At 70.7% G+C, this 49,477-nt stretch carries 47 protein-coding genes and 2 pseudogenes; 17 read left to right on the forward strand and 32 right to left on the reverse strand.

Annotation, left to right across the window (positions count from 1 at the left end; translation table 11 throughout):
* Nucleotides 1-317: 317 nt before the first annotated feature.
* The 15 genes from recQ to ACFW6P_RS18865 all read right to left on the reverse strand — a co-directional run bounded on the left by recQ (nt 318) and on the right by ACFW6P_RS18865 (nt 18,874).
* The gene (gene recQ / locus ACFW6P_RS18795) at nt 318-2,447 is read right to left on the reverse strand and encodes a DNA helicase RecQ (protein ID WP_386424165.1); all 2,130 of its coding nucleotides are present in this window, start codon (nt 2,445-2,447) and stop codon (nt 318-320) included.
* Between the two features lie 238 nt (nt 2,448-2,685).
* Nucleotides 2,686-4,335, reverse strand: a complete 1,650-nt coding sequence (gene nuoN, locus ACFW6P_RS18800; protein WP_386349469.1) for an NADH-quinone oxidoreductase subunit NuoN — start codon at nt 4,333-4,335, stop codon at nt 2,686-2,688.
* Nucleotides 4,332-5,903 carry an NADH-quinone oxidoreductase subunit M gene (locus tag ACFW6P_RS18805; RefSeq protein WP_386349467.1) on the reverse strand — a complete coding sequence of 524 codons (1,572 nt, stop codon included), beginning with the start codon at nt 5,901-5,903 and terminating at the stop codon, nt 4,332-4,334. Before ACFW6P_RS18805 ends, nuoN begins: the two co-directional genes overlap by 4 nt.
* Nucleotides 5,904-5,908: 5 nt before the next feature.
* Entirely contained in the window at nt 5,909-7,900 is a 1,992-nt protein-coding gene (gene nuoL / locus ACFW6P_RS18810; RefSeq protein WP_386424166.1) for an NADH-quinone oxidoreductase subunit L, read from the reverse strand.
* 15 nt (nt 7,901-7,915) lie between these two features.
* Complete coding sequence (gene nuoK, locus ACFW6P_RS18815; RefSeq protein ID WP_003992252.1) at nt 7,916-8,215, reverse strand: NADH-quinone oxidoreductase subunit NuoK; 300 nt, start codon at nt 8,213-8,215, stop codon at nt 7,916-7,918.
* Nucleotides 8,212-9,054, reverse strand: coding sequence for an NADH-quinone oxidoreductase subunit J (locus tag ACFW6P_RS18820; RefSeq protein ID WP_386349461.1), 843 nt, complete (start codon nt 9,052-9,054; stop codon nt 8,212-8,214). The genes nuoK and ACFW6P_RS18820 overlap by 4 nt, the downstream gene beginning before the upstream one ends.
* The gene (gene nuoI, locus ACFW6P_RS18825; protein WP_386349458.1) at nt 9,051-9,716 is read right to left on the reverse strand and encodes an NADH-quinone oxidoreductase subunit NuoI; all 666 of its coding nucleotides are present in this window, start codon (nt 9,714-9,716) and stop codon (nt 9,051-9,053) included. Before nuoI ends, ACFW6P_RS18820 begins: the two co-directional genes overlap by 4 nt.
* A complete protein-coding gene (gene nuoH, locus ACFW6P_RS18830) occupies nt 9,709-11,085 on the reverse strand; it encodes an NADH-quinone oxidoreductase subunit NuoH (RefSeq protein WP_386424167.1) in 1,377 nt (458 codons plus the stop codon). The genes nuoI and nuoH overlap by 8 nt, the downstream gene beginning before the upstream one ends.
* On the reverse strand, nt 11,082-13,586 hold the full coding sequence (locus ACFW6P_RS18835; RefSeq protein ID WP_386424169.1) for an NADH-quinone oxidoreductase subunit G: 2,505 nt from the start codon (nt 13,584-13,586) through the stop codon (nt 11,082-11,084). The genes nuoH and ACFW6P_RS18835 overlap by 4 nt, the downstream gene beginning before the upstream one ends.
* On the reverse strand, nt 13,583-14,929 hold the full coding sequence (gene nuoF, locus ACFW6P_RS18840; protein WP_386349450.1) for an NADH-quinone oxidoreductase subunit NuoF: 1,347 nt from the start codon (nt 14,927-14,929) through the stop codon (nt 13,583-13,585). The genes ACFW6P_RS18835 and nuoF overlap by 4 nt, the downstream gene beginning before the upstream one ends.
* A complete protein-coding gene (gene nuoE, locus ACFW6P_RS18845; protein WP_386349448.1) occupies nt 14,929-15,840 on the reverse strand; it encodes an NADH-quinone oxidoreductase subunit NuoE in 912 nt (303 codons plus the stop codon). The genes nuoF and nuoE overlap by 1 nt, the downstream gene beginning before the upstream one ends.
* Nucleotides 15,837-17,213 (reverse strand): NADH-quinone oxidoreductase subunit D, encoded by a 1,377-nt coding sequence (locus ACFW6P_RS18850; RefSeq protein ID WP_386349446.1) that lies wholly within the window; start codon nt 17,211-17,213, stop codon nt 15,837-15,839. Before ACFW6P_RS18850 ends, nuoE begins: the two co-directional genes overlap by 4 nt.
* Nucleotides 17,210-17,950 (reverse strand): NADH-quinone oxidoreductase subunit C, encoded by a 741-nt coding sequence (locus ACFW6P_RS18855; protein WP_386424171.1) that lies wholly within the window; start codon nt 17,948-17,950, stop codon nt 17,210-17,212. The genes ACFW6P_RS18850 and ACFW6P_RS18855 overlap by 4 nt, the downstream gene beginning before the upstream one ends.
* Nucleotides 17,947-18,501, reverse strand: a complete 555-nt coding sequence (locus ACFW6P_RS18860) for an NADH-quinone oxidoreductase subunit B family protein (protein ID WP_018528252.1) — start codon at nt 18,499-18,501, stop codon at nt 17,947-17,949. The genes ACFW6P_RS18855 and ACFW6P_RS18860 overlap by 4 nt, the downstream gene beginning before the upstream one ends.
* A 13-nt stretch (nt 18,502-18,514) precedes the next feature.
* Nucleotides 18,515-18,874, reverse strand: coding sequence for an NADH-quinone oxidoreductase subunit A (locus tag ACFW6P_RS18865; protein ID WP_003974383.1), 360 nt, complete (start codon nt 18,872-18,874; stop codon nt 18,515-18,517).
* Between the two features lie 724 nt (nt 18,875-19,598).
* On the opposite strand from ACFW6P_RS18865, the gene ACFW6P_RS18870 reads away from it, so the two are divergent.
* Complete coding sequence (locus ACFW6P_RS18870) at nt 19,599-20,432, forward strand: C40 family peptidase (RefSeq protein WP_386349443.1); 834 nt, start codon at nt 19,599-19,601, stop codon at nt 20,430-20,432.
* A 348-nt stretch (nt 20,433-20,780) separates the two neighbouring features.
* On the opposite strand, the gene ACFW6P_RS18875 is transcribed toward ACFW6P_RS18870, so the two are convergent.
* A complete protein-coding gene (locus ACFW6P_RS18875) occupies nt 20,781-22,115 on the reverse strand; it encodes a geranylgeranyl reductase family protein (RefSeq protein WP_386349441.1) in 1,335 nt (444 codons plus the stop codon).
* On the opposite strand from ACFW6P_RS18875, the gene ACFW6P_RS18880 reads away from it, so the two are divergent.
* On the forward strand, nt 22,114-22,698 hold the full coding sequence (locus tag ACFW6P_RS18880) for a GNAT family N-acetyltransferase (RefSeq protein ID WP_386424173.1): 585 nt from the start codon (nt 22,114-22,116) through the stop codon (nt 22,696-22,698). The two genes, ACFW6P_RS18875 and ACFW6P_RS18880, sit on opposite strands and share 2 nt — an antisense overlap.
* Before the next feature lie 88 nt (nt 22,699-22,786).
* Entirely contained in the window at nt 22,787-23,122 is a 336-nt protein-coding gene (locus tag ACFW6P_RS18885) for a PASTA domain-containing protein (RefSeq protein ID WP_386424174.1), read from the forward strand.
* 10 nt (nt 23,123-23,132) lie between these two features.
* On the opposite strand, the gene ACFW6P_RS18890 is transcribed toward ACFW6P_RS18885, so the two are convergent.
* The gene (locus ACFW6P_RS18890; RefSeq protein ID WP_386424176.1) at nt 23,133-23,828 is read right to left on the reverse strand and encodes a demethylmenaquinone methyltransferase; all 696 of its coding nucleotides are present in this window, start codon (nt 23,826-23,828) and stop codon (nt 23,133-23,135) included.
* 358 nt (nt 23,829-24,186) lie between these two features.
* On the opposite strand from ACFW6P_RS18890, the pseudogene ACFW6P_RS18895 reads away from it, so the two are divergent.
* A pseudogene (locus ACFW6P_RS18895) lies at nt 24,187-24,396 on the forward strand (hydrolase); the annotation flags it as partial.
* Nucleotides 24,397-24,422: 26 nt separating this feature from the next.
* Here ACFW6P_RS18895 and ACFW6P_RS18900 read toward each other — a convergent pair.
* The 4 genes from ACFW6P_RS18900 to ACFW6P_RS18915 form a co-directional block, all read right to left on the reverse strand.
* Nucleotides 24,423-25,100 carry a hypothetical protein gene (locus tag ACFW6P_RS18900; RefSeq protein WP_386424177.1) on the reverse strand — a complete coding sequence of 226 codons (678 nt, stop codon included), beginning with the start codon at nt 25,098-25,100 and terminating at the stop codon, nt 24,423-24,425.
* Between the two features lie 7 nt (nt 25,101-25,107).
* Nucleotides 25,108-26,307, reverse strand: coding sequence for a cyclic dehypoxanthinyl futalosine synthase (gene mqnC, locus ACFW6P_RS18905; RefSeq protein ID WP_386424179.1), 1,200 nt, complete (start codon nt 26,305-26,307; stop codon nt 25,108-25,110).
* 70 nt (nt 26,308-26,377) lie between these two features.
* Nucleotides 26,378-27,106, reverse strand: a complete 729-nt coding sequence (locus ACFW6P_RS18910) for a prepilin peptidase (RefSeq protein WP_386424181.1) — start codon at nt 27,104-27,106, stop codon at nt 26,378-26,380.
* Nucleotides 27,103-30,063 (reverse strand): BTAD domain-containing putative transcriptional regulator, encoded by a 2,961-nt coding sequence (locus ACFW6P_RS18915; protein ID WP_386424183.1) that lies wholly within the window; start codon nt 30,061-30,063, stop codon nt 27,103-27,105. The genes ACFW6P_RS18910 and ACFW6P_RS18915 overlap by 4 nt, the downstream gene beginning before the upstream one ends.
* Before the next feature lie 657 nt (nt 30,064-30,720).
* Between ACFW6P_RS18915 and ACFW6P_RS18920 the strand changes: the two genes are divergently transcribed.
* Together ACFW6P_RS18920 and ACFW6P_RS18925 are read left to right on the forward strand one after the other, a co-directional pair.
* A complete protein-coding gene (locus ACFW6P_RS18920) occupies nt 30,721-30,885 on the forward strand; it encodes a hypothetical protein (RefSeq protein ID WP_386349419.1) in 165 nt (54 codons plus the stop codon).
* A 44-nt stretch (nt 30,886-30,929) separates the two neighbouring features.
* Complete coding sequence (locus ACFW6P_RS18925) at nt 30,930-31,283, forward strand: hypothetical protein (RefSeq protein WP_386349416.1); 354 nt, start codon at nt 30,930-30,932, stop codon at nt 31,281-31,283.
* Nucleotides 31,284-31,346: 63 nt separating this feature from the next.
* Here ACFW6P_RS18925 and ACFW6P_RS18930 read toward each other — a convergent pair whose 3' ends face one another.
* From ACFW6P_RS18930 to ACFW6P_RS18975, 10 genes are all read right to left on the reverse strand, one after another.
* On the reverse strand, nt 31,347-31,580 hold the full coding sequence (locus tag ACFW6P_RS18930; RefSeq protein ID WP_386349413.1) for a hypothetical protein: 234 nt from the start codon (nt 31,578-31,580) through the stop codon (nt 31,347-31,349).
* Nucleotides 31,581-31,879: 299 nt separating this feature from the next.
* Entirely contained in the window at nt 31,880-32,353 is a 474-nt protein-coding gene (locus ACFW6P_RS18935; protein WP_386349411.1) for a pilus assembly protein TadG-related protein, read from the reverse strand.
* Entirely contained in the window at nt 32,350-32,769 is a 420-nt protein-coding gene (locus tag ACFW6P_RS18940) for a TadE/TadG family type IV pilus assembly protein (RefSeq protein WP_386424200.1), read from the reverse strand. Before ACFW6P_RS18940 ends, ACFW6P_RS18935 begins: the two co-directional genes overlap by 4 nt.
* A 120-nt stretch (nt 32,770-32,889) precedes the next feature.
* A complete protein-coding gene (locus ACFW6P_RS18945) occupies nt 32,890-33,327 on the reverse strand; it encodes a TadE family protein (protein WP_386349892.1) in 438 nt (145 codons plus the stop codon).
* Nucleotides 33,328-33,420: 93 nt separating this feature from the next.
* Nucleotides 33,421-33,672, reverse strand: a complete 252-nt coding sequence (locus ACFW6P_RS18950; RefSeq protein ID WP_358595240.1) for a hypothetical protein — start codon at nt 33,670-33,672, stop codon at nt 33,421-33,423.
* Between the two features lie 77 nt (nt 33,673-33,749).
* On the reverse strand, nt 33,750-34,673 hold the full coding sequence (locus tag ACFW6P_RS18955) for a type II secretion system F family protein (protein ID WP_386424185.1): 924 nt from the start codon (nt 34,671-34,673) through the stop codon (nt 33,750-33,752).
* Nucleotides 34,673-35,620, reverse strand: coding sequence for a type II secretion system F family protein (locus ACFW6P_RS18960; protein WP_386349890.1), 948 nt, complete (start codon nt 35,618-35,620; stop codon nt 34,673-34,675). Before ACFW6P_RS18960 ends, ACFW6P_RS18955 begins: the two co-directional genes overlap by 1 nt.
* Nucleotides 35,621-35,669: 49 nt before the next feature.
* Nucleotides 35,670-36,977 carry a CpaF family protein gene (locus ACFW6P_RS18965; RefSeq protein ID WP_386349406.1) on the reverse strand — a complete coding sequence of 436 codons (1,308 nt, stop codon included), beginning with the start codon at nt 36,975-36,977 and terminating at the stop codon, nt 35,670-35,672.
* Nucleotides 36,974-37,918 carry a hypothetical protein gene (locus tag ACFW6P_RS18970; RefSeq protein ID WP_386424186.1) on the reverse strand — a complete coding sequence of 315 codons (945 nt, stop codon included), beginning with the start codon at nt 37,916-37,918 and terminating at the stop codon, nt 36,974-36,976. Before ACFW6P_RS18970 ends, ACFW6P_RS18965 begins: the two co-directional genes overlap by 4 nt.
* Before the next feature lie 17 nt (nt 37,919-37,935).
* Entirely contained in the window at nt 37,936-38,658 is a 723-nt protein-coding gene (locus ACFW6P_RS18975; RefSeq protein WP_386349400.1) for a hypothetical protein, read from the reverse strand.
* Nucleotides 38,659-39,144: 486 nt separating this feature from the next.
* Here ACFW6P_RS18975 and ACFW6P_RS18980 point away from each other — a divergent pair, with 486 nt between their 5' ends.
* From ACFW6P_RS18980 to ACFW6P_RS19025, 10 genes are all read left to right on the forward strand, one after another.
* A complete protein-coding gene (locus ACFW6P_RS18980) occupies nt 39,145-39,867 on the forward strand; it encodes a hypothetical protein (protein WP_386349398.1) in 723 nt (240 codons plus the stop codon).
* Between the two features lie 184 nt (nt 39,868-40,051).
* Nucleotides 40,052-42,202 (forward strand): hypothetical protein, encoded by a 2,151-nt coding sequence (locus ACFW6P_RS18985; RefSeq protein ID WP_386424188.1) that lies wholly within the window; start codon nt 40,052-40,054, stop codon nt 42,200-42,202.
* Entirely contained in the window at nt 42,192-43,427 is a 1,236-nt protein-coding gene (locus ACFW6P_RS18990) for a hypothetical protein (RefSeq protein WP_386424190.1), read from the forward strand. Before ACFW6P_RS18985 ends, ACFW6P_RS18990 begins: the two co-directional genes overlap by 11 nt.
* Nucleotides 43,428-43,543: 116 nt before the next feature.
* On the forward strand, nt 43,544-44,215 hold the full coding sequence (locus ACFW6P_RS18995) for a hypothetical protein (protein ID WP_386424202.1): 672 nt from the start codon (nt 43,544-43,546) through the stop codon (nt 44,213-44,215).
* Nucleotides 44,216-44,250: 35 nt separating this feature from the next.
* Nucleotides 44,251-45,297 (forward strand): hypothetical protein, encoded by a 1,047-nt coding sequence (locus tag ACFW6P_RS19000; RefSeq protein WP_386349887.1) that lies wholly within the window; start codon nt 44,251-44,253, stop codon nt 45,295-45,297.
* A 399-nt stretch (nt 45,298-45,696) separates the two neighbouring features.
* Complete coding sequence (locus ACFW6P_RS19005; protein WP_386349388.1) at nt 45,697-46,002, forward strand: hypothetical protein; 306 nt, start codon at nt 45,697-45,699, stop codon at nt 46,000-46,002.
* Entirely contained in the window at nt 45,999-47,351 is a 1,353-nt protein-coding gene (locus ACFW6P_RS19010) for a hypothetical protein (RefSeq protein ID WP_386349385.1), read from the forward strand. Before ACFW6P_RS19005 ends, ACFW6P_RS19010 begins: the two co-directional genes overlap by 4 nt.
* 28 nt (nt 47,352-47,379) lie before the next feature.
* Nucleotides 47,380-47,769, forward strand: a complete 390-nt coding sequence (locus ACFW6P_RS19015; protein ID WP_386349382.1) for a hypothetical protein — start codon at nt 47,380-47,382, stop codon at nt 47,767-47,769.
* Nucleotides 47,762-48,391: a hypothetical protein gene (locus ACFW6P_RS19020; protein WP_386349379.1), complete on the forward strand. Its 630-nt coding sequence runs from the start codon at nt 47,762-47,764 to the stop codon at nt 48,389-48,391. The genes ACFW6P_RS19015 and ACFW6P_RS19020 overlap by 8 nt, the downstream gene beginning before the upstream one ends.
* On the forward strand, nt 48,391-48,972 hold the full coding sequence (locus tag ACFW6P_RS19025; RefSeq protein ID WP_386349377.1) for a hypothetical protein: 582 nt from the start codon (nt 48,391-48,393) through the stop codon (nt 48,970-48,972). The genes ACFW6P_RS19020 and ACFW6P_RS19025 overlap by 1 nt, the downstream gene beginning before the upstream one ends.
* Before the next feature lie 22 nt (nt 48,973-48,994).
* Here the strand turns inward: ACFW6P_RS19025 and ACFW6P_RS19030 are convergent, their stop codons facing one another.
* Complete coding sequence (locus ACFW6P_RS19030) at nt 48,995-49,282, reverse strand: hypothetical protein (RefSeq protein WP_386349374.1); 288 nt, start codon at nt 49,280-49,282, stop codon at nt 48,995-48,997.
* Between the two features lie 61 nt (nt 49,283-49,343).
* Here ACFW6P_RS19030 and ACFW6P_RS19035 point away from each other — a divergent pair.
* Nucleotides 49,344-49,477 (forward strand): annotated as a pseudogene (locus ACFW6P_RS19035) (IS5/IS1182 family transposase); the annotation flags it as partial.

A 49,477-nucleotide genomic window follows, 5' to 3' on the forward strand; every position in this document is an offset into this window, starting at 1 on the left:
TGCAGCCCGTTCTTCCGGGCTTGAGGTCAGCCCGGCCGTGCTTCCAGTCCTCCGGATCGGGCCAGGGACCAGCCCGGCCCTCCATCCACTCCTCCGGGCTTGAGGTCAGCCCGGCCTCACATCCAGCCCTCCGGCTCGGGCTCGGCGTCCATCTCGGGCCAGTCCTCCGGCTCGGGCCAGGCATCAACCCAGCCCTGCATCCCGTCCTTCCGGGCTTGAGGTCAGCCCGGCCGTGCTTCCAGTCCTCCGGATCGGGCCAGGGACCAGCCCGGCCCTCCATCCACTCCTCCCAAATCGGGCCAGGGATCAACCCGGCCTCACATCCAGTCCTCCGGCTCGGGCTCGGCGTCCATCTCGGGCCAGTCGTCCGGATCCGCCGGGCCGCCCGCGTCGGGGCCGGACGCGTGGTCCGGAGCAGGAGGGGAGGGCCGGCCCGGCTCCCGGCCCGAGGACGTGCCAGGGCCACCGCCGAGCGACGCGAGCACCTCCAGCACCCCCTCCCCGTACGTGGCCAGCTTCTTCTCCCCGACCCCGCTGATCCCGCCGAGCTCCGCCACCGACGCCGGCCACGCCAGGGCGATCTCCCTCAGCGTGGCGTCGTGGAAGATGACGTACGCCGGGACGCCCTGCTCGCGGGCCTGTTCGGCCCGCCAGGCGCGCAGTGCCTCGAACGCGGGCAGCAACTCCTCCGGCAGCTCGGCCGCGACCGCCTTGCCCTTGCGCTCCCCCCGCCCGGAGCCCGAGGCCGACGAGGAGCCCGACCGGGACGTCACCGGCTTCTTCGGCTCCTTGCGCAGCGGCACCTCCCGCTCCCGCCGCAGCACCGCCCCGCTGGCCTCGGTCAGCACCAGCGTGCCGTACTCGCCCTCCACCGCGAGCAGGCCCTGGGCAAGCAACTGCCGGATGACACCCCGCCATTCGCCCTCGGTCAGATCGTCGCCGATGCCGAACACCGACAGCTGGTCGTGGTCGAACTGGATCACCTTGCCGGTGCGCTTGCCCAGCAGGATGTCGACGATCTGCACCGCGCCGAACTTCTGCCCGCGCTCCCGCTGCAGCCGCACCACCGTCGACAGCACCTTCTGCGCCGCGACCGTGCCGTCCCAGGTCTCCGGCGGGGTCAGGCAGGTGTCGCAGTTGCCGCAGCCTGCCGGGTCGGGGTCCTGGCCGAAGTAGGCGAGGAGCTGGGCCCGGCGGCACTGCGACGTCTCGCACATCGCCAGCATGGCGTCCAGGTGGGACTGGGCACGGCGCCGGAAGGCATCGTCGCCCTCGCCGGACTGGATCAGCTTGCGCTGCTGTATGACGTCGTTCAGGCCGTAGGCCATCCAGGCCGTCGACGGCAGACCGTCACGGCCGGCCCGGCCCGTCTCCTGGTAGTAGCCCTCGACCGACTTGGGCAGGTCGAGGTGGGCCACGAAGCGGACGTCCGGCTTGTCGATGCCCATGCCGAAGGCGATGGTCGCCACCACGACCAGGCCGTCCTCGCGCAGGAAGCGCGACTGGTGCGCCGCGCGCGTGCCCGCGTCCAGACCCGCGTGGTACGGCACCGCCTCGATGCCGTTGCGGCTGAGGAACTCGGCGGTCTTCTCCACCGAGTTGCGCGACAGGCAGTAGACGATGCCCGCGTCGCCCGGGTGCTCCTCGCGCAGGAAGCTCAGCAGCTGCTTCTTCGGGTCGGCCTTCGGCACGATCCGGTACTGGATGTTGGGCCGGTCGAAGCTCGCCACGAAGTGCCGGGCCGAGGGCATGTTCAGCCGCTCGGTGATCTCCTGGTGCGTCGCCCGCGTGGCCGTCGCCGTGAGCGCGACGCGGGGTACGTCCGGCCAGCGCTCGCCGAGCAGGGACAGGGCCAGGTAGTCGGGGCGGAAGTCGTGGCCCCACTGGGAGACGCAGTGCGCCTCGTCGATCGCGAAGAGGGAGATCTTGCCGCGCGAGAGCAGATCGAGCGTGCTCTCCAGCCGCAGCCGCTCGGGCGCCAGGTAGAGCAGGTCGAGCTCGCCGGCGAGGAACTGCGCCTCCACCACCCGCCGCTCGTCGAAGTCCAGCGTGGAGTTCACGAACCCGGCCCGCACGCCCAGCGCCCGCAGCGCGTCCACCTGGTCCTGCATGAGGGCGATCAGCGGGGAGACGACCACGCCCGTGCCGGGCCGGACCAGGGACGGGATCTGGTAGCAGAGCGACTTGCCGCCGCCGGTCGGCATGAGCACGACCGCGTCGCCGCCCGCGACGACATGGTCGATGACGGCTTCCTGCTCGCCGCGGAAGGCGCCGTAGCCGAAGACGCGGTGCAGCGCGGCCAGCGCCTCACTGGCGTCGGCCCCGAGCGGCCCGGCCGGGTCCCCGGCACCCGCACCGGCCGCAGCCCCGGCCCCGGCCCCGGCCCCGAATTCTGCCTCGATTCCCGCCCCGGCCCCGGTTCCGCTCTCCGCGTCCCGTTCCGTCATCACACCCGTCCCGCCCGTCGCGCCCATCGTTGCGTCCCCCGTTGTCGCCCCTCGACCACTGCGTCCACCATAGGCGCCCGCACCGACAGCCCCGGAGTCGTCCACAGGTCCCGCCGCACACCCGCCCGCGAGGGCACCTCACTCGCACTCACGTTCGCACCGACCGGTGGACGGCCCGCGAAAAGCGGTGGGACCCGGCTCCCGAAGGAGCCCGGGTCCCACCGGACGGACGCGGGCGTCAGCGGACGAACACGCTCGCCTGCCCCGCCAGATCCAGGAAGTACTGCGGCGCCACACCGAGCACCAGCGTGACCGCCACCCCGATCCCGATGGCCGTGATCGTCAGCGGCGACGGCACCGCCACCGTCGGGCCCTCCGGCCGGGGCTCGCTGAAGAACATCAGCACGATGACCCGGATGTAGAAGAACGCCGCGATCGCCGACGAGATCACGCCGATCACCACGAGCGGGGCCGCCCCGCCGTCCGCCGCCGCCTTGAACACGGCGAACTTCCCGGCGAACCCTGAGGTCAGCGGAATGCCGGCGAAGGCCAGCAGGAACACCGCGAACACGGCCGCCACCAGGGGCGAGCGGCGGCCGAGCCCCGCCCACTTGGACAGGTGCGTCGCCTCACCGCCCGCGTCGCGCACCAGCGTGACCACCGCGAAGGCGCCGATCGTCACGAACGAGTACGCGGCCAGGTAGAACAGCACCGACGAGACGCCGTCCGGCGTGGTCGCGATGACACCCGCGAGGATGAACCCGGCGTGCGCGATCGACGAGTACGCCAGCAGCCGCTTGATGTCGGTCTGCGTGATCGCGACGATCGCACCGCCCAGCATCGTGACGATCGCCACCGCCCACATCACCGGCCGCCAGTCCCAGCGCAGCCCCGGCAGGACGACGTACAGCAGGCGCAGCAGCGCGCCGAACGCGGCCACCTTCGTCGCCGCCGCCATGAAGCCGGTCACCGGGGTGGGCGCGCCCTGGTACACGTCCGGCGTCCACATGTGGAACGGCACCGCGCCCACCTTGAACAGCAGGCCCATCAGCAGCAGCGCGGCGCCGACCAGCAGCAGCGCGTCGTTGCCCATGGTGCCGGCGAGCGCCGGGTTGACGTCCTGCACAGTGCCCTCGACGACCTGCGCGATCGTGGCGTACGACATCGAGCCCGCGTAGCCGTAGAGGAGCGCGATGCCGAACAGCGTGAACGCGGAGGCGAACGCGCCGAGCAGGAAGTACTTGACCGCCGCCTCCTGCGACATCAGCCGCTTCCGGCGGGCCAGCGCGCACAGCAGGTACAGCGGGAGGGAGAAGACCTCCAGCGCGACGAACAGCGTCAGCAGGTCGTTGGCCGCCGGGAAGACCAGCATGCCGGCGACGGCGAACAGCAGCAGCGGGAACACCTCGGTGGTGGTGAACCCGGCCTTGACCGCGGCCTTCTCGCTGTCGCTGCCCGGCACGGACGCGGCCTGCGCGGCGAAGGAGTCGACGCGGTTGCCGTGCGCCGCCGGGTCCAGGCGCCGCTCGGCGAAGGTGAACAGGCCGACCAGGCCCGCCAGCAGGATCGTGCCCTGCAGGAACAGGGCCGGTCCGTCCACGGCGAGCGCGCCCATCGCCGCGACGCGCGCCTTGGTCGTGCCGAACCCGTCCGCCGCGAGCGCCACGACCGCGGCGAAAGCGGCGGCGAGCGCCACGACGGACACGAACATCTGGACGTGGTAGCGCGTTCTGCGCGGAACGAGCGCCTCGACGAGGATCCCGACGATCGCCGCGCCGACGACGATCAGGACGGGCGCCAGCTGCCCGTACTCGAACTTCGGCGCGTCGATCTTGGTGATCGGTTCGGCCGCGGTTGTCCACAGGCTGTGGACGGCTGATGCGCTCACTTGGCCGCCTCCACCTCGGGCTGGGGGTCCTTCTTCTGTACGTCGGACATGGTGTGCTCGACCGCCGGGTTGACGATGTCCGTGACGGGCTTCGGGTAGACGCCCAGGAAGATCAGCAGGACGACCAGCGGGGCGACGACCACGAGCTCCCGGACCTTGAGGTCCGCCATCGCACCGACCTCGGGTCTCACCGGGCCCGTCATCGTCCGCTGGTACAGGACGAGCGTGTAGAGCGCGGCGAGGACGATGCCGAACGTGGCGATGATGCCGATGACCGGGTAGCGCGTGAACGTGCCGACCAGGACCAGGAACTCGCTGACGAACGGCGCCAGGCCCGGCAGGGACAGGGTGGCGAGGCTGCCGATCAGGAACGTGCCGGCGAGCACCGGGGCGACCTTCTGCACCCCGCCGTAGTCGGCGATGAGCCGGGAGCCGCGCCGCGAGATCAGGAAGCCGGCGATCAGCATCAGCACGGCCGTCGAGATGCCGTGGTTGACCATGTAGAGCGTCGCCCCGGACTGGCCCTGGCTGGTCATCGCGAAGATGCCCATGATGATGAAGCCGAAGTGGGAGATCGACGCGTAGGCCACCAGCCGCTTGATGTCCCGCTGGCCGACCGCGAGCAACGCCCCGTAGATGATGCTGATCAGCGCCAGGACGAGGATCACGGGCGTCGCCCACTTGCTGGCCTCCGGGAAGAGCTGGAGGCAGAAGCGGAGCATCGCGAAGGTGCCGACCTTGTCGACGACCGCCGTGATGAGGACCGCGACCGGAGCCGTCGACTCCTGCATCGCGTTGGGCAGCCAGGTGTGCAGCGGCCACAGCGGCGCCTTCACCGCGAAGGCGAGGAAGAAGCCCAGGAACAGCCAGCGCTCGGTGTTCGTCGCCATGTCCAGCGAGCCGTCGGCCCGGGCCGCGGCGATCTCCTGGAGCGAGAAGTTCCCGGCGACGACGTACAGGCCGATCACCGCGGCCAGCATGATCAGACCGCCGGCCAGGTTGTAGAGGAGGAACTTCACCGCCGCGTAGGACCGCTGGGTCGCCGCAGCCTTCTCACCGTGCTCGTGGGCACGGTCCCCGAAGCCGCCGATGAGGAAGTACATCGGGATCAGCATGGCTTCGAAGAAGATGTAGAAGAGGAAGACGTCGGTGGCCTCGAAGGAGAGGATCACCATCGCCTCGACGGCCAGGATCAGGGCGAAGAAGCCCTGCGTCGGCCGCCACCGGCTGCTGCCGGTCTCCAGGGGGTCGGCGTCGTGCCAGCCCGCGAGGATGATGAACGGGATCAGCAGGGCCGTGAGCCCGATCAGCGCCACGCCGATGCCGTCCACGCCCAGTTCGTAGCGGACGCCGAAGTCGGCGATCCAGGCGTGGGACTCGGTGAGCTGGTAGCGGTCGCCGCCCGGGTCGAAGCGGACCAGGACGACGATCGCGAGGACGAGCGTGGCGAGCGAGAAGAGCAGCGCCAGCCACTTGGCGGCGGTGCGCTTCGCGGCGGGGACGGCGGCCGTGGCGATCGCCCCGACGGCCGGGAGCGCCGCTGTCGCTGTCAGCAGGGGAAAGGACATCGGAATCAGACCGCCCTCATCAGCAGGGTCGCGGCGACGATGAGCGCCGCGCCGCCGAACATCGAGACCGCGTAGGAGCGGGCGAAGCCGTTCTGCAGCCTGCGCATCCGCCCGGACAGGCCGCCGACCGAGGCCGCCGTGCCGTTGACGACGCCGTCGACCAGGGTGTGGTCGACGTACACCAGGGACCGCGTGAGGTGCTCGCCGCCGCGGACCAGGACGACGTGGTTGAAGTCGTCCTGGAGCAGGTCGCGGCGGGCGGCCCGGGTGAGCAGCGAGCCGCGCGGGGCGACCGCCGGGACCGGGCGGCGGCCGTACTGCGCCCAGGCGACGGCCACACCGATGACCATGCACGCCACGGTCGCGCCGGTGACCACGCCCGCGCTGATCGGCGGATGGCCGTGGCTGTGGCCGGTGACGGGCTCCAGCCAGTGCAGGAAGCGGTCGCCGATGCTGAACAGCGCGCCGCCCGCCACCGATCCGACGGCCAGCACGATCATCGGGATCGTCATGACCTTGGGCGACTCGTGCGGGTGCGGCGGGCCCGCCGCGGCAGCGGCATGTCCGGATTCAGCCGCGCCGCGCGTCTGGGCGGCGGGCTCCACGTCCGGCTGCGCCGGGGACGGCGTCGGGGCGTCGCGCCAGCGCTCCTCGCCGAAGAACGTCATCAGCATCACGCGCGTCATGTAGTACGCGGTGATGGCCGCGCCGAGCAGGGCGCAGGCGCCGAGGATCCAGCCCTCGGTGCCGCCCTTGGCGAACGCCGACTCGATGATCTTGTCCTTGGAGAAGAAGCCGGACAGGCCCGGGAAGCCGATGATCGCGAGGTAGCCGAGACCGAAGGTGACGAAGGTGACCGGCATGTACGTGCGCAGGCCGCCGTACCTGCGCATGTCCACCTCGTCGTTCATGCCGTGCATGACCGAGCCGGCGCCGAGGAACAGCCCGGCCTTGAAGAAGCCGTGCGTCACCAGGTGCATGATCGCGAAGACGTAGCCGATGGGGCCGAGGCCCGCGGCGAGGACCATGTAGCCGATCTGCGACATGGTCGAGCCGGCCAGGGCCTTCTTGATGTCGTCCTTCGCGCAACCGACGATCGCACCGAACAGGAGCGTGACCGCGCCGACGATCGTGACGACCAGCTGCGCGTCCGGGGCGCCGTTGAAGACGGCGGCGGAACGGACGATCAGGTAGACGCCCGCCGTCACCATCGTCGCGGCGTGGATGAGGGCCGAGACCGGGGTGGGGCCCTCCATCGCGTCCCCGAGCCAGGACTGCAGCGGCACCTGGGCGGACTTGCCGCAGGCCGCGAGCAGCAGCATCAGGGCGATGGCGGTGAGCTTGCCCTCGCCCGCCTCACCGGCGAGTCCCGGCTCGGTGAGGCTGCCGAGCACCGGCCCGAAGGCGAACGTGCCGAACCACAGGAACATCAGCATGATCGCGATGGACAGGCCCATGTCGCCGACGCGGTTGACCAGGAAGGCCTTCTTCGCGGCCGTGGCGGCGCTGGGCTTGTGCTGCCAGAAGCCGATCAGCAGGTAGGAGGCGAGACCGACGCCCTCCCAGCCCAGGTACAGCAGCAGGTAGTTGTCGGCGAGGACGAGGATCAGCATCGCCGCGAGGAACAGGTTCAGATAGCCGAAGAAGCGGCGGCGCCGCTCGTCGTGCTCCATGTACCCGACGGAGTACATGTGGATCAGCGATCCGACGCCCGTGATCAGCAGCACGAACGTCATGGACAGCTGGTCGAGCTGGAAGGCGACGTCCGCCTGGAAGCCCTCGACGGGGACCCAGCTGAACAGGCGCTGGGTCATCAGGCGGCTCTCGGCGTCCCGGCCGAGCATGTCGGTGAACAGCACCAGGCCGAGCACGAAGGAGGCGGCCGCGAGCACGGTGCCGAGCCAGTGGCCGACGGCGTCCAGCCGGCGTCCGCCGCACAGCAGGACCGCCGCTCCGAGCAGGGGCGCCGCGATCAGCAGCGCAATCAGGTTCTCCACGATTCTCCCGACCCCTTACAGCTTCATCAGGCTGGCGTCGTCGACCGAGGCCGAGTGGCGGGCACGGAACAGGGACACGATGATCGCGAGCCCGACGACGACCTCCGCGGCGGCGACGACCATCGTGAAGAAGGCGATGATCTGGCCGTCGAGGTTGCCGTGCATCCGGGAGAAGGCGACGAACGCGAGGTTGCAGGCGTTGAGCATGAGCTCGATGCACATGAACACCACGATCGCGTTGCGCCTGATCAGCACGCCGGTGGCGCCGATCGTGAACAGCAGGGCCGCGAGATAGAGGTAGTTGACCGGGTTCACTTCGACGCCTCCTCGGGCCGCTTGAACGTGGCCGGCTCGACGGCCTTGCGCTCCAGGCGCTCCTCGGCACGCTGCTCCAGGGCCCGCAGATCGTTGAGCGCCTCCTGCGAGACGTCGCGGACCTGGCCCCGCTCGCGCAGCGTCTTGCTGACGGTGAGCTCGGAGGGGGTGCCGTCGGGCAGCAGGCCCGCGATGTCGACCGCGTTGTGCCGGGCGTACACACCGGGCGCCGGCAGCGGCGGCAGGTACGTGCCCTCGCGGACGCGCTCCTCGGCGAGCTCCCGCTGCGTCTTGGCGCGCTCCGTGCGCTCGCGGTGGGTGAGCACCATGGCGCCGACGGCGGCCGTGATGAGCAGGGCGCCGGTGATCTCGAACGCGAAGACGTAGCGGGTGAACAGCAGGGCGGCGATGCCCTCCACGTTGCCCCCGGCGTTCGCCTGGCCGATGCCGTTGAACTCCGTCAGGGAGGCGTTGCCGATCCCGGCGATCAGCAGGATGCCGAAGCCGAGCCCGCACAGCAGGGCCAGCCAGCGCTGGCCCTTGATGGTCTCCTTCAGGGAGTCCGCCGCGGTGACGCCGACCAGCATCACCACGAACAGGAACAGCATCATGATCGCGCCCGTGTAGACGACGATCTGGACGACGCCCAGGAAGTAGGCTCCGTTCGCGAGGTAGAACACCGCGAGGACGATCATGGTCCCGGCGAGGCAGAGCGCGCTGTGCACGGCCCTCTTCATGAGGATGGTGCCCAGGGCCCCGAGCACCGCGACGGTGCCCAGGATCCAGAACTGGACGGCCTCTCCGGTGGAGGTGGTGTAGGCGGCGAGCTGGGCGGTCATCGGCGGATCACCTTCTCGGATGCCGGCTCGTCCGGACCGAAGGTCGAGTCGGCCTCCTGCACGACCTCGCCCTTGGACGCGGCGACCTGGCGCTCCGTACCGGGCGCGGCCTCGGTGACCAGGCCCCGGTAGTAGTCCTGTTCGTCCGTGCCGGGGTAGATGGCGTGGGGGGTGTCGACCATGCCCTCCTCCAGACCGGCGAGCAGCTGCTCCTTGGTGTAGATGAGGTTGGCGCGGCTGGAGTCGGCCAGCTCGAACTCGTTGGTCATCGTCAGCGCGCGCGTGGGGCAGGCCTCGATGCACAGGCCGCACAGGATGCAGCGGGCGTAGTTGATCTGGTAGACGCGGCCGTACCGCTCGCCCGGGGAGTAGCGCTCCTCCTCCGTGTTGTCCGCGCCCTCCACGTAGATGGCGTCGGCGGGGCAGGCCCAGGCGCACAGCTCGCAGCCGACGCACTTCTCCAGGCCGTCGGGGTGGCGGTTGAGCTGGTGCCGTCCGTGGAAGCGGGGAGCCGTGGTCTTCGGCTGCTCCGGGTACTGCTCGGTCAGCCGCTTCTTGAACATGGCCTTGAAGGTCACGCCGAAGCCGGCCACCGGGTTCATGAACCCGGGCTTGGTGTCCCTGGGTTCCTCTGCCTTCGAGCGCTCGAGTTCCTCAGCCATCGGACGCCTCCTTTCCCTCCGCAGATCCGCCCGCAGATCCGTCACTGTGAGTATCGGGTCCGCCACTGACAACGAGCTCCCGCTCGGTGCGCGAGCGCCGTCGCGGGACCGGCGGAAGTTCCTGTCCGGGCAGGGGCGGTACGGGGAACCCGCCCGCCATCGGGTCGAAGGCGGCCGGCGCCTCGGCGGGCGGTTCGGCCTTCTTCGCCTTCTCGCGGAACACGTCGGCGACGAAGGAGAGCAGCAGCAGGGCGAGCACGCCGCCGACGACGTAGAGGGCGATGTCGGCGAAGTCGTAGCCCTCGTTGCGCAGGGCCCGGACGCTGGCGACGAGCATCAGCCACACCAGCGAGACCGGGATGAGGACCTTCCAGCCGAGCTTCATCAGCTGGTCGTAGCGGACGCGCGGGAGGGTGCCGCGGATCCAGATGAACATGAACAGCAGCAGCTGCACCTTGACGGTGAACCACAGCAGCGGCCACCAGCCGTGGTTGGCGCCCTCCCAGAAGGTGCTGATCGGCCACGGGGCCCGCCAGCCGCCGAGGAAGAGCGTGGTCGCGACGGCCGAGACGGTCACCATGTTGACGTACTCCGCGAGCATGAACATCGCGAACTTGATCGAGGAGTACTCGGTGTTGAAGCCGCCGACCAGGTCGCCCTCGGACTCCGGCATGTCGAACGGGGCGCGGTTGGTCTCGCCGACCATCGTGACGATGTAGAGGATGAAGGACACCGGCAGCAGCACGACGTACCAGCGGTCGGTCTGCCCCTCGACGATCGTCGACGTCGACATCGACCCGGAGTAGAGGAACACGGAGGCGAAGGCGGCGCCCATCGCGATCTCGTAGGAGATCATCTGCGCGCAGGAGCGCAGGCCGCCCAGCAGCGGGTAGGTCGAGCCGGAGCTCCAGCCCGCCAGCACGATGCCGTAGATGCCGATCGAGGCGACCGCGAGGATGTAGAGCATCGCGATCGGCAGGTCGGTGAGCTGCATCGTGGTGCGCTGGCCGAAGATCGAGATCTCGTTGCCGGCCGGCCCGAAGGGGATCACCGCGATCGCCATGAAGGCCGGGATGGCCGCGACGATCGGCGCGAGGACGTACACCACCTTGTCCGCGCGCTTGACGACCACGTCCTCCTTCAGCATCAGCTTGATGCCGTCGGCGAGCGACTGGAGCATGCCCCAGGGGCCGTGCCGGTTCGGGCCGATGCGCAGCTGCATCCAGGCGACGACCTTGCGCTCCATCACGATGGAGACCAGCACGGTCACCATGAGGAAGGCGAAGCAGAACACCGCCTTGACGACGACCAGCCACCACGGGTCGTGGCCGAACATCGAGAGGTCTTCAGCGGCGAGGTACGGGCTCATGCCTCCACCTCCTTGGGGGCCTCGCCGGCGAGGGTCGCCGGGCCGATGCGGACGAGGGAGCCGGGCCGCGCCCCGGTGTCGGAGGCGACGCCGCCGCCGGTGGAGTTCAGCGGGAGCCAGACCACCCGGTCGGGCATCTCGGTGATCCGCAGCGGGAGTTCGACGGATCCCTGCGGGCCGGTCACCGCGAGGAGGTCGCCCTCCTCGACGCCCGCCTCGGCGGCCGTCGCGGGCGACACGCGCGCGTGGGCGGCGTGCCGGGTGCCCGCCAGCGCCTCGTCGCCCTGCTGCAGGACGCCCTGGTCGAGCAGCAGCCGGTGCCCGGCGAGCACGGCCTCCCCGGCGGCGGGCCGGGGCAGGGCGGCCGCCGTCTCCAGGGGCTCGGTGGCCCCCGGGCCGTGCCAGGCGCCGAGCCGGTCGATCTCCGCGCGCACGGTGCGCAGGTCCGGCAGTCCCAGGTGGACGTCCATGGCGTCGGCGAGCATCTGCAGCACGCGCGCGTCGCCGGGCGCCGGGCGGCGGCTCGTCTGGTCGGGCTTGAGGGCGGCCTCGAAGAAGCGCACCCGGCCTTCCCAGTTGAGGAAGGTGCCGGCCTTCTCGGCGACCGCGGCGACGGGCAGCACCACGTCGGCCTTCCGCGAGACCTCGCTGGGCCGCAGCTCCAGCGAGACCAGGAAGCCGACCTCGTCGAGCGCGGCACGCGCGCGTGCCGGGTCGGGCAGGTCGGCGATCTCCACGCCCGCCACCAGCAGGGCCTGGAGGGCGCCGGTCGCGGCGGCCTCCACGATCTGGCCGGTGTCGCGGCCGTAGCGGTGCGGCAGGGCGGCGACGCCCCAGACGGCGGCGACCTCGTCCCGCGCGCGGGGGTCGATGGCCGGACGCCCGCCCGGCAGCAGCGACGGCAGCGCTCCCACCTCGACGGCTCCGCGCTCTCCGGCCCGGCGCGGGATCCACACCAGGCGTGCGCCGGTCGCGGCGGCGGTGCGGACGGCGGCGGTGAGCCCGCCGGCCACGGCGGCCAGCCGCTCGCCGACCGCGATGACCGCGCCCTCGGCGCGCAGCGCCTCGGCGGCTGTGGCGCCGTCGCCCTCCAGTCCGGCACCGCTCGCGAGCGCGTCCAGCCACTCGGTCTCGGTGCCGGGCGCGGCGGGCAGCAGCGTGCCGCCGGCCTTCTCCAGGCCGCGGGTGGCGTGCGTGGCGAGCGAGAAGGTCCGCTGCCCGTGCTTGCGCCAGGCCTTGCGCAGCCGCAGGAAGACGCCGGGCGCCTCCTCCTCCGCCTCGAACCCGACCAGCAGCACGGCCGGCGCCTTCTCCAGCGCGGTGTAGGTGACACCGCTGCCGTCGAGGTCCCGGCCGCGCCCGGCGATCCGGGCGGCGAGGAAGTCGGCCTCCTCGCCACTGTGCACGCGCGCGCGGAAGTCGATGTCGTTGGTGTCGAGCGCCACCCGCGCGAACTTGCTGTACGCGTAGGCGTCCTCGACGGTGAGGCGGCCGCCGGTCAGCACGCCGGTGCGGCCCCGCGAGGCCAGCAGGCCCTGCGCCGCGATCTGCAGCGCCTCGGGCCAGGAGGCGGGCTCCAGCTCGCCCTCCGCGTTGCGCACCAGCGGCGTGTCAAGCCGGTCGCGCTGCTGTGCGTACCGGAAGGCGAACCGCCCCTTGTCGCAGATCCACTCCTCGTTGACCTCGGGGTCCTCGGCGGCGAGCCGCCGCATGACCTTGCCGCGCCGGTGGTCGGTGCGCGTGGCGCAGCCGCCGGAGCAGTGCTCGCACACCGACGGGGAGGAGACGAGGTCGAACGGGCGGGAGCGGAACCGGTAGGCCGCCGAGGTCAGCGCCCCGACCGGGCAGATCTGGATGGTGTTGCCGGAGAAGTACGACTCGAACGGGTCGCCCTCGCCGGTGCCGACCTGCTGCAGCGCGCCCCGCTCGATCAGCTCGATCATCGGGTCGCCCGCGACCTGGTTGGAGAACCGGGTGCAGCGGGCGCACAGCACGCACCGCTCGCGGTCGAGCAGCACCTGCGTGGAGATCGGGACGGGCTTCTCGTAGGTCCGCTTGCGGCCGTCGAAGCGGGACTCGGCGTCGCCGTGCGACATGGCCTGGTTCTGCAGCGGGCACTCGCCGCCCTTGTCGCAGACCGGGCAGTCCAGCGGGTGGTTGATGAGCAGCAGCTCCATCACACCCTTCTGGGCCTTCTCCGCGACCGGCGAGGTGAGGTGGGTCTTGACGACCATCCCGTCGGTGCAGGTGATGGTGCAGGACGCCATGGGCTTGCGCTGGCCCTCGACCTCGACGATGCACTGGCGGCAGGCGCCGGCCGGGTCGAGGAGGGGGTGGTCGCAGAACCGGGGGATCTCGATGCCCAGTTGCTCGGCGGCCCGGATGACCAGGGTGCCCTTGGGCACGCTGATCTCGGCGCCGTCGATCGTCAGCGACACGAGGTCCTCCGGCGGGACCGCCGCTGCTCCCCCGCCGGAGGGAGAGCTGGTGGTCACGGTCATGCGTTCACCTCCGTGCGGTCGGCCCAGGCCGTCGACCTGGCCGGGTCGAAGGGGCAGCCCCGGCCCGTGATGTGCTGCTCGTACTCCTCGCGGAAGTACGTGAGCGAGGAGAAGATGGGCGAGGCGGCGCCGTCGCCGAGGGCGCAGAAGGACTTGCCGTTGATGTTGTCGGCGATGTCGTTCAGCTTGTCGAGGTCGGACATCCGTCCCTTGCCGGCCTCGATGTCGCGCAGCAGCTGCACGAGCCAGTAGGTGCCCTCGCGGCAGGGCGTGCACTTGCCGCAGGACTCGTGGGCGTAGAACTCGGTCCAGCGGGTGACGGCGCGGACCACGCAGGTCGTCTCGTCGAAGCACTGGAGCGCCTTGGTGCCGAGCATGGAACCGGCGGCACCCACTCCCTCGTAGTCCAGGGGGACGTCGAGGTGCTCGTCGGTGAACATCGGGGTCGAGGAGCCGCCCGGCGTCCAGAACTTCAGGCGGTGCCCGGGGCGCATGCCGCCGCTCATCTCCAGCAGCTGGCGGAGCGTGATCCCGAGCGGGGCCTCGTACTGGCCGGGGCTGGCGACGTGGCCGGACAGGGAGTAGAGCGTGAAGCCGGGTGACTTCTCGCTGCCCATCGACCGGAACCACTCCTTGCCCCGCTGCATGATCGCGGGAACCGACGCGATGGACTCGACGTTGTTCACCACGGTCGGGCACGCGTAGAGGCCCGCGACGGCGGGGAAGGGGGGACGCAGCCGCGGCTGGCCGCGGCGGCCTTCGAGCGAGTCGAGCAGCGCGGTCTCCTCACCGCAGATGTACGCGCCCGCGCCCGCGTGCACGGTGATGTCGAGGTTCAGTCCGCTGCCGAGGATGTTCTCTCCGAGGAAGCCCGCCTCGTGGGCCTCGCGCACGGCGGAGTGCAACCGCCGCAGGACGGGGACGACTTCACCCCGCAGGTAGATGAAGGCGTGCGACGACCGGATGGCCCAGCACGCGATGATCATGCCCTCGATGAGGCTGTGCGGGTTCGCGAGGAGGAGCGGGATGTCCTTGCACGTCCCCGGCTCCGACTCGTCGGCGTTGACGACGAGGTAGTGCGGCTTGCCGTCCCCCTGCGGAATGAACTGCCACTTCATCCCGGTGGGGAAGCCCGCTCCGCCGCGTCCGCGCAGACCGGAGTCCTTGACGTAGGCGATCACCTCGTCCGGTGACAGGGCGAGCGCCTTGCGGAGCCCTTCGTAGCCGTCGTGCCGGCGGTACACGTCGAGCGTCCAGGACCTGTCCTGGTCCCAGAAGGCCGACAGCACCGGTGCGAGCAGCTTCTCGGGGCTCGTGTCCTTCAGCTCGGGTGCCAAGGTCATCACTCCCCCTCCTCGGCGGTGGGCCCGGCCGAATCGGCGGGGCGGGGCGAAGCCCCTCCATCAGGGGTGGCGGGGGGCGACGGGTGGGCGGGGTCGGAGGCCGATGTGTCCTGTGGCGCGTCGTGGGAGCTCAGGTGCTCCGTCGGTGACGGCTCGTGCGGTGCGCCGGTGCGGGCCGCCTCACCGCGCGGGTGCACCACGCGTGCGGGAGCGCTCTCCCCCTTGGCGAGCTTCAGTCCGACCAGCGAGGCGGGCCCCGCGCTGCCGCCGGACTCGACGGCCCCGTCCCGCTCGTCGGGGAAGCCGGCCAGGATGCGGGCGGTGTCCTTGAAGGTGCACAGCGGCGCCCCGCGCGTGGGCGTCACCGGCCGGCCCGCGCGCAGGTCGTCGACCAGGCGCTTGGCGCTGTCCGGGGTCTGGTTGTCGAAGAACTCCCAGTTGACCATCACGACCGGTGCGAAGTCGCAGGCCGCGTTGCACTCGATGTGCTCCAGGGTGACCTTGCCGTCGCCGGTGGTCTCGCCGTTGCCGACGCCCAGGTGCTCCTGCAGCTCCTCGAAGATCGCGTCGCCGCCCATCACCGCGCACAGCGTGTTGGTGCAGACGCCCACCTGGTAGTCGCCGCTCGGCCTGCGCCGGTACATCGTGTAGAAGGTGGCGACGGCGGTGACCTCGGCCGTGGTCAGGCCGAGGACGTCCGCGCAGAACCGCATGCCGGTGCGCGTGACGTGCCCCTCCTCGGACTGCACGAGGTGCAGCAGCGGCAGGAGGGCGGACCGGGAGTCCGGGTAGCGGGCGATGATCTCGCGCGCGTCGGTCTCCAGGCGGGCCCGGACGTCGTCCGGGTAGGCGGGTGCGGGCAGTTCGGGCATGCCCAGGCTGACGCCCCGCTCGGAGGAAGAGGTGGTCACCGGTCGACGCCTCCCATCACGGGGTCGATGGACGCGACGGCGACGATGACGTCGGCGACCTGGCCGCCCTCGCACATCGCCGCCATCGCCTGCAGGTTGGTGAAGGACGGGTCGCGGAAGTGGACCCGGTAGGGGCGGGTGCCGCCGTCGGAGACGACGTGCACCCCGAGTTCGCCCTTGGGCGACTCGACCGCCGCGTAGACCTGGCCAGGCGGGACCCGGAAGCCCTCGGTGACCAGCTTGAAGTGGTGGATCAGGGCCTCCATGGAGGTGCCCATGATCTTCTTGATGTGGTCGAGGGAGTTGCCGAGCCCGTCGGGCCCCAGGGCGAGCTGGGCGGGCCAGGCGATCTTCTTGTCGGCGACCATGACCGGGCCGGGCTGGAGCCGGTCCAGGCACTGCTCGACGATCCTGAGCGACTGGCGCATCTCCTCCAGCCGGATCAGGAAGCGGCCGTAGGAGTCGCAGGTGTCGGCGGTGGGGATCTCGAAGTCGTACGTCTCGTAGCCGCAGTACGGCTGGGCCTTGCGCAGGTCGTGCGGCAGGCCGGTGGAGCGCAGGATCGGTCCCGTCGCGCCGAGGGCCATGCAGCCGGCCAGGTCGAGGTAGCCGACGTCCTGCATACGGGCCTTGAAGATGGGGTTCCCGGTGGCGAGCTTGTCGTACTCCGGGAGGTTCTTCTTCATCTTCTTCACGAACTCGCGGATCCGGTCCACCGCGCCGGGCGGCAGGTCCTGGGCGAGGCCGCCGGGGCGGATGTACGCGTGGTTCATCCGCAGGCCGGTGATCAGCTCGTAGATGTCGAGAATGAGTTCACGATCACGGAACCCGTAGATCATGATCGTGGTGGCGCCCAGCTCCATGCCGCCGGTGGCGATGCACACCAGGTGCGAGGAGAGCCGGTTCAGCTCCATCAGGAGCACGCGGATGATCGAGGCGCGGTCCGGGATCTGGTCCTCGATGCCGAGGAGCTTCTCGACGCCGAGGCAGTACGCCGTCTCGTTGAAGAACGGCGTGAGGTAGTCCATGCGCGTCACGAAGGTGGTGCCCTGCGTCCACGTGCGGTACTCGAGGTTCTTCTCGATGCCGGTGTGCAGGTAACCGATTCCGCAGCGGGCCTCGGCGACCGTCTCGCCCTCGATCTCCAGGATCAGGCGGAGCACGCCGTGCGTGGACGGGTGTTGCGGGCCCATGTTGACGACGATGCGCTCGTCGTCGGCGCGGGCGGCGGACTGGACGACCTCGTCCCAGTCGCCACCGGTGACGGTGTAGACGGTGCCCTCGGTGGTCTCCCGGGGGGAGGCCACCGAGGAGGCGGTCCCGGAGGGACTCGATGAGGGGTGGTGGCCGGGCGACGGGTTGGGAGTGCTCATGAGTAGGACCTCCGCTGGTCCGGAGCCGGGATCTGGGCGCCCTTGTACTCGACGGGGATGCCGCCGAGGGGGTAGTCCTTGCGCTGCGGGAAGCCCTGCCAGTCGTCCGGCATCATGATCCGCGTCAGGGCCGGGTGGCCGTCGAAGACGATGCCGAAGAAGTCGTACGTCTCGCGCTCGTGCCAGTCGTTCGTCGGATAGACCGAGAACAGCGACGGGATGTGCGGGTCGCTGTCGGGGGCGCTGACCTCCAGCCGGATCACCCGGTTGTGGGTGATCGAGCGCAGGTGGTAGACGGCGTGCAGCTCTCGGCCCTTGTCGTTCGGGTAGTGGACGCCGCTGACGCCGGTGCACAGCTCGAAGCGCAGGGCCGGGTCGTCGCGCAGGGTGCGGGCGACGAGGACCAGGTGCTCGCGCTCGATGTGGAAGGTCAGCTCGTCGCGGTCGACGACCGTCCTCTCGATGGCGTTCTGGGGCGGCAGGCCCTGTTCCTCCAGGGCGCCCTCCAGCTCGTCGGCGACCTCGTCGAACCAGCCGCCGTAGGGGCGGGCCGCCGGTCCCGGGAGGCGGACCGAGCGGACCAGGCCGCCGTAACCGGAGGTGTCGCCGCCGTTGTTGGCGCCGAACATGCCGCGCTGGACGCGGATCTCCTCGCCGCCCTGGCCGCGCTGGCCCGGGAGGTTCTCCGCGGAGAGCTCCTTCTCGGGGTTGACCCCGTCGCCGTTCGCGTCGCTCATCGCAGCAGCCCCTTCATCTCGATCGTGGGCAGGGCCTTGAGCGCCGCCTCCTCCGCCTCGCGGGCCGCCTCCTCGGCGTTCACGCCGAGCTTGGAGGACTGGATCTTCTGGTGGAGCTTGAGGATGGCGTCCATCAGCATCTCCGGCCGCGGCGGGCAGCCGGGCAGGTAGATGTCGACCGGCACGATGTGGTCGACGCCCTGGACGATCGCGTAGTTGTTGAACATGCCGCCGGAGGAGGCGCAAACCCCCATGGAGATCACCCACTTGGGGTTCGGCATCTGGTCGTAGACCTGCCGGAGCACCGGCGCCATCTTCTGGCTGACCCGGCCGGCGACGATCATCAGGTCCGCCTGGCGCGGCGAGCCACGGAAGACCTCCATGCCGAAGCGCGCCAGGTCGTAGCGGCCGGCGCCGGTGGTCATCATCTCGATGGCACAGCAGGCGAGGCCGAACGTGGCGGGAAAGACGGACGACTTGCGCACCCAGCCCGCGGCCTGCTCGACGGTGGTCAGCAGGAAGCCGCTCGGCAGCTTTTCTTCGAGTCCCATGACGTGTGGCCCCTCAGTCCCATTCCAGGCCGCCGCGCCGCCATACGTACGCGTACGCGACGAAGACGGTGAGCACGAAGAGCAGCATCTCCACGAGCCCGAAGATCCCCAGGGCGTCGAAGGTGACGGCCCAGGGGTAGAGGAAGACGATCTCGATATCGAAGATGATGAAGAGCATCGCCGTCAGGTAGTACTTGATAGGGAAGCGCCCGCCGCCGGCCGGCGTGGGGGTCGGCTCGATACCGCACTCGTAGGCCTCGAGCTTGGCCCGGTTGTACCGCTTTGGTCCGATCAACGTGGCCATGACCACGGAGAAGATCGCAAAGCCTGCCCCGAGGGCTCCCAGTACGAGGATGGGCGCATAAGCGTTCACCGCTCCTCGCTCCTCTCAGTCGGCACTGACTGCTGGCGGTGTGCATCGGACTCACGTCCGCCCCACCCGTCCCCTGAACCCCGCCCGCCCCGGCGGAGATCGGGAACATGTGAAGCAGGTCACAAGCCCAACCGCGTGCATCCTATGCCCGACGCTCTGTGATCTGCGACACGGGGTATGGCACAAGCTTTGTGATCTCTGCCACCTGGCGATCGATCATGAAGTCGGATGAGCGGTGATCTTCACACGCGAAGCGTCCGAGTGATCACCAGAGGTGACATTTCGACTCGTCGCCGCAGGCCGGAGGGGGCGTCTCCATATCAAGATGGTTCACGTGCATGCAAATTCGCGTGCCCGTCGATCTCTTGATAGAGGCGCGTTCACACATCAGGGGACATGGAGGGCGCGGTGTGGACGCGTGCGTTCGTTCACGATCTCCGTGCGGACGCGATCCGGCCGCGACCCACCCGCCCGGACGCGACCGCCGGGGCGATCGTTCCGTGACCTCCGCCACATCGATGAGAGGTTCATGAGAACGGGGCTTGGCCAATCAATCCAACCAGTGGTAGGCGCTGGGCAATTCGGGCGTATTGATCGAACACCGTGATCACAGGCGGGTCACGGGGCGTCCGCAATGTCCGTTACGGCGTCAATAAAGGCCCTCGTTCGGGGTTTTTGACGGTCCGTTTGAGCAACTGTGGCGCAGCACACGTTTCTTGAAGATATGAAGGAGCCCCTGGTACCGGTTGTTCCCATGTCCCACACCGCTCACATACGCAGCCACCGGAAGCCCCGCCGCAGCGCGACCTCTTCGATCGCCCTGCGCGCCGGAGTCGCCGGTGGTGTTCTCAGCATGGCGGCGGCGGGTGCGTCGGCCTCGGCTAGTGCCGCCGAGCCGGCGACGCAGACCATCGAACTGCCCACCCTGACGGCCGACCTGTCCGCTCAGGTCGCCCAGTCCGCCGCCGCCACCCAGCAGGCGGCCGCGAACTACGAACTGCGCGCCGAGCGTGACGCCGCCGCCGCCGAGGCCGCCGCCGAGGCCGAGAAGGACCTCGCCGAGGCCAAGAAGAAGGCGGAGGCCAGGAAGAAGGCCGCGGAGGCCGCCCGCAAGGCCGCCGCCGAGCGCGCCGACCGCAGCACCGAGCGCGCCACCCTGTCCGCGTCCACGTCCGCCTCGGCATCCGTCTCGGCGCCCTCCGGCGGCAGCGTCGCGACGGTCATCGCCTTCCTCAAGGCGCAGGTCGGCGACGCCTACGTCCTCGGCGCCACCGGTCCCAACGCCTGGGACTGCTCCTCCCTGGTGCAGGCCGCGTACAAGCAGGTGGGTGTGGACCTGCCGCGCGTCTCCCAGGACCAGTCGATGGCCGGCACGGACGTCCCGCTGTCCAGCGTCCAGGTGGGCGACATCCTGTACTGGGGCGGCAAGGGCTCCGCGTACCACGTGGGTGTCTACATCGGGAACGGCCAGTACCTGGACGCGGCCAACCCCTCCAAGGGCGTCGTCATCCAGGACCTGTCGGGCTACCCCGCGGACGGCGCGGTGCGCGTCCTCTGATCTCACGCACTCCGGGCCGGGAGGGCCGCTGCCGCTCGTCGGCAACGGCCCTCCCGGCCTGTCGGTGAACCCCGGACCCGTCCGTACGGCCCTCCAGGACGCCTCGGAGCGCCTGTTGCGCCCCGCGGGTGTCCGGCGACCCCGGCCCCGTCCCCGCGGCCCTCCCGGGCCCCTCAGAGGCTCCCGCGTCCGCTGCCGGCGCGGCTCGCCCTCGCACGCGCCGCACACAGCCCCCCGATCGCCCTCATCCGGGCACGAAATGGGCGGCCCGGCGCGGTGCACGCACCCGCGCGCCGGGCCGCCGACGCGGAGGCCCCCGGCCCCGGGCAGGGCCGGCCGGCCGGGAGGTCAGGCCTTCGGCGCCACCTTGCTCAGGCCGTTGATGATGCGGTCCATCGCGTCGCCGCCCGTCGGGTCCGTGAGGTTGGCGAGGAGCTTGAGCGTGAACTTCATCAGCAGCGGGTGCGTGAGGCCGCGCTGCGTCGCGATCTGCATGACCTTCGGGTTGCCGATGAGCTTCACGAAGGCCCGGCCCAGCGTGTAGTAGCCGCCGTAGGTGTCCTTGAGGACCCGCGGGTAGCGCTGCAGGGCCAGCTCGCGCCCCGCGGGGTTGGAGCGGGCGTGGGCCTGGACGATGACGTCCGCGGCGATCTGGCCGGACTCCATGGCGTAGGCGATGCCCTCGCCGTTGAAGGGGTTCACCAGGCCGCCGGCGTCGCCGACGAGCAGCAGGCCCTTGGTGTAGTGCGGCTGGCGGTTGAAGGCCATGGGCAGGGCGGCGCCGCGGATGGGGCCGGTCATGTTGTCGGGGGTGTACCCCCAGTCCTCCGGCATGGACGCGCACCAGGCCTTCAGCACCTCGCGCCAGTCCAGCTCCTTGAAGGAGTCGGAGGTGTTGAGGACGCCGAGGCCGACGTTCGAGGTGCCGTCGCCCATGCCGAAGATCCAGCCGTAGCCGGGCAGCAGCCGGTCCTCGGGGCCGCGGCGGTCCCACAGCTCCAGCCAGGACTCCAGGTAGTCGTCCTCGTGGCGCGGGCTGGTGAAGTACGTGCGCACCGCGACACCCATCGGGCGGTCCTCGCGGCGGTGCAGGCCCATGGCGAGGGACAGGCGGGTGGAGTTGCCGTCGGCGGCGACGACGAGCGGCGCGCGGAAGGTGACCTCGCGCTTGTCCTCGCCGAGCTTGGCGTGCACACCGACGATGCGGCCCGTGCGGTCGTCCAGGATCGGCGCGCCCACGTTGCAGCGCTCGAAGAGCCGGGCGCCGGCCTTCTGCGCCTGCCGGGCGAGCTGCTCGTCGAAGTCGTCGCGCTTGCGGACGAGGCCGTAGTCCGGGAAGGCGGCGAGATCCGGCCAGTCGAGCTGGAGCCGGACGCCGCCGCCGATGATCCGCAGGCCCTTGTTGCGCAGCCAGCCCGCTTCCTCGGAGATGTCGATGCCCATCGCCACGAGCTGCTTGACCGCGCGCGGGGTCAGGCCGTCGCCGCAGACCTTCTCCCTCGGGAACTCGGTCTTCTCCAGCAGCAGTACGTCGAGTCCGGCCTTGGCGAGGTGGTACGCGGTCGTGGAGCCGGCTGGCCCCGCGCCGACGACGATGACATCGGCGGTGTTTTCGGAGAGGGGCTCGGTCACGGCGGGATCTCCCCAAGGTTCGAAATCTGCGTGCCGACCGGCACTGGACATGGGCAGTCTATGCAGCACGATTGATCACCGGCTGAAGGGCTGCCCCGTGAACCGAGCTCTCCCCGTGGTACGGCTGCGTGTACCCACCGATGAGGACGCGATCGCCTGGCACCGGGCCTTCGCCCACCCCGACGTCATGGAGTTCCACGGCGGCCGGCCGGCCGAGCTGTCCGTCTACGAGGAGCTCACCGCCCGCCAGCGCAGGCACGACGCCGAGCGGGGCTTCTGCCTGTGGACGATGCTGGACGAGTCCGGACAGGTCGTCGGCTTCACGGGCGCGCAGCCCTGGGAGCGGGACTGGGGGCCGACCGGCGAGATAGAGATCGGCTGGCGGCTGGGCCGGGAGCACTGGGGCAAGGGGTACGTCACGGCCGCCGCGCGGATGACGCTGGAGCGGGTGCGCGCGGCCGGCGTCCCGAGCGTCGTGGCCATGGTCGACGCGGCCAACGCGCGCTCCATCGCGGTGACACGGCGCCTGGGCATGCGTCTCGCCGAGCAGTTCACGACGCCCGCGTCGGAGCGGACGGGGCACTGCTACCGCCTCGACCTCGACGCTGCCGCGACCACCGGACACGCTCGGTGACCGACTGTCACGGATAGCCACTTGCCGCTTCCGGCGGGCACCGGGCGGAGTTGCCCTTCCCGTATCACTGGGGGTGGCATCTGTGCACATGTCCCGCAGACCACCCGACGTGCCTGTGCCGCGCCTGGTCGGTCTGACGGCGGTGGACGCACGCGAGGCGGCACGGGCCCGGGGCCTGTTCCTCACCGCACCCGGCCGGCCCGAGTTCCACCTCGCCGTCGTCGACTACGTCGTGCGCCAGTACCCGCCGCCCGGTGCGCAGGTGCCGCGGGACTCGGTGGTCCACGTGTGGTTCGACTTCGGCGCCGGCGAGGGCGACGGAGGCGTGCACGAGCCGCGGATCCCGCGCCCGTCCCGGGGCGGTCCCCGGCGGGCGCTGGACGAGCGGGGCGACCCGCGCGGGGTGCTCGGCTCGTCGTCGTAGCGCCGCCGGGTCAGCTCGCCTTGAAGCCCCGGTGCAGGGCGACGATCCCGCCGCTCAGGTTGCGCCAGGCCACCCGCGACCAGCCGGCGCCGCCCAGCCGCCCCGCGAGGGCGGGCTGGTCGGGCCAGGCGCGGATGGACTCGGCGAGGTAGACGTAGGCGTCGGGGCTGGAGGACACGGCCCGGGCCACCGGCGGCAGGGCGCGCATCAGGTACTCGGTGTAGACCGTGCGGAAGGGCGCCCAGGTCGGGTGCGAGAACTCGCAGATCACGACCCGCCCGCCGGGCCGGGTCACCCGGTGCATCTCCCGCAGCGCGGCGTCCGTGTCCTGCACGTTGCGCAGGCCGAAGGAGATGGTGACGGCGTCGAAGGTGTCGTCCTGGAAGGGGAGCCGGGTCGCGTCGCCCGCGGTGTACGGCAGCCAGGGCTGACGCTGCTTGCCGACCCGGAGCATGCCCTGCGAGAAGTCGCAGGGGACCACGTAGGCGCCGGTCCGGGCGAAGGGCAGCGAGGAGGTCCCCGTGCCCGCCGCCAGGTCGAGGATCTTCTGCGCGGGCCGCGCGTCGACCGCCTTGGCGACCTCCCTGCGCCATCGCCGGTCCTGGCCGAGGGACAGCACGTCGTTGGTCAGGTCGTACCGTTCCGCCACGTCGTCGAACATCGAGGCGACTTCGTGCGGCTGCTTGTCCAGGGATGCGCGGGTCACGGGCCCATTCTTGCAGGAGGCCCTCCGGGCAGGAGCCGCGGCCGCCGTCGAGACGGCCCATGGCGGCCCGGAACGCGTTCCCCGCGCCGAGGACGGCTCTTCCGCACGTGACTCGGGCTTTCGCCCCTTCCCATGAGACGTTTGCGGCCGCAGAACGTACGGGGCCGGCGGCCGCGGACACCGTCGCCGCGAGGACAGGAGCGTGCGCCATGGTGAGTCACCGGAAACCGGCGGCGATCGGGCTGGGCCGTCTGCCCGCCCTCGCGGCCGCGGGGTGCTCCGGGCAGGGCGGCACGGCCTCCGCCCCCGCGGCGACGGCCGCCCCCGGCGCCTCCTCCCCCGCCGGGACCGGCACCGCGTCAACGACGTGGGGAACGAGACCTTCACGCTCGCGGACGCCGCCCAGGTCCGCTCCTTCGCCGAACAGAGGGGCATCGCCTGGGTGTCGATGTGGGCGACGGCCCGGGACCGGCGGTGCGCGAAGGGCACCGGCAGCGGGAAGGCGGCGACCGACCGCAGTGGCGTGGAGCAGAGTGCGGGGGCGTTCGGCAGGGCGTTCGCGGGCTGAGCCCGGCGGCTCCACGCGCCTGCGCGTCAGCGGGCCCGGTACACCAGCCGGCCGGCCAGCACCGTCGCCACGCAGGTCGCCGCGCCGCGCTCCCGCAGGGCCTTCTCGTCGGGTACGTCGAACACGGCCAGGTCGGCCCGGCCGCCGACGGTCAGCGGGCCGTGGACCGTGCCCGCGAGGTCGCGGCCCGCGGCGAACGGGTCGAGGCCGGGCCGCCCACCGCCCGACGTGCCGGGGGCGTCCGTGATCCCCACGACGCTCAGCCCGGACCGGGCGACGGCCGTGGCGACCAGCGGGTCGCGGAAGCGGGCGCCGGGCGAGGCGACCGCCGTCGTGCCGTTCCGCAGCATCCGCTGCAGCCCGCGCCGCACACTGCCCCACCAGCGGGTCTCGCCGAGGTCGCCGAGGGCGGCGAGCCGCTCGCCCCACAGGGGCTCCTCGCCCAGCTCCCCGGCCTCGCGCGGGTCGGGGTGGTAGCACCGGCGCAGCAGCCACAGCGGGTGCCACTGGCGCAGCCCCGGGGTGAGCACGCCCGGCCAGCGCCGGACCCGCGCGCCGGGCGCCCGCGCGGCGACCTCGTCGTACGGCCCGACGGCCGTGACCTGTTCGCCGTCCACCAGGACGGCCCCCTCGGCCACGGCGCCGTCGGGGGCGGGGGCCGCGCCCGCGGTCAGGACCAGCGGGGCGGTGTGGATCGTCAGCACGGTCGGCTCAGTTGGACGCCAGCAGCTTCAGCTCGGGGTGAGCCGTGCCACCCTCGATGGCCGTGGAGGAGATGTGCGAGACGACGCGGTCGTCGACGGGGTCGTTCGCCGGGTCGTCGTGCACGACGAGGTGCTCGTACGTGGTGGACCGCTGCGCCGGGACCCGCCCGGCCTTGCGGATGAGGTCGATGATCTCCAGCCGGTTGGACCGGTGCCTGGCGCCGGCGGAGGAGACGACGTTCTCCTCCAGCATGATCGAGCCGAGGTCGTCCGCGCCGTAGTGCAGGGAGAGCTGGCCGATCTCCTTGCCCGTGGTCAGCCACGAGCCCTGGATGTGGGCGATGTTGTCCATGAACAGCCGGGCGATGGCGATCATCCGCAGGTACTCGAAGACCGTCGCCTGCGTCCGGCCCTTCAGGTGGTTGTTCTCGGGCTGGTAGGTGTACGGGATGAAGGCGCGGAAGCCGCCCGTGCGGTCCTGCACGTCCCGGATCATCCGCAGGTGCTCGATGCGCTCGGCGTTCGTCTCGCCGGTGCCCATCAGCATGGTGGAGGTGGATTCGACGCCCAGGTCGTGGGCGATCTCCATGATCTCCAGCCAGCGCTCGCCGGACTCCTTCAGCGGGGCGATGGCCTTGCGGGGGCGCTCGGGCAGCAGTTCGGCACCGGCCCCGGCGAAGGAGTCGAGTCCGGCGGCGTGGATGCGCTGGATGGCCTCCTCCACGCTCACCCCGGAGATCCGGGCCATGTGCTCGACCTCGGACGCCCCCAGGCTGTGGATGACCAGCTGCGGGAACTCCTTCTTGATCGCCGTGAAGTGCTTCTCGTAGTACTCCACGCCGTAGTCGGGGTGGTGCCCGCCCTGGAACATGATCTGGGTGCCGCCCAGTTCGACCGTCTCGGCGCACCGGCGCAGGATGTCGTCCAGATCGCGCGTCCAGCCCCTGGCGGTGTCCTTGGGCGCGGCGTAGAAGGCGCAGAAGCGGCAGGCCGTGACGCAGACGTTGGTGTAGTTGATGTTGCGCTCGACGATGTACGTCGCGATGTGCTCGGTCCCCGCGTACCGGCGGCGGCGCACGGCGTCGGCGGCGGCACCCAGTGCGTGCAGCGGCGCGTCCCGGTACAGCGCGAGGGCCTCGTCCGGGGTGATCCGCCCACCGGCGGCAGCACGGTCGAGGACGGGCTGAAGGTCGGCCTTCTCGGTCACCGGGCGTCCCTTTCGTAAGGGTTGTGGACGGACCAGCCCAGCGTACGCCAGGGGTTGCGGGGCCCGGACGTCAGGCCGTGTACGCCCCCACCAGGAGCCCCAGGAGGGCGCCGGTGATCAGGAACGGGCCGAACGGGATGGCCGTCTTGCGGTTCGCCCGGCGGGTGAGGACGAGGGCCGCGCCGTACAGCGCGCCCAGCAGGAAGCCGGCGAAGGTGCCGAGCATCACCGTCGGCCAGCCGTACCAGCCCAGTGCGGCGCCGGCGCCGAGGGCGAGTTTGACGTCGCCGAAGCCCATGCCCGCGGGGTTGACGAGGAAGAGGACGAAGTAGCCGCCGCCCAGGGCGAGGGAGCCGAGGACGGCGGTGGTCCACTCCCCCGCGTGCTCGGGGACGAGGGCGGTGAGGCCCAGCAGGGCCAGGGCCGCAGCGGCGAAGGGGAGCGTGAGCGGGTCGGGCAGGCGCCGCACGCGGAAGTCGACGACCGTGAGGAGGACGCCGGCCGGGGCGAGCAGCAGCCAGACGCCGAGCTCGGGGCGGGTGCCCGTGGCGGCGGCGAGGACCGCGCAGACGAGGGCGGTGGCGATCACCAGGGGTGCGGTGCGCGGCCCGTGGCCGGGCGCCTCGCACCGCGGGCACGCCGCCCGCCCCAGCCAGCCCTCGACGGCATGTCCCTCGGGGCACCTCTCCCGCCACGGCTCCCCCGGGGGAGCCGAGAAGCGGTACGCGGCACGCGGCAGGAGCGCTCCCGCCGCCGCGCCCCACAGCGCGGCGGCGAGCACCAGCAGCCCGGTGCTCATCCCGCCGCGGCGATCGCGTCACGCCACGTCGGCAGCAGCTCGTCGAGCAGCGCCTCGGTGCGCGGCGGCAGCCCGCGGGCGCCGCTGCGGGCGATGAGGCCGGCGGCGCGGGCGGTGAGCCGGTCGGTGTCGCCGGTGGCGTGCGTGGCACGCAGCAGCTCGTGCCAGAGCCGCTCGTCGGCCGGGGCCGTCCGCAGCGCGGCGTCGAGGGCCTCGATGGCCTTCTCCGCCCGGTTCCTCTCCATGTGGAACGCGCACAGCGCGAGCCCGGTGTCCGCGACGAGCAGCGGCAGCTGGGCGTCGACGATCTCGTGGGTGAGCCACCGGTAGCGGCCCTCGGGCCGGTCGGCGAGCAGCGGCCCGCGCACCAGCACCAGCGCGTCGGTGAGCAGCCGCCCGCGCACGGCCCGGCTGTCGACGCCCTTGCCCTGCGTGGCCTCGTGGTACAGCGACCGCAGCACGTCCAGGTCGGAGACGACCGACTGGGCGAGCGTGAGCCGGCCGGAGCCGTCGGTGCCGAGGCGGGGTGTGCCGTCGGGGTCGGTGCCGAGCCAGTCGCGCAGCCGGTCCAGCAGGGCGCTGCGCACGTCGTCGGTGACCCCGCGCGGCCACAGCGCCGAGGACAGCACCCGCGGGTGCACGCCCTCGCGGTGCAGCAGCAGCAGCGCGAGCGCCTCGTGCAGCAGGGCGCTGCGGTCCCCGTCCGGGGTGTCCAGGCCGATGATCTCGTACGGCCCGACGAGCCGGGCGTAGACGGCCGGGCGTCCCTGCTCGCTGATGTCGACCAGGAACGGCGGGGTGGTGGCGGGCCGGCCGCTCTCGCGCTCGGGGTCGGCCTCGACGAACAGCTCGACCACGGCCCGCTGCTGGGCGGCGGGCAGCACCTGCGCGTCGAGTTCGAGCCCGAGGAGCGGCGCGAGCAGCTTGCCCCGGTCGGTGATCTCCATCTCCCAGGCGGCGCCCGGCAGATCGCCGGTCTCGGTGCCCACGAGGTAGCCGATGCCGAGCCGGCTCGCGTCGGCGGCGAGTTCGGCGAGCTTGACGGCGTCCTCGGCGGACGGCTGGGCGGCGAGCAGGACCAGGTGCGGGGCCCAACGGGTGTGCTGGGCGGGCCCGGTGCGGCCGGTGAGGACGGAGTCGTGCCCGGCGGCGCCGAGCGCTCCCCGCCGCTGCCGTGTCTCGGCCTCCATGGTCTCGACGAGCGCCTCGACGTCCTCCAGGTGCCGGATCCGGTTCGGGGCGAGCGGCGTCAGGTCCTCGCCGAAGCCGACGAGCGTGATGGTCATGCGGTCGGACCACCCGTTGGTCGCCAGCTCGGCGGCGACGGACGCGAAGACGGCGGCCCGGTCGGCCTCCCGCCCGCTGAGCGACACGATGCCGGGCACGGCCTCCAGGTTGAGCAGCAGCCGCGAGTCGTCCATGGTGCCGAGGCTGACGAGCCCGGGGTAGGGCGCGGCCGTGTCGACGTCCTCGTAGCGCTCGCCGTCGGAGCGGGCCAGCATCCAGAACGTCTGGTCCTGCCCCTGCTGCCAGGGCGCGGGCGGCTTCCCGGCCGGCTGGGCGAGCTGGAGGTGCAGGTCGCCGTTGCTGAGCCAGGCCGCGTACACGACGGGCAGTGCGCGCGACTCCTCGGCGAGGGAGGCGGCCAGGCCCCGCAGGCTCCGGTCGAGCAGCCGCACGCCCTCGGGGTCGGCCCCGACGAGCAGCGCGTCCTGGACGTCCTGCGCGTCCCCGCTCGGCGTGGGCGGCTCCATGCCGCGCCGGCCGCCGACGGCCCCGAACGCCGACTGCCACAGCGCCTGGCGGCGCCGCCGCCCGAGGGCGCCGAGCAGTCCGGCGGCGAGGAGGGGCGCGGCGAGGAGGGCCTCGGGAAGGCCGAAGGCGCTGTCGGACTCGGCGCCGGTGGCCACCTGCCGGTCGCCGGAGCCGTGGGCGGGGCGCTGCTCCGGGACGGACACCTGCGTGGCACCGCCGCCGGCCTGTTCGTGCCCGCCGGCGGCCCCGCCGCCCTGGGCGCCGGCACCTCCGCCGCCCTGGGCGTGGTCCCCGGTCTGCGCGTAGTCGGCGATCTGCTGCTGCACGTCGGGCGACACCTCGGGCGCCGGCATCTCGACGAGCTCGCCGCCGCGCGCGTCACCCGGCATCTCCATGATCCAGCCGGGACGGATGAGGCTGGCCTCGGAGAGCCTGGACCCGTCCGGCTGGGCCCGGTCCTTGTTGAGCTCGAAGATCTCCTTGTAGCGGCGCCCGTCACCGAGGTGGCGCTGGGCTATCTCCCAGAGCGAGTCGTGGTGACGCCCCTCGGGCGGCTGGATGCGGTAGTACTTCGTGTCGCCCTGCCGGGCGGTGCTGCCGCCGGCGTCCGCGTGGGCGGCGACCTGCGAGGCCTGCTCGGCGAGGGCGGCCGCGGCTCCGGCGGCCCGCTCCTGCTGCTGGGTGAAGAGGCCCGGGGTCGCCTGGGCCGCCGCGACGGTGGGCTTCTGGTTGCCGTCGTAGCTCTGCCCGAGCTGCGACAGCCCCGGAGTGAAGCTGGCCGCGGTGGCGCCGACGAGCAGCAGCGCGGCGACGAGCTGCCGCGCGAGCAGCTGACTGGGCCCGGCGCCCGGAACCCGCCCCGGCACGCCGACGCCCGACAGCGCGGCCTTCATCTCGATGAGCACACAGGCGGTGAACTGCGCCCAGGCCAGCCACACGACGACGGTGAGGATGTTGAGGAACGTGTGGACGGTGATCTCCTGCTGCAGCCAGTCGAGGCTGGGCACACCGTCCGGCAGGGGCCATCCGATCTGCGTGGCGAGCGCGAGGGGCACACCGACCAGCAGCACGGCGAGGGCGACGAAGGCGAGGAACGCCTTGACGAAGTCCCCGAAGGACCGCCGCCGTATCGTCACCGGCTGCGGCGTCCGGTTCCTCGGGGCCGTGGTTCCCGTCGAGCTAGGGGTGGGGCGTCGCGGCATGGCGGGTGTCCTGGGGTCGTGTGTGAACGGCGCTGAGGCCGAGCTGCGGCGTGACGGTGAACTGAGGGGTGTGCTGAGCCTACAGAGATCTTATGGACTCTCATCGAGGTCGTCGAAGGGGCTGTGGACAAACGCGGGTCGGCGTCCGATTCGCCCCGTGGCCACGGCCGTTCGCCCTCGCGCCCCGGACAGCGCCCTTCGCGACTGCCACGCGGTCCCCTCACGCCGCCCAGACAGTCCACCGGGGACTGTTCAAGGGACGGTGACCCGCCCCTGACAGTTTCGTTTCCTGTCGGGTACATCGGCGCGACGGGGGAGATCACCCGTGGCCCGCCGCGCACCGACCACGACCCCCGCGGCGGCGTTCGTCACGGCGGGGATGCTGCTCGTGACCGCGTGCGGCGGGGGGACGGTTCGTCATCCAAAGCCATCCGTCAAGGGGACGGGGGTGACGGTTCGACATCCGACGCCACCCAGGAGACGGGGGTGACGGTTCGACATCCGACGCCACCAGCACGGAGGTGACGGTTCGACATCCGACGCCACCACGGGCACGGAGGTGACGGTTCGACATCCGACGCCACCAAGGGGACGGGCAGCGGATCGGTGAGCCCGTCGGCTTCGGCGTCGGGAGGAACCGGTGTCGACCGGCCCGATGTGAGTGTGCCGAAGGACCTGGACCTGGTCTTCGACTTCGAGGAGCCGTCGGACCAGGACAGCGCGGCGACCCTTTCCGACGCCGCCAACCACATCAGTGCGTTGAACCGCGGCATCCCGCGCCTCCGCTTCGGCAGGGTCGAAGGGAGCCGCTGCGGCGAGTAGATTCCGTTCCGTCTGAGTGTGACCGACGGCTGGGGGACTTCCACATGGGCAAAGGCAAGAGCGACCTCGCACTCCCGCTGACGGAGCTGGAGGGCTACGGGCGCCGGCTTCGTTCTCTCAAGACACGTCTGAATCACACCAAGAAGCTCTTCGCGTCCTACAAGGACGACATCGGCGACGGCAGTGTGAACGACGCGCTCGATGATTTCGAGTCGAACTGGGAGGACGGGCGGGAGGACATCACGCAGCAGCTGGACGCGCTGGCGAGTATGTCCGACGCCGTGGTCCGGGAGTTCAAGAAGCTCGATGACGAACTCGCCAAGAAAGCCAATGACGCCATGAGGACCGAGGACAAGCGGGGCGGCAAGGGCGGCAAGGGGGACGGTGGCGGGAAGTAGGGCGCCGGAGAGTGACGTGGAAAGGCCCCGGACGGGAAGTCCGAGGCCTTTCCGATGCGTTCGTCAGTGAGTGACCGCGGCGTTGAGGTGCAGGTCCGCCGTGATGCCCTGCGGCGAGACGGCGAGGCCCAGGCCGCCGCCGGCGCCGGCGCCGGCGGTGAGGCCGACGGCCGTGGTCTCGACGTAGAGGGCTGCGGCACCGGCGCCGGCGGCGACGCCGCCCGCCTGGCCACCGGCGATGGTGTCCAGTTCGGCGTCGGACATCTGGGCGGTCTCGATCTGCGGCGTGGAGGCCATGGAGGATGGGTCCCTTCGGTTCAAAAAGCAGAAGTGCTCGAGCGCGACTGATCCAAGCACGCCGGAAGAAGGAACGGCCAGTCAGTGGATGTGGATACGGGCCGGAATTCGGAGGGCGAATTCATAGGTGTGATCATCCGGAAACCGCCGCCCTCGCCCTCTTCACATCTTCCGCCACCAGGCGACACGGGTGCGCCCGACTCGGGGCGGGAAAGAGGGCGAACTCCGTTTCCGCACAGCTCGCTTCCGACATCGCGGTGAACACTGTGCAGATTCGCGGAATGTTCCGGATCGGCGGCTCAGCCGACCTCGTTCTCCGCCACCGCCTGCCCGTGCACGACCACGTCACCGCCGTAGAACATGCCGGTGAAGACCGGAGCGTACGTGAGCTGCACCTCGACCTCGACCTGCTGGGCGTTGGCCGCCACGCAGTGGGTCGCCGCGATGTCCGCGCCCGTCATGTCCATCTCGCGGGCGAAGGCCTTCACTCGGGCGTCGCAGTTCTCGAAGTTGATCGGGGCGGGGCCGCCCTCGTTCTCGTAGAGGGCCTCGCGGTCGATGTCCTGGGCGGCGAAACGGGCCGCCTGCTCGGCGATGTCGGCGGCGCGTTCCCGTTTGGAGATGGAAAGGCCGCCGTCGATGACGAACGCGGAGAGGGAGAGGAAGACCAGCGCGAAGATGATCACCGCTCCGGCGCCGGAGCCCCGGTCGTCCAGGAACGCCCGGCGCGCCGCCCACCAGGACCGCGCGGACCGCGGTGCGTCGTGTCTCACGCCGACCTCCGGAACGGGTCGAGCGGCGAGCTGAAGCTGGCCGACAGCCTCGTCGGGACGTCGAGGCCGAGCATGGCGAGACCACGCACCTGGCAGCTCACCTCGACGGTGAAGATGGTGTCCGGTTCGAAACCCGCGCTCGTCTGGACGACCGACACCGGGCCGGAGCAGACGTCCGCCAGGTTCGCCTCGGCGGCCTTCTTCGCCTCGGCCATGGCCAGGGCGCGGTTCTTCTGGATCGAACCCGCGCGGGCCGCGTCCCGGGCCGCCCCGTCGAGGGCGCCGCGGCCGTCGACGAGCTGGCCGAACGCCACCAGGACGAGGATGAACAGGATCATCACCGGCGCGAGGATCACGACCTCCACCGTGGACAGACCGCTGTCGCCGGTGGACAGGCCGCTGTCGCCGGTGGACAGGCCGCTGCCGTCTGTGGACAGACCGCCATCACCCGTAGACAGACCGCCGCCATCTGCGAACAGACCGCCGTCGTCGGGCCGGGCCCCGGTCACATGCCGGCTCGGGGAAGAGACGTTCACCTAGTTCCCCTCCTCCTGCACGAACCGCTCCACCGGCCCCATCGACTGCGCGTGCACCGTCAGGTCCAGCCCGGGGAACACGGTCGGTACCCGCGCCGCGATCTCCACGCCCACCGTGTTCTGCTCCGGCTGGAGCATCGTCACGTCCGGGGACAGCACCAGTTGCGGGCCGAGCTGCTCGATGTAGCTGTCGACCACGCCCCGGGCCTCGCCCCGCCACCCGCCCGGCTGTTCGTCGGCCGTGGCGCGGGCCTTGCGCGCTCCAGCCTGGGCCGCCGCCTGGGCCACGTGGTCGGCGAAGAAGTACAAGGCGAACTGCACGGTCGCGAAGATCATGAAGAACAGGACCGGGGTGAGCAGCACGAACTCGATCGCGGTCATGCCTGCGTCACCGCGGGCGGCCGCGCGTCTCCGCACGGTCCGCACCCAGCGGCGCATTCCTCTGCTCACGTCTTCCGGCATCCCCGTGAACCCCTGACCCCGTTGCCCCGTCGTCCCGTCGATCCCGTCGTCCCGTCGATCCCGCGGAGATCAGCAGGTCTTGCCCGCGTCCGCGCCCTTGATGCAGTCGCCGACCTTGTTGGCGCCCTCGCTCAGCGCGGCGTTGATGATGGCGGCCACCACGCCGACGATCGCCACGACGACCGCGGAGATGATGACCCACTCGACCGCGGAGGCACCGCGGTCCAGCTCTCCGGAGCGAGCGCGCTCGGTGCGGGCCTGAAGGAAGGTGACGAGGAAGTCCACGGCGGGGATGCCGGTGTGGAAGGTGCGTGCGTTCATGACGTCTTGTCCTTTCGAAATCGGATCACGAGGTTCTGGAGTTGTGGAGGTCGCTCACTGCAAGGCTCATGCGCGGCTCACTGCACCTGGAACACCCGCATCGCCGCCGGAAAGATCAGGAACACCAGGAACCCGGCGCACAGCAGCAGCTGTGCCACGAGCATCGACTGGGACTTCTCGCCCGCGCTGCCCTCGATCTCGGCGAGCTCGCGGTGGCGCATGGTCTCGGCACGGGAGGCGAGGGACTCACGGACCTTCGCGCCGTCGTCCGCGACCAGGGCCAGGGAGGCGGAGAGGTCCTTGAGCTCCTCGACGCCGATCTCCTCGCCCAGCGCGCCCAGCGCCTGCCACTGGCTGACACCGGTGATGCGGGCGTCGGCCAGGGCGTTCTTGATGCGCTGGCTGGCCCAGCCGTCGGACACCTCGGCCGCCGCCATCAGGGCCTCGGGCAGACCGCGTCCGCCGGCCAGGCTCATCGACACCAGGTCGAGGTACGCGCCGATCACCCGCCGCAGGTCCCGCCGCTTCTCGGCCGCGTCCCGCCGTACCTCCAGGTCCGGCAGGAAGAAGAAGACCACCGCGCACAGCAGGGCCAGCCACACCGGGATGACGGGGCTGCGCCCCACCCCGAGCGTCCAGACGATCGCGAACAGGAACGGGCCGAAGAACAGGCCCGCCACACCCAGCAGCACCTTCGTCGCCAGGAACTTCTCCCAGCTGCGGTCCAGAACCGCGAGGTCGGCGCGCAGGGAGCGCTGCTCCCAGCCCTGCTGCAGGTAGAACTCCGAGACCCGCAGGCCGACTTCGGCCCGCAGCGACCCGAAGCGCCCCGTCTCCCGCTCGGTGCGCGCCGACTCGTACGCCGAGCCGCGGGCCCGCATCGCGTCGATCCGGGCGACCTGCGAGATCGCGCTCCGCTTGCCGGGCATGAGGGCCCGGACCAGGGCGTACAGGCCGAGACCGATGACGGCGCCGACGACGAGCGGCATCGTGAGGTTCATCAGCGCGCCCCCTCTTCCTGCGGCAGCCGCTGCTGGGTCTGCTGCGACGGCGTCCTGGGACGGACGAACTGGACGCCCGCCTGGTCGCGGACCAGGAAGCGCTCGGGCGTCTCGATGGTGGACAGCTTGCGCAGCCACCAGAAGCCGAGCGCGAACAGACCGCAGACACAGGCGAGGACGAGCTGGCCGACCGCCGTGCCGTACGGCTCCACGAAGTCGCGGTTGAAGACGGACAGGCCGAGAACGAAGGCGACGGAGACCGCGACCACGATCTGCACCGAACGGCGGGTCGAGGCGCGCTGCGCCATCACGCGCTGGCGCATGTCGACCTCCTCGCGGGCCGACTTGGCGAGGGCGCCCAGCACCTGGCGCAGACCGGGGCCGCGCAACCGGGCGTTGAGGATGAGGGCCGCGACGATGATGTCGGCGGAGGCGTCGTCGATCTCGTCGGCGAGATGCTGGAGCGCCTCGGGCAGCGGCGTGCGGGCGCGCAGCCGGTCGACGAGGGCGTCGAGGTGGGGGCGCAGCACGGGGGCCGCGGCCCGCGCGGAGGCCGGGATGGCCTGCTCCAGGCCGACGGCGCCGGCGATGGTGTCGCGCAGGGACTCCGTCCAGGAGGCGAGTGCCTCCACCCGGCGCATGGCGGCCCGCTCCTCCCCGGCGCCGCCGAAGAGGCGGTCCCAGAAGAAGACGAGGACGCCGGCGGCGATGCCCGCGACGGCCCAGCGGGTCAGCAGCAGGACGACCAGGCCGACGATCGCGGCGAGGGAGCCGCGCTGACCGGCGAAGCGGAGGAGTTCGCTCGCCCGCTGGGCGGCCTTCTGCTTCTCGTGGTCGGGCTTGGCGGGCAGTCCGCGGACGGCGACCAGGAGCAGGGCGAGGCCGCCGCCGACGGCGATGCCGCTGCCGATCGAGTACAGGACGGTGGTGGAGAACAGGCCGCCCATGGAGCCGAGGGAGCCGAGCGCGGCGAGCGTCGTCGTGTTCACCCCCGGCTCACCCCCAGGTCCCGGTCGGCCGGTAGCCGTGTGCCATCAGTTCCTCCAGGCAGGCGATGGGGGCGTGCGGCACGATCCGGCCGTCGGGCGCCTCGGCGAAGACCTCGCTGGACAGCACCCGCCCGTCGACGCCGTTGACCTCGCGGACGGAGGTGACCATGCGCTGGAGGCGGCCGCCGTTGCCGAAGTTGTTGCGCCGCTGGATGAAGACGACGAAGTTCACGGCGCCGGCGATCAGCATCTGGCTGGCCTCGATGGGCAGCCGCTCGGAGGCCTGCAGCGCGTAGGTGGAGATGCGGTTGAACACCTCGCTGGAGCTGTTGGCGTGGATCGTGGACAGCGAGCCGTCGTTGCCCTGCGACATCGCGTTGAGCATGGTGACGATCTCGTCGCCGAGGACCTCGCCGACGATGACGCGGGAGGGGTTCATGCGCAGCGAGCGCCGCACCAGCTCGGCCATCGAAATGGCGCCCAGACCTTCGGAGTTGGGCAGGCGCTCCTCGAACGCGACCACGTTGGGGTGCAGGTCGGGGAAGGTGTCGAGGCCGAGCTCCAGGGCCCGCTCGACGGTGATGAGGCGCTCGTGCGGCGGGATCTCGTTGGCGAGGGCGCGCAGCAGCGTCGTCTTTCCGGCGTTGGTGGCGCCGGCGATCATGATGTTCTTGCGGGCGCGGACCGCGCAGGCCAGGAAGTGGGCGACCTCGGGCGTCAGCGTGCCGTTGCCGACCAGGTCGGAGATGAACACCTTGCCCATGCGCGCGCGGCGGATGGACAGCGCCGGGCGGCGCGCCACGTCCATGACGGCCGACAGGCGCGAACCGTCGGGCAGGCGCAGGTCGAGCTGCGGGTTGGCCGAGTCGAACGGCCGGGAGGACAGGCCCGAGTAGGCGCCGAGGACCTGGATGAGCTCGATGAGCTCCTCGTCGCTCTCGGCGACGGGGTCGCCCTTCACCTCGCGGCCGTCGGCGTACCCGACGAAGACCTGGTCGCAGCCGTTGATGTCGATGTTCTCGACCTCGTGGTTGTCCAGCAGCGGCTGGAGCCGGCCGACGCCGAACAGGGCGGCGTGCACGGCGGCCGCGTACTGCTCCTCGGTCTCGGCGTCCAGCGGCGTACGGCCCGCGTTGATCTCGGCGCGGGCGTACTCCTCCAGGATCTGGGCTATGACGGCACGCGCGTACTGCCGTTCGTCCTCCGTGGACATCGGAGTGACGTTGCTGATCTGGTCCTGCCGGCGCTGCTCGGCGATGCGGTCGCCGGCGTCCTGGCGGAACCGCTTGACCAACTGGTGGTCGACAGCGGTCATGTGCCGGCCCCCGCGTGGCCCTGCGTCCGGCCCTGCTGCGGGTGCTGGTGCTGGTCCTGGTGCTGGTGCGGGACGTGCTGGGCCTGCTGGACGTGCTGGGCCTGCTGGGCGTGGTGGGCCTGGTTCGCCTGGGCGGAGGCGGCCCAGGCGGCGCCGTACTGCTGGTGGATGTCGGCCGCGACCTTGCGGGCGGAGCGGATCAGCAGCGACTTGTCGAGGCGGCCGCGCTTGCGACCGGCCAGCTGGTCGGCGCCGGCCGGGTCGTCGGCGATGGTGCCGACCACGCGGGCCCCGGTCTGGGCGTGCACGAGCATGTCGTTGACCTGCGAGGAGAGCTTGCCCGCGGTGCCCGTGTCGGCGATCAGGACGACGCCGATGACCGGGTTGGCGAGGGACGCGGCGCCGCGCGGTCCGCCGTGCAGCTTGCCCGCGAGGGCGGCGGCCCGGTCGCGCACCCGCGCGAGCGACTCCGGCTCCGTGCGGGACAGCAGCAGCACGAGCGAGGCGTGCGGGAACAGTTCCAGGGCCGGGGTGTCGCCGCTGACGCGTCCGCAGTCGGCGATGACGTCGGCCGCGGCGTGCGGGGAGTCGGCGAGGGAGGCGAAGGCGTGCCCCAGGGTGGGCCACAACCCGGCCAGCCCGGCGGCCTGTTCGGCGATGCCGAGCCCGACGAGGACCTCCAGTCCCCCGCTGAGCGGCTGCACGTGGTCCCAGAGCTGGTCCGGTACGAGGCCGCGGCGCGCGGTCGCGGCGATGGACAGCATGCCGGTGTTGGGGTTGAGCGGTCCGCCGTGCGCGGCGGCACTGCGGTAGACGAGGTCACCGCCCGCCGGGTCCGTCTCGGCGAGCAGGACGCGCCGCGGCCAGACCGCCGCGAGGGCGACGGCCGCGGTGGTGACGCCGGGGGAACCCTTGTCGGCGGCGAGAGCGATGAGCGCCATGGGGTGGGTTCCGCCTTCTAGTTGCCGGGGACGTGCACGATGGCGACCTCGCCCGCCGCCGCCGCGGAGGCGAGCGCGGCCGCGTCGGCCTGGTCGACGAGGAGGGTGAGCGCGAGGTTGCCCGTGCTCACGGTGGCGTCGCTGCCGTCGTCGACGGAGTGCACACGCGCCTTGTCGACGAGGGCGCCGCCGGAGGCGGAGGTGCCACCCGAACCGGCGTTTTCGTCACTGCTGTTGTTGCCGGCGCTGCTGCCGCCGACGCGGTAGGCGGAGACGATGTCGCCGGCCTTGATGTCCGAGGGGTACTGGCCCTGCTTGAGGGCGAGACCGACGGAGGCCTTGCCGGCGGGGAGACTGGCCCCCTCGGCGAACATCTGGCCCATCACGACCGTGTCCGGGTAGATCGTGGTCTTCGCCTTGAGGGTCTTGAGCGTGCGCAGCTGCTCCCACCTGACGTAGTTGATGCTGTCGTCGGCGGCGACCATCACGGAGGTCACGTTGTCGCCGACGGAATCCCCGGCCTGGATCTCCTTCGTCACCTTGACGACCTCGATCCGGTCACCGGCCTGCAGCACGAGCATCGTCGCGCCCAGCGCACCGACCAGGATGAGCAGCACGGCGAGCGCGGCCAGAGCCGGCTTGCGCTCGCGGGGCGGAGCGGGAAGGCGGTCGCCGACCGACGGCTGAGCAGGAACGGCGGAACGTCCTGCGCCCGCCCCCGTACGCTCCTGGATCTTCACGCAACCGCTCCCCGTACACCCAGAGAATTGTCTACCCGATAGGACACTCAGCACTTCTCGGCCCGCTGACCGGCGCCCGAGCTGGCCGGATAGCCAGCGCCGAAGTGAGTGTCAAGCCATGGCACCGTATCAGCCGCACATAAGCCCCTCAAGGCGCTTCCGAACTCGCGGATCTCACCGGTCGCGCCGTTACCCCTCTGCAACTGGAGTCAGCCGCAGACCCGTTGAGTAAGGAACAAAAACGACGAGTCCGACTGTGCGGGAGCGAATACGTCACAGCCACGACAGCGCGTTCACCCCGAGGCGACCGTCACCTCCCGGACATCATGCCTGCACGTTTCGCTCACGAAACCGGGGCCGCGTCACGGGCGGTCTCCCGCCTCGCGGGGGTGACGGGCGCGGGTTCCGTGGGGTGCGCGGGAGTTCAGTAGAGTGCGGCGGCGCCCCAGACCAGGCCGCCGTCCCCCCACCTTCGAGGAGTCCCCCATGCAGCGAGCCCCGCTCGCCCTCTGCGCCGCCACCCTGCTCTCCCTCACCGCGCTCACCGCGTGCGGCGGCGGCACCGGCTCCGCGCCGGCGGCCGACAAGCCCGGGGCCACCGCCTCCCCGGTGCAGCGGGTGACGCCGGCCGAGCGGCTGGCCAAGCTCATGGTCACCAAGGCGGACGTGCCCGGCATGGAGGTGAAACCCCCCGGCAAGCAGGACGACGAGTACCTCTTCGCCAAGTCCCCCGACGACGTCACCACCGACAGGACGGCGTGCACCCCTCTGGCTCTCGCGATGAACCAACTGGCCTTCGACGGCTCCCGGGCCGACCTGACCCACCACATCCCGGAGAACCAGAGGTTCACCTACATCACCCTCATGGTCTTCGGCTCCCCGGGCAAGGCCGAGTCGGCGTTCGCCGGACTGTCCGAGGGCGTCGAGGCGTGCGGCGACGGCTTCACGGCGAAGGCGCGGAGCACGGTCGCCTACGACTCCGTCACCGCCGAGAGGCCGGTCACGCCGGGCGGGGACCAGTCGCTCGCGTTCCGCGCCACGACGCCGTTCCGCGGCATCACCCACACCATGCACGCCCAGGCCGTCCGCAGCGGCGATGTCGTCGCCGTCTACTTCGCCGCCGACGGCATGGCCATGGTCCAGGACCGGCCGGGCGACGCGAAGCTCCCGGCGGCGGTGGTGAAGGCGCAGAACGCGAAGCTCGGCTGAGGCCGCGGCTCCTCAACTCCGGCCGCCGTCTCGCCCGGTAGCACTCGCGAATCCTTCGGCCGGACTCTTAGTAGAGTGCGGCGCGGACAGCGAACGGACCACGGGGGGTTCACCGGTGACAGCAGCCACGCCGAACAGCGCTCGCGCAGCGCGCATACGGCACTCGGGACACCAGTCGCACGGTGTGGTCCGTCTGCTTTTCGCCCTCTGCGCGCTCACGGCCGTCTTCGCGACCGCCACACCCGCCACCGCGGAGACGGCCGGCCCGGCCCCCACCCAGGCCGCCCACCTCGCCGACCGCCTCCGCGAGAACCCGGTCCACGTCACCGACCAGCTTCCCCGCGCGGTCCCGCGCTCCACGGCCCCCGACTTCGCGAGGCTCGCGCGGAAGACCGGCGTCCCGACGTACGTCCTGGTCCTGCCCTCGCCGAGCGTCCAGGACGGCAAGGCACTACTCGGCGCGGTGCACGACCGGCTGGGGCGGGACGGCCTGTACGTGCTGCTCGACGACAGGTCGGTGACCGATGCCGTGGCCTACGGCGTCCACGCCCCGGCCGACGACGCCTGGACCGTCCAGCTCTACGAACTCCCCTACGACGCGGGCGTCCTGGCGAGCTTCGAGCGCTTCGTGGAGGCCGTCGCCGAGGGCCCGGAGAAGGCGGCGGCCCGTGCTCGGGCGGCGCGGGAGCGGTACGAAGACGACGAGCCGGCGCCGATGTACGTCAGCGAGACCGACCGCCGCAACCAGTCCTTCCTCACGGGCATGCTGCTCACCGGCGTACCGCTGCTGATCCTGCTCACGGCGGCGTACGCGGGTCGCCGGCGCCGCCGGTACGCAGGCCGCTCGACGGGGCTCACCGAACCCGGCAGGCACTCCGGCCACCCGTCAGGGCTCACGGAACCCGGCAAGAACTCCGGCCACCCGTCAGGGCTCACCGAACCCGGCAAGAACTCCGGCCACCCGTCAGGGCTCACCGAGCCCGGCAGGAACTCCGGCCGCTCGGCACGCCGGATGCGGCTGGCCGTCGTCTCCGCGGCTGCCGCTGCCGCTGCCGCCGTCGCCGTCGCCCTCACCGCCACCGCCGTCTTCGACCAGACCGCGTCGAGCCCGGCGAAACCGCCCACCCCCGCCGAGATGTCGGCCCGCGTCGAACGCGTCGCGGCCGGTCTGCGGCAGGATCCGGTCTACGCCGACCCCGAAAGCCCCCGGGTCCTCGACACCCGCCAACAGGACCGTCTGCACGACCGGATCCGCGCCTTCGGGCGCTCCGAGGGCGGCGGCCCGGTGTACGTGTCGCTCGTGCCGCAGCCGTCCGAGAGCGAGGCGGCCGGCGACGCGGAACTCTTCGCCGCCGCGGTGCACGCCAAGCTGCGCGCGGACGGGGTGTACGTCGTGGCCGATCCCGGCGACGGCACGATCGACGTCTTCAACCACGGCCTGCGGCTGGACGCCAACCATCTCTTCCTGGATCTGCCGGAGTCCGTCTCGCTCGGCGACCGCAGGGCGGACGAGGCCGACGACCATCTCTTCGGCGAACGCCTCGACGCGCTGATGACCTTCCTCGACAAGACCCCGCGCACGGACCGGCCCAACGACGGCTTCGCCCCCGCACCGGCGCCGAGCCCCGCCGAGGAGACCGCCCTCCCCCCGCTGTTCGCCACCGACTTCTGGCCCGGCCTGGGCGTGGGCGCCTTCGCGGCCCTCCTGCTCTCCGCCGTCCTGGCCGGCGTGACTTCGCTGCTGCTGCGGTGGCGCAAACCCACACCGCGACCGGCCCACACCCTGTCCCTCACCTCACCGACGGAACCGTCGCCGTCGTACCTGCGGCGTACGGCCCAGGCCGAGATCAGCGCTCTCACAAGGGAGTTCGGTGCATCGGGCGACACCGGCGAGGGCACCCGCGCCTGGGACTGCCTCGACGCGGCGACGCTGCTCCTCGACGGCGACCTCGACCGCGCCCGCCGGTCGGGAACGGACCCCGCGACCCTGCTCGCCGTCATCGTGCTGGCCCGGGCCGGCCGTGCCGCGCTCGCCGGCGACGACAACACGTTGTGCTGCGGCGTCAATCCCCTGCACGGGCCCGGCGTGCGGCTCTCCCACGTCCGGGTCTCGGACGCGCCCCACGACCGGCGCCTGCTCCCCGTCTGCGCGTGGTGCCGCGACGCGGCCATCGCCGACCCCCTGGGCACCCCGGACAGGCTGCTGAAGCTGCCCGCCCCGTCCGGCGGTGGCCGCGTCCCCTACTACGACGCCACCGACGGCCCACTGACGGCCGTACCCAGGGGAATCCCCCGGCTCATCGACAAGGTGAGGGAGACCGCAGGTGTCCACTGACGTCAGGCGCACACCGACCGTCCTCGCGGTGCTGCTGCTGGCAGTACTCACCGGCACACCCACCCACGCGGCGGACGGCGACGCCGGCCCGAGCCCCGGGCAGCGCATCGCCGACGCACTGCGCACCTCGCCCATCTACGTCGACGAGGCGTACGCCGACGCCGTACCGCCGTCCCGCCGACGGCAGTTGGCCGACCGGATCGCCCGCACGGGCCTGCCCATCAAGGTCGTCCTGACGCCCCTCACCAAGGGCGACGCCTTCGACGGCGACTCCGACGTCCTCGCGGGGACGGTCCGCGACCGCCTCCCCGAACAGCGCGAACTCATCCTCATCACCACGGACGACGACTTCTCCGACTCCCTGCAGGGCTACGAGTGGCCCGCCGACACGCACCAGACCCGCGACGCGGTGGCCGCGGCCGGCTTCCTGGACGAGATGCGGGACGCGGGCCTGGCGGACCTGACGGCGAAGGCCGTGGACCTGGTGGCTGAGGGGAAGGGGGAGCAGCGCTACGAGGAGGCGACGCGGGCCCTGGACGGCCCGGCGGAACAGCCGTCCACGAAGCCGGCGTCCGGCTCGGGCACGACCCCGAGGGTGCTGCTCTGGCCGGCCGTCGCGGCGGCCCTGGCCCTCCTCGCTTTCGCGACGCGCTCTCTGCTCCGATCCCGCAGGCCGGCCGCGAACGTCCCCCACGTGGTGTTCGCGACGGCCCGGGCGGCCGACGAGGCGGCGGTGCGGCGCAGGGCGGAGGCGGAGGTCCTGGCCCTGGGCGAGGCGACCCAGTCCGCCGAGATCACCACGACACCCGCTCTCCAGGACGCCCTGGACGCCTACGCCGCAGCCGGCAAGGTCCTGGACGAGGCCCGGGGCCTGCCGGACCTGGCGGGCGTCCTGGCCCTGGTCCGGGAGGGCCGCAACGCCCTCACCGACACCCCGGCCCACGCCGCCCTGCCCCTCTGCTTCTTCAATCCCCTGCACGGCCAAGCCGTCCGCCGCACCGGCTGGCGCCCACTGGGCCGCCGCGAGCGGCTGGACGTCGCGGTGTGCCAGGACTGCGACCAGGCCCTGCGGAACGGCCGCGCCCCGGAGGCCCTCACGGACACGGACGAGGACGGCCGGACCGTCCCCTACTTCGAGGTACCGGCCGGGCGGAGCGCCTGGGCAGCGACGGGATACGGCTCACTGATGCCGCCGTCGGCGGGACTGCGAGGGGGCGTGTACTGACCGCCACCTACCCGGTATGACCCACGTTTTCACACCAATTCGCTCTGGTGAAACCGGAAACCACACCGGTAGCGTCAGTGCCCATACTGAACATTTGCCTGTCACGGGGAGCCATCGTGAAGCGCCGCCCATTGCCCGTTGCCATCGCACTGACGGCAACGGCAGCACTGTTGTTGACGTCCTGCGGCAGCGAGGACGACACGTCCGGCGACAAGGACCAGATCGCCGGAGCCGGCCAGGGATCCGAGTCACCGAAGAAGCCGGCGAACCCGTCCTCCGCACCGGCGGAGGACAAGCCGGACGGCGTGGACGTGTCCCTGCCGAAGGACATGAACCTGGTCTTCGACTGGGACAGGCCGGAGGACGAGAACGAGGCGGCTGCGATGGATGATGCGGCGAACTTCCTCCGCGCGATCTACCGGGGCGTTGACAAGCGCACCACCAAGGACGCGGCCGTGACCGCCTATTCCACGGGCGAGGGACTTCGCTACGCGAAGGTGCAGATCGACAGCAGGGTCGACGGCGGCTGGACGGCCACCGGGACCCGGCGCCACTACCAGGCCACCACCCGGTCCGCCCCGAACGGCAAGTCAGTGGAAGTCGCGTTCTGCGTCGACTCGAGCAAGTTCTACGGCAAAGAGATCAAGACCGAGAAGATCCTGAAGAGCAAGCCCAGTATCGCCGACTTCGACTACTTCAGGATCGTGATGGTCAAGTTCCCGACCGGTGAGGGCCTCTGGCAGGCGTCCAAGGTCTTCGTGGAGGGAAAGGCGGAGAAGTGCCGGTGAACAGAAGACGGCGCAACACCCTTCTCACGAGCGCGATGGCCCTGACGCTGCCCCTCGGCGCTCTCATCCTCTCCGAACCGGCTCACGCGGTGGAACCGACGGGCAACGGCCAGGGCGCCAGCACGGAACAGCAGGGTGGCGGCGACGGAACCGGCATCTACGCCGCCGCCCGCATCCAGTACTCCGGATCCGTCGCGAAGAACGGCGGCACCGGGAACGTGACGTCCACGGACGTCAACTGGACACCCCCGCCCTGCTGGTACGCCCCCTATCTCGGCGCCAAGGACTTCAAGAAGAAGATGTCCAAGGACATCGACAGCATGAAGAACGCCCCCGGCATGACGGGCACCGCGGGCTCGGCCATCGGCGAGATGCAGCGGCACTACGAAGACGGCTACGGCTGGACCGACACTCCCGGGTACGAGGACTACAACGTCAAGAACGACGGAAAGGGCATGTTCTGGGCCGGCGTCGAGAACCCGAACGAGCCCGACTACCTCAAGCGGACCTCGTGCACCGACCTCCCCTTCTGGGTCGAGAACGGCGAGGCCCCGCCGCCCCAGCACGAAGAGGCCATCAAGCCGGAGATGCTCGCCGCGCTCGCGTACCAGCACATGCAACTGCCCGACACCAAGGTCACCCTGGCGCCCGAGGCGGAGACCAAGGTGAACCTGCCGACCTGGGCCTGGCTCGACAAGGCCGTCTTCGACGAGGTCCAGGCCACGGCCGCCCTCAACGTCCCCGGCTTCAACATCCAGGCCACCACCACCGCCAGACCGGTGTCCCTCAAGCTGGAGCCCGGCACCGAGGACGCCGTGACGTACCCGGCCTCCGGTGAATGCGTCATCAACGCCGACCACTCCATCGGCGAGCCCTACGCCAAGGGCAAGGCGGACGACACACCGCCCTGCGGCATCAGGTACCTCCGCTCCTCAGGCGACGGCGCGTACAAGCTCAAGGCCACCATCACCTGGGACATCGCCTGGACCGGCACCGGCGGCGCGGGCGGCGACCTCCCCAACGGGACCTTCGGCAACGAGCAGGCCGTCACCGTCCAGGAGATCCAGGCCGTGAACCGCTGACGTCGCGCAGTGCACCCGGGCTGCAGCGCAAACCCTTACAGCTCGGGCCGCTGCTATTCCTACCAATGACTCACCTTTCCACAACAACAACACCGAACGTCTGCACACCCCCACAGGATCCGCTCCACCGCCTCAAGAAAGATGAGCCAGCATTGCCCGCATTCGCATGAATTTGCGCCGAGCTTCGCCCTGGCGAAACCAGCAGGCCTAACGATAACGTACGTACGCTTAACCACATCTCTGTCTCACGGGGGAGCCAATTTGAAGCGCCATCCTCTTATGTCCAGCGCCGCTCCGGCACTGATCGCCAAGCCTCCACCCCGACACCGCAAATCCCACAGAACCCCGCAGGTCACCGCCACCTGGCGTCCGCGCGTGAAGTGAGAGGCTGAACAACTCATGGCAGGCGACTCCGACCTCGTCGTCAATGTCGAGCTACTCGTCAAGTCGGAATCACGGCTCAAGAGCATCCATAAAGAGCTCAAGAGCCTCAACAACCGAAAAGAAGACATGAGTCCCTATTGGGGCAGCAGCGAAATAGCGAATGCTATGGGAAAATTCGTTGACAACTGGGATGATCACCGCAGCAAGCTGCTCGAAAACCTTGAAGGCGTCAGCGGGCTGGTGAAGTCGACGATCGATGGCTTCACGGGTGCGGACAAGCAGCTGGCCGACGAGCTGCGGAAGGCAAGGAAGAAGAAGTGACGACGCCTTCCAAGGCCCGCCCGCGCGACTGGCACCCTCTAGCCGATTCCGACCCCGTGCCCGGCGACCCGGAGGAAATCCGACGCGAGGTCCGGCACATGAAGTCCGTCGCAAGTTCGCTCCGCGAGCAGACGAAGATGCTGCGCGGAATCGGCAACGACAACGAGCTCAAGGGAAAGTACGCCGCAAAACTCAAGGACGAGGCTGACGATCTCGAGAAGCGCCTGGGACAGGTCGCGGACCGGTATGAGCGAGTTCACGGCCATCTGACGAACTGGGCGAACGACCTGGAGGACTTCCAGACCGAGGCCGACAAGGTTCTGACCAACGCGAAGCGGGAACAGGAAAACCTCGAAGCAGAGAAGGCCAAGCAGGAAACCGGGGACGACAAGAAGCCAAGCCCTTCACCCAGCGGCACAAAGAGCGACCCGCTCCAGGATTACCGGGACCAGCTCGAACGCATCAAGGGTGACCGCGACGAACGAGCCCGCCACCACGCCGACAAGATCCGAGACCAGCTGGACGATGCGCTCGAAGACAGCCTGTGGGACGACTTCAAGGGCTGGATCCACGACAACATCGACACGATCAAGATCGTGCTGGACGCCCTGGGGTGGGTAGCCACGATCGTAGGCGTGGTCGCGCTCTTCATCCCAGGGCTGAACGTCCTGGCACTCGTGCTCGGCGGCATCATTCTGGGGGCCAGAGCGCTCTTGGCCGCGGCGGGCGAGGCGAGCTGGATGGAGGTGGCTATGGACTCGATCGGGCTACTCACCATGGGCGCCGGACGACTCGGCCTCACCATGCTGAAGGGCGCCAGCGCAGCAACCAAGACTGCCGCCGTCGCCTCCCGCACCTCCCGCGTCAAGACCGGGCTCGCCGCCCACAAGTCGATGATGAACTCGCTTCAGCGGGCCATCGCCAACACCGCGGACGAAGGAGCGAAGAAGTTCTACAAGGACCTTCTCACCTATACGCGGAAAAGGATCGCTGGTGAAGCCGGACGGGTGACCAAGGAGCTTCCGCAGCCGAGTGCGGCATCGAAGTGGGCACATCTGGGTGACGACGAACTCGCTGCACATGCATCGCAGTTCGCCAAGAACAAGGCTGCCTTCCCCGACGCAGCGGTCGGGAACACCGCCAAGGCTCGGGCCGGCTACGGCATTGCCATGGCCGCCATCTACGCTGGAGCCGGCGCCGACGCCACCGACAAGGTTTTCGGCCAGAGCGACGCATGGAGTGCGGCATCCAAAGGGACTGGCGGCGTCCTTCCCGACAAGTGGTCCAGCGAAGGCTACAACGACTGGAAAGAAAACACATGGAAAGCGCCGATCGGTTCCACGTGGTGAGTGGCGGCACAAGGAGTTTGGGACTCACATGACATCACAGGGGAACGTGTCCGGCTCTCTCGTCGACCGACTGGGCGGCGGGGTCGTGGCACTGGCACGGCTGTGCAGCATCGTGCCCTTTGTCTACCTTCTCGTCTACGTCGGCGGTGCTTTCTTCATCCCCAAGTCACTGGGCCCTGCATGGGTGTGGCTGCAACGGGGCGTCGTTTCGGCTGCCATTGCCTGTCTCCTGATCCTTTTCCTCCAGAACCCGCGCCCCCAGCACCGCCCCGCAGGCTTGACCCATGCGATGGCCATCTCCTTCATGCTGGTCCTGCCCTCGATCGTCACCAGTTACTGGGTGGGTGTGCTCGGGGCGCTCGTGACACCGCTTCTGGTGCTGTGCTCCGCGATCTGGGAAAAGGTGCGACGTGTCTGAGACCACCTCCAGCCTGGCCGCAACGCCCGTCGGCTACAACCTTGTCCCCCCGCCCGGCTGGGACATGATCCCGCTGCGCGAGGGGACGAGCGAGGCGATCAAGCGCATCGTCGACCGTTCGGTTGACGAACTCCCGGACGACATCCCGCGTGACGACCTGGCCAAGGCGCGCATGGAGCTGATCAAGCGGTTGAAGAGGGTCGCCCGACAGGCCCGTGAATCGCGTGCCATGGACCTCCACCTGCCGGTCGAGCGCGTGGATGGAATGGCACTCCCGGCCTCCTTCATCGTCTCTGAACCTCTCACCGCGCCGGTGGTCGGACTGGACTCGGGCCTAATCCTCAGCTCGCTGCGTCCCGACGCCTCGCAGAGCGAGGAGGTCACCATCGACGGCGCAATCGGATTCCGCGTGGACGGCACGGCTCAGCCAGACAACGACAGGGATGTCGAATTCGCCTCCCGACGTGTCGAGTACATCGTCCAAATTCCGAACTCAACACCGCTCAAGTGGCTGACCATCTCCTTCAGCACCATCGCGGACGGCCGACCGGACAGCGAGATGGCGGACCTTCTGGTCGACCTGTTCGACGCCGTGATGACTACGTTTCGTTGGAGCCACTGATGAGGTTTGTGGAAACGGACTCGGAGACCCTCCAGTGGTTTCCGACCTCTATGCACTGGAACAGCGAAGGCGAGCGGGACGAATGGGCGGAACTCTGCGCTCTCGCGGTACTGCACGCGCACGAGGAGAACCCGAAGCGTCGCAGAATCAAGGGCCTCCGGAGGCTTCTGTCCGCCTTCGTCGCGGACTTCTCCAAGTTGACGCCGGCTGACCAGGCGTTCCTGTTCATCCCGGACCCCGACGAGCTGCCTGTACCAGCCTTTCTTCTCCTAGCCGAGTCCGAGGGCCATCGAGATACCACTCTGCGGCAGATCGTTCAGGCGGACTCCGAACGCTCGGTACGTGAGGTGGAGGTCGATCCATTCACCACTGAGCGGTTGGGCGAAGGCCTCCGCTCCACTCGCTATTGGTCGACCACCGACGAGCGGCTCTTCGTTACCGTACGATACGGCTGGCGGGTCGAAAAGATGGGAATCGACCTGTGCTTCTACATGGTGTGGAACGATCCAGGCCGGATGGCTGCTTATGCAGAGGCTGTGGATGAGTTCACCCAAAGTCTCTGGGTGAGCGAGGTCGAGTAACGCAGGCCCAACAAGAGGTCAATTACCCTGTCTTGCCATCATATGCGGTCTCTCGCACCCCGGCGTTGGCCGCCGTTGCTCCGCCTTTGGCACCGTGGTCGGCCGAGCCTGCTGCCGCCTTGCCGGAACTTTGCTGAAGCAGCTTGATGACCTTGGCCGCCTTGGGGCCATCTCGCGCCATCTTCAGCTCGCCGATGTCCATGACGACGTCGACCCATGAGCCGTTTCCGGTTGTCGCCAGGGTGATAAGGATCAGCGTCACCGCGATGGTCAGGCCAAGCGCGATCCGTCTCACGACAGGGATGAACATGGCGATGACCCCAAAGGCTGTGGCTAAGACGTCGTCTCATTTGGGTTTGTAATCCTGCGGCATGACGATTGTGGAGCGGCTGGTCCCGGACGGGTTGTGGGAGTTGTTCCAGCGGGTGGTGCCGCCCGCGCCGACGCGTCCGCAGGGCGGTGGGCGGCGCCGGTACGGCGACCGTGAGGTGCTGGCGGCGATCAT

Origin of the sequence: Streptomyces sp. NPDC058741 (genome assembly GCF_042746715.1) — a bacterium.
Taxonomy (GTDB): domain Bacteria; phylum Actinomycetota; class Actinomycetes; order Streptomycetales; family Streptomycetaceae; genus Streptomyces.

Bases quoted from the DNA above. Each gene is read 5' to 3' on its own strand.
- ACFW6P_RS18955 (WP_386424185.1), bottom strand. From the start codon at position 34,673: ATGAACCTCACGATGCCGCTCGTCGTCGGCGCCGTCATCGGTCTCGGC.
- nuoH (WP_386424167.1), bottom strand. From the start codon at position 11,085: ATGAGCCCGTACCTCGCCGCTGAAGACCTCTCGATGTTCGGCCACGAC.
- ACFW6P_RS18910 (WP_386424181.1), bottom strand. From the start codon at position 27,106: ATGAGCACCGGGCTGCTGGTGCTCGCCGCCGCGCTGTGGGGCGCGGCG.
- ACFW6P_RS18915 (WP_386424183.1), bottom strand. From the start codon at position 30,063: ATGCCGCGACGCCCCACCCCTAGCTCGACGGGAACCACGGCCCCGAGG.
- ACFW6P_RS18980 (WP_386349398.1), top strand. From the start codon at position 39,145: ATGCAGCGAGCCCCGCTCGCCCTCTGCGCCGCCACCCTGCTCTCCCTC.
- ACFW6P_RS18950 (WP_358595240.1), bottom strand. From the start codon at position 33,672: ATGAACGCACGCACCTTCCACACCGGCATCCCCGCCGTGGACTTCCTC.
- ACFW6P_RS18965 (WP_386349406.1), bottom strand. From the start codon at position 36,977: ATGACCGCTGTCGACCACCAGTTGGTCAAGCGGTTCCGCCAGGACGCC.
- ACFW6P_RS18885 (WP_386424174.1), top strand. From the start codon at position 22,787: ATGTCCCGCAGACCACCCGACGTGCCTGTGCCGCGCCTGGTCGGTCTG.
- ACFW6P_RS19000 (WP_386349887.1), top strand. From the start codon at position 44,251: ATGGCCCTGACGCTGCCCCTCGGCGCTCTCATCCTCTCCGAACCGGCT.
- ACFW6P_RS18855 (WP_386424171.1), bottom strand. From the start codon at position 17,950: ATGAGCGACGCGAACGGCGACGGGGTCAACCCCGAGAAGGAGCTCTCC.
- ACFW6P_RS18960 (WP_386349890.1), bottom strand. From the start codon at position 35,620: ATGGGCGGCCTGTTCTCCACCACCGTCCTGTACTCGATCGGCAGCGGC.
- ACFW6P_RS18835 (WP_386424169.1), bottom strand. From the start codon at position 13,586: ATGACCGTGACCACCAGCTCTCCCTCCGGCGGGGGAGCAGCGGCGGTC.
- nuoF (WP_386349450.1), bottom strand. From the start codon at position 14,929: ATGACCTTGGCACCCGAGCTGAAGGACACGAGCCCCGAGAAGCTGCTC.
- ACFW6P_RS18930 (WP_386349413.1), bottom strand. From the start codon at position 31,580: ATGGCCTCCACGCCGCAGATCGAGACCGCCCAGATGTCCGACGCCGAA.
- ACFW6P_RS18970 (WP_386424186.1), bottom strand. From the start codon at position 37,918: ATGGCGCTCATCGCTCTCGCCGCCGACAAGGGTTCCCCCGGCGTCACC.
- ACFW6P_RS18925 (WP_386349416.1), top strand. From the start codon at position 30,930: ATGGGCAAAGGCAAGAGCGACCTCGCACTCCCGCTGACGGAGCTGGAG.
- ACFW6P_RS19015 (WP_386349382.1), top strand. From the start codon at position 47,380: ATGACATCACAGGGGAACGTGTCCGGCTCTCTCGTCGACCGACTGGGC.
- recQ (WP_386424165.1), bottom strand. From the start codon at position 2,447: ATGACGGAACGGGACGCGGAGAGCGGAACCGGGGCCGGGGCGGGAATC.
- ACFW6P_RS18805 (WP_386349467.1), bottom strand. From the start codon at position 5,903: ATGTCCTTTCCCCTGCTGACAGCGACAGCGGCGCTCCCGGCCGTCGGG.
- ACFW6P_RS18860 (WP_018528252.1), bottom strand. From the start codon at position 18,501: ATGGGACTCGAAGAAAAGCTGCCGAGCGGCTTCCTGCTGACCACCGTC.
- ACFW6P_RS18880 (WP_386424173.1), top strand. From the start codon at position 22,114: ATGGGCAGTCTATGCAGCACGATTGATCACCGGCTGAAGGGCTGCCCC.
- ACFW6P_RS18875 (WP_386349441.1), bottom strand. From the start codon at position 22,115: ATGTCCAGTGCCGGTCGGCACGCAGATTTCGAACCTTGGGGAGATCCC.
- ACFW6P_RS19025 (WP_386349377.1), top strand. From the start codon at position 48,391: ATGAGGTTTGTGGAAACGGACTCGGAGACCCTCCAGTGGTTTCCGACC.
- ACFW6P_RS18945 (WP_386349892.1), bottom strand. From the start codon at position 33,327: ATGCGCCGCTGGGTGCGGACCGTGCGGAGACGCGCGGCCGCCCGCGGT.
- ACFW6P_RS19030 (WP_386349374.1), bottom strand. From the start codon at position 49,282: ATGTTCATCCCTGTCGTGAGACGGATCGCGCTTGGCCTGACCATCGCG.
- ACFW6P_RS18850 (WP_386349446.1), bottom strand. From the start codon at position 17,213: ATGAGCACTCCCAACCCGTCGCCCGGCCACCACCCCTCATCGAGTCCC.
- ACFW6P_RS18870 (WP_386349443.1), top strand. From the start codon at position 19,599: ATGAAGGAGCCCCTGGTACCGGTTGTTCCCATGTCCCACACCGCTCAC.
- ACFW6P_RS19005 (WP_386349388.1), top strand. From the start codon at position 45,697: ATGGCAGGCGACTCCGACCTCGTCGTCAATGTCGAGCTACTCGTCAAG.
- ACFW6P_RS18820 (WP_386349461.1), bottom strand. From the start codon at position 9,054: ATGACCGCCCAGCTCGCCGCCTACACCACCTCCACCGGAGAGGCCGTC.
- nuoI (WP_386349458.1), bottom strand. From the start codon at position 9,716: ATGGCTGAGGAACTCGAGCGCTCGAAGGCAGAGGAACCCAGGGACACC.